This is a genomic window from Streptomyces bambusae (genome assembly GCF_020532645.1).
In the GTDB taxonomy this organism is placed as follows: domain Bacteria; phylum Actinomycetota; class Actinomycetes; order Streptomycetales; family Streptomycetaceae; genus Streptomyces; species Streptomyces bambusae.
The window spans coordinates 56530-106707 of sequence record NZ_JAJAUZ010000025.1; the positions used below are offsets into that span (position 1 = coordinate 56530).

The 50178-nt window shown below is 72.9% G+C and carries 50 protein-coding genes (1 of these 50 only partly in view); 36 read left to right on the forward strand and 14 right to left on the reverse strand.

What is annotated here, in order from left to right; genetic code table 11:
- The 19 genes from LG634_RS18955 to LG634_RS19045 all read left to right on the forward strand — a co-directional run.
- Positions 1-578: the 3' portion of an ABC transporter permease gene (locus LG634_RS18955; RefSeq protein WP_226735054.1), read on the forward strand. Its footprint begins 370 nt before the window's first position; only the last 578 of its 948 coding nucleotides appear in the window; its start codon lies beyond the left edge, outside the window; its stop codon occupies positions 576-578.
- Positions 579-589: 11 nt separating this feature from the next.
- Positions 590-1648, forward strand: a complete 1059-nt coding sequence (locus LG634_RS18960) for an ABC transporter ATP-binding protein (RefSeq protein WP_226735055.1) — start codon at positions 590-592, stop codon at positions 1646-1648.
- Complete coding sequence (locus LG634_RS18965) at positions 1641-2684, forward strand: ABC transporter ATP-binding protein (protein WP_226735056.1); 1044 nt, start codon at positions 1641-1643, stop codon at positions 2682-2684. Before LG634_RS18960 ends, LG634_RS18965 begins: the two co-directional genes overlap by 8 nt.
- Before the next feature lie 133 nt (positions 2685-2817).
- Positions 2818-3747, forward strand: a complete 930-nt coding sequence (locus LG634_RS18970; protein WP_226735057.1) for a GNAT family N-acetyltransferase — start codon at positions 2818-2820, stop codon at positions 3745-3747.
- A gap of 149 nt (positions 3748-3896) precedes the next feature.
- Complete coding sequence (locus tag LG634_RS18975; protein ID WP_226735058.1) at positions 3897-5522, forward strand: peptide ABC transporter substrate-binding protein; 1626 nt, start codon at positions 3897-3899, stop codon at positions 5520-5522.
- Positions 5523-5605: 83 nt separating this feature from the next.
- Complete coding sequence (locus LG634_RS18980) at positions 5606-6529, forward strand: ABC transporter permease (protein WP_226735059.1); 924 nt, start codon at positions 5606-5608, stop codon at positions 6527-6529.
- Entirely contained in the window at positions 6522-7511 is a 990-nt protein-coding gene (locus tag LG634_RS18985) for an ABC transporter permease (RefSeq protein WP_226735060.1), read from the forward strand. The genes LG634_RS18980 and LG634_RS18985 overlap by 8 nt, the downstream gene beginning before the upstream one ends.
- Positions 7512-7524: 13 nt before the next feature.
- Positions 7525-8508 carry an ABC transporter ATP-binding protein gene (locus LG634_RS18990; protein ID WP_226735061.1) on the forward strand — a complete coding sequence of 328 codons (984 nt, stop codon included), beginning with the start codon at positions 7525-7527 and terminating at the stop codon, positions 8506-8508.
- On the forward strand, positions 8501-9538 hold the full coding sequence (locus LG634_RS18995) for an ABC transporter ATP-binding protein (protein WP_226735062.1): 1038 nt from the start codon (positions 8501-8503) through the stop codon (positions 9536-9538). Before LG634_RS18990 ends, LG634_RS18995 begins: the two co-directional genes overlap by 8 nt.
- A gap of 257 nt (positions 9539-9795) precedes the next feature.
- Positions 9796-11400 (forward strand): benzoylformate decarboxylase, encoded by a 1605-nt coding sequence (gene mdlC / locus LG634_RS19000; protein WP_226735063.1) that lies wholly within the window; start codon positions 9796-9798, stop codon positions 11398-11400.
- Between the two features lie 51 nt (positions 11401-11451).
- The gene (locus LG634_RS19005; protein WP_226735064.1) at positions 11452-12906 is read left to right on the forward strand and encodes an FAD-binding oxidoreductase; all 1455 of its coding nucleotides are present in this window, start codon (positions 11452-11454) and stop codon (positions 12904-12906) included.
- Positions 12903-14231, forward strand: a complete 1329-nt coding sequence (locus LG634_RS37910) for a cytochrome P450 (protein ID WP_308072572.1) — start codon at positions 12903-12905, stop codon at positions 14229-14231. Before LG634_RS19005 ends, LG634_RS37910 begins: the two co-directional genes overlap by 4 nt.
- 883 nt (positions 14232-15114) lie before the next feature.
- The gene (locus LG634_RS19015; RefSeq protein ID WP_226735065.1) at positions 15115-16467 is read left to right on the forward strand and encodes a lipase family protein; all 1353 of its coding nucleotides are present in this window, start codon (positions 15115-15117) and stop codon (positions 16465-16467) included.
- Positions 16468-16479: 12 nt separating this feature from the next.
- Positions 16480-18369 (forward strand): peroxidase family protein, encoded by a 1890-nt coding sequence (locus LG634_RS19020; RefSeq protein WP_226735066.1) that lies wholly within the window; start codon positions 16480-16482, stop codon positions 18367-18369.
- Positions 18366-18677, forward strand: a complete 312-nt coding sequence (locus LG634_RS19025; protein ID WP_226735067.1) for a hypothetical protein — start codon at positions 18366-18368, stop codon at positions 18675-18677. Before LG634_RS19020 ends, LG634_RS19025 begins: the two co-directional genes overlap by 4 nt.
- Before the next feature lie 384 nt (positions 18678-19061).
- Entirely contained in the window at positions 19062-19256 is a 195-nt protein-coding gene (locus LG634_RS19030) for a hypothetical protein (RefSeq protein ID WP_226735068.1), read from the forward strand.
- A 73-nt stretch (positions 19257-19329) separates the two neighbouring features.
- On the forward strand, positions 19330-20235 hold the full coding sequence (mshB, locus tag LG634_RS19035; RefSeq protein WP_226735069.1) for an N-acetyl-1-D-myo-inositol-2-amino-2-deoxy-alpha-D-glucopyranoside deacetylase: 906 nt from the start codon (positions 19330-19332) through the stop codon (positions 20233-20235).
- Entirely contained in the window at positions 20232-20696 is a 465-nt protein-coding gene (locus LG634_RS19040; RefSeq protein WP_226735070.1) for a DUF6113 family protein, read from the forward strand. The genes mshB and LG634_RS19040 overlap by 4 nt, the downstream gene beginning before the upstream one ends.
- Positions 20697-20893: 197 nt before the next feature.
- A complete protein-coding gene (locus LG634_RS19045) occupies positions 20894-23056 on the forward strand; it encodes a peptidoglycan binding domain-containing protein (protein ID WP_443729017.1) in 2163 nt (720 codons plus the stop codon).
- Positions 23057-23128: 72 nt separating this feature from the next.
- On the opposite strand, the gene LG634_RS19050 is transcribed toward LG634_RS19045, so the two are convergent.
- Positions 23129-23944: a transglutaminase family protein gene (locus tag LG634_RS19050; RefSeq protein WP_226735072.1), complete on the reverse strand. Its 816-nt coding sequence runs from the start codon at positions 23942-23944 to the stop codon at positions 23129-23131.
- Positions 23941-24933 carry a GNAT family N-acetyltransferase gene (locus LG634_RS19055; protein WP_226735073.1) on the reverse strand — a complete coding sequence of 331 codons (993 nt, stop codon included), beginning with the start codon at positions 24931-24933 and terminating at the stop codon, positions 23941-23943. The genes LG634_RS19050 and LG634_RS19055 overlap by 4 nt, the downstream gene beginning before the upstream one ends.
- A 117-nt stretch (positions 24934-25050) precedes the next feature.
- Here LG634_RS19055 and fdxA point away from each other — a divergent pair, with 117 nt between their 5' ends.
- Positions 25051-25380, forward strand: a complete 330-nt coding sequence (gene fdxA / locus LG634_RS19060) for a ferredoxin (RefSeq protein WP_226735074.1) — start codon at positions 25051-25053, stop codon at positions 25378-25380.
- Positions 25381-25487: 107 nt separating this feature from the next.
- Positions 25488-26582 (forward strand): succinyldiaminopimelate transaminase, encoded by a 1095-nt coding sequence (dapC, locus tag LG634_RS19065; RefSeq protein ID WP_226735075.1) that lies wholly within the window; start codon positions 25488-25490, stop codon positions 26580-26582.
- Positions 26583-26671: 89 nt separating this feature from the next.
- Here dapC and LG634_RS19070 read toward each other — a convergent pair whose 3' ends face one another.
- Together LG634_RS19070 and LG634_RS19075 are read right to left on the reverse strand one after the other, a co-directional pair.
- Positions 26672-27052: an ATP-binding protein gene (locus tag LG634_RS19070; protein WP_226735076.1), complete on the reverse strand. Its 381-nt coding sequence runs from the start codon at positions 27050-27052 to the stop codon at positions 26672-26674.
- A gap of 293 nt (positions 27053-27345) precedes the next feature.
- On the reverse strand, positions 27346-28281 hold the full coding sequence (locus LG634_RS19075) for a hypothetical protein (RefSeq protein WP_308072575.1): 936 nt from the start codon (positions 28279-28281) through the stop codon (positions 27346-27348).
- Between the two features lie 78 nt (positions 28282-28359).
- Between LG634_RS19075 and dapE the strand changes: the two genes are divergently transcribed.
- Complete coding sequence (gene dapE / locus LG634_RS19080) at positions 28360-29439, forward strand: succinyl-diaminopimelate desuccinylase (RefSeq protein WP_226735077.1); 1080 nt, start codon at positions 28360-28362, stop codon at positions 29437-29439.
- A 65-nt stretch (positions 29440-29504) separates the two neighbouring features.
- Positions 29505-30260: an LOG family protein gene (locus LG634_RS19085; protein WP_226735078.1), complete on the forward strand. Its 756-nt coding sequence runs from the start codon at positions 29505-29507 to the stop codon at positions 30258-30260.
- A 104-nt stretch (positions 30261-30364) separates the two neighbouring features.
- On the opposite strand, the gene folP is transcribed toward LG634_RS19085, so the two are convergent.
- Positions 30365-31225 (reverse strand): dihydropteroate synthase, encoded by an 861-nt coding sequence (gene folP, locus LG634_RS19090; RefSeq protein WP_226735079.1) that lies wholly within the window; start codon positions 31223-31225, stop codon positions 30365-30367.
- 126 nt (positions 31226-31351) lie between these two features.
- Between folP and LG634_RS38475 the strand changes: the two genes are divergently transcribed.
- Both LG634_RS38475 and LG634_RS19100 read left to right on the forward strand, forming a co-directional pair.
- Entirely contained in the window at positions 31352-31894 is a 543-nt protein-coding gene (locus tag LG634_RS38475) for a DivIVA domain-containing protein (protein ID WP_372482455.1), read from the forward strand.
- The gene (locus tag LG634_RS19100) at positions 31891-32508 is read left to right on the forward strand and encodes a DNA-3-methyladenine glycosylase I (RefSeq protein ID WP_226735080.1); all 618 of its coding nucleotides are present in this window, start codon (positions 31891-31893) and stop codon (positions 32506-32508) included. The genes LG634_RS38475 and LG634_RS19100 overlap by 4 nt, the downstream gene beginning before the upstream one ends.
- Before the next feature lie 104 nt (positions 32509-32612).
- Here LG634_RS19100 and chcB read toward each other — a convergent pair whose 3' ends face one another.
- The gene (gene chcB / locus LG634_RS19105) at positions 32613-33413 is read right to left on the reverse strand and encodes a 2-cyclohexenylcarbonyl CoA isomerase (protein WP_226735081.1); all 801 of its coding nucleotides are present in this window, start codon (positions 33411-33413) and stop codon (positions 32613-32615) included.
- Positions 33414-33746: 333 nt separating this feature from the next.
- Here chcB and LG634_RS19110 point away from each other — a divergent pair, with 333 nt between their 5' ends.
- The gene (locus LG634_RS19110) at positions 33747-33914 is read left to right on the forward strand and encodes a DUF3117 domain-containing protein (protein ID WP_226735082.1); all 168 of its coding nucleotides are present in this window, start codon (positions 33747-33749) and stop codon (positions 33912-33914) included.
- Positions 33915-34005: 91 nt separating this feature from the next.
- Here LG634_RS19110 and LG634_RS19115 read toward each other — a convergent pair whose 3' ends face one another.
- Positions 34006-34668, reverse strand: coding sequence for an O-methyltransferase (locus LG634_RS19115; protein ID WP_226735083.1), 663 nt, complete (start codon positions 34666-34668; stop codon positions 34006-34008).
- A 156-nt stretch (positions 34669-34824) separates the two neighbouring features.
- Between LG634_RS19115 and sigE the strand changes: the two genes are divergently transcribed.
- From sigE to LG634_RS19140, 5 genes are all read left to right on the forward strand, one after another.
- Positions 34825-35589: an RNA polymerase sigma factor SigE gene (gene sigE / locus LG634_RS19120; RefSeq protein ID WP_226735084.1), complete on the forward strand. Its 765-nt coding sequence runs from the start codon at positions 34825-34827 to the stop codon at positions 35587-35589.
- Complete coding sequence (locus LG634_RS19125; RefSeq protein WP_226735085.1) at positions 35586-36191, forward strand: anti-sigma factor family protein; 606 nt, start codon at positions 35586-35588, stop codon at positions 36189-36191. Before sigE ends, LG634_RS19125 begins: the two co-directional genes overlap by 4 nt.
- A 354-nt stretch (positions 36192-36545) precedes the next feature.
- Entirely contained in the window at positions 36546-37916 is a 1371-nt protein-coding gene (locus LG634_RS19130) for a S1C family serine protease (RefSeq protein WP_226735102.1), read from the forward strand.
- 104 nt (positions 37917-38020) lie between these two features.
- The gene (locus tag LG634_RS19135) at positions 38021-38443 is read left to right on the forward strand and encodes a sec-independent translocase (protein ID WP_226735103.1); all 423 of its coding nucleotides are present in this window, start codon (positions 38021-38023) and stop codon (positions 38441-38443) included.
- Positions 38444-38650: 207 nt separating this feature from the next.
- Positions 38651-39400 carry a hypothetical protein gene (locus tag LG634_RS19140; RefSeq protein ID WP_372482456.1) on the forward strand — a complete coding sequence of 250 codons (750 nt, stop codon included), beginning with the start codon at positions 38651-38653 and terminating at the stop codon, positions 39398-39400.
- 55 nt (positions 39401-39455) lie between these two features.
- Here LG634_RS19140 and LG634_RS19145 read toward each other — a convergent pair whose 3' ends face one another.
- From LG634_RS19145 to LG634_RS19155, 3 genes are all read right to left on the reverse strand, one after another.
- Positions 39456-40616, reverse strand: coding sequence for an Mrp/NBP35 family ATP-binding protein (locus LG634_RS19145; RefSeq protein WP_264203307.1), 1161 nt, complete (start codon positions 40614-40616; stop codon positions 39456-39458).
- Positions 40617-40659: 43 nt separating this feature from the next.
- The gene (locus tag LG634_RS19150; protein WP_372482457.1) at positions 40660-41256 is read right to left on the reverse strand and encodes a DUF1003 domain-containing protein; all 597 of its coding nucleotides are present in this window, start codon (positions 41254-41256) and stop codon (positions 40660-40662) included.
- Positions 41257-41347: 91 nt separating this feature from the next.
- The gene (locus tag LG634_RS19155; protein ID WP_226735086.1) at positions 41348-42619 is read right to left on the reverse strand and encodes a magnesium transporter MgtE N-terminal domain-containing protein; all 1272 of its coding nucleotides are present in this window, start codon (positions 42617-42619) and stop codon (positions 41348-41350) included.
- Between the two features lie 203 nt (positions 42620-42822).
- Here LG634_RS19155 and LG634_RS19160 point away from each other — a divergent pair, with 203 nt between their 5' ends.
- A complete protein-coding gene (locus LG634_RS19160; RefSeq protein ID WP_226735087.1) occupies positions 42823-43611 on the forward strand; it encodes a hypothetical protein in 789 nt (262 codons plus the stop codon).
- Between the two features lie 22 nt (positions 43612-43633).
- Here the strand turns inward: LG634_RS19160 and LG634_RS19165 are convergent, their stop codons facing one another.
- A complete protein-coding gene (locus LG634_RS19165) occupies positions 43634-44149 on the reverse strand; it encodes a hypothetical protein (RefSeq protein WP_226735088.1) in 516 nt (171 codons plus the stop codon).
- A 57-nt stretch (positions 44150-44206) separates the two neighbouring features.
- A complete protein-coding gene (locus tag LG634_RS19170; RefSeq protein WP_226735089.1) occupies positions 44207-45319 on the reverse strand; it encodes a magnesium and cobalt transport protein CorA in 1113 nt (370 codons plus the stop codon).
- Between the two features lie 400 nt (positions 45320-45719).
- Between LG634_RS19170 and LG634_RS19175 the strand changes: the two genes are divergently transcribed.
- The 4 genes from LG634_RS19175 (at position 45720) to LG634_RS19190 (ending at position 48709) form a co-directional block, all read left to right on the forward strand.
- Positions 45720-46304, forward strand: a complete 585-nt coding sequence (locus tag LG634_RS19175; protein WP_226735090.1) for a suppressor of fused domain protein — start codon at positions 45720-45722, stop codon at positions 46302-46304.
- Between the two features lie 84 nt (positions 46305-46388).
- The gene (locus tag LG634_RS19180) at positions 46389-47033 is read left to right on the forward strand and encodes a DUF6758 family protein (protein WP_226735091.1); all 645 of its coding nucleotides are present in this window, start codon (positions 46389-46391) and stop codon (positions 47031-47033) included.
- A gap of 90 nt (positions 47034-47123) precedes the next feature.
- Positions 47124-47990, forward strand: a complete 867-nt coding sequence (locus tag LG634_RS19185; protein WP_226735092.1) for a PHP domain-containing protein — start codon at positions 47124-47126, stop codon at positions 47988-47990.
- Positions 47991-48103: 113 nt separating this feature from the next.
- The gene (locus LG634_RS19190) at positions 48104-48709 is read left to right on the forward strand and encodes a MarC family protein (RefSeq protein ID WP_226735093.1); all 606 of its coding nucleotides are present in this window, start codon (positions 48104-48106) and stop codon (positions 48707-48709) included.
- Between the two features lie 89 nt (positions 48710-48798).
- Here LG634_RS19190 and LG634_RS19195 read toward each other — a convergent pair whose 3' ends face one another.
- Positions 48799-48951, reverse strand: coding sequence for a DUF8834 family protein (locus LG634_RS19195; RefSeq protein WP_007266367.1), 153 nt, complete (start codon positions 48949-48951; stop codon positions 48799-48801).
- Positions 48952-49177: 226 nt separating this feature from the next.
- Positions 49178-50047 (reverse strand): alpha/beta fold hydrolase, encoded by an 870-nt coding sequence (locus tag LG634_RS19200; RefSeq protein WP_226735094.1) that lies wholly within the window; start codon positions 50045-50047, stop codon positions 49178-49180.
- Between the last annotated feature and the right edge of the window lie 131 nt (positions 50048-50178).

Genomic DNA, 50178 nt, shown 5'->3' on the forward strand with positions numbered 1-50178 from the left:
CCGCGATCGTCACGGTCGTCGGCGGCATCATGGGCATGATCGCCGGCTACTTCGGCGGCATCGTGGACGCGGTGCTCTCCCGGATCACCGACATCTTCTTCGGCATCCCCTTCCTGCTCGGCGCCATGGTCGTCCTGCAGGCCTTCACCGACCGCACGGTGTGGGTCGTCGTCGGCGCCCTCGCGTTCCTCGGCTGGACCCAGATCACCCGCGTCATGCGCGGTGCCGTGATCACGGTGAAGCAGGCCGACTACGTGCACGCCGCCCAGGCCCTGGGCGCGAGCACCGTCCGGATCCTGTTCCGGCACATCCTGCCGAACGCCCTGGCTCCCGTGATCGTCGTCGCGACGATCGCGCTCGGCGGTTACATCTCCGCCGAGGCCACCCTGTCGTACCTGGGTCTGGGCCTCGCGTCCCCGACCGTCTCGTGGGGTGTCGACATCTCGGCGGCCGCCGCGCAGATCCGCGTCGCCCCGCACATCCTGCTGTGGCCGTCGATCATGCTCAGCATCACCGTGCTGGCGTTCATCATGCTCGGCGAAGCAGTGCGCAACGCCCTCGACCCGAAGATGCGCTGAGGAGGGCGTACGTGACCACCATCGACAAGACCGCGACGGTCCCGGCCCCGCGTAACGGCGGCGACAACGAGGGTCCGCTCCTCGAAGTCCGCGACCTGCACGTGGAGTTCCACACCCGCGACGGCGTGGCCAAGGCCGTCAACGGCGTCAACTACAGCGTCTCGGCCGGCGAGACCCTCGCCGTCCTCGGCGAGTCCGGCTCCGGCAAGTCCGTGACCGCTCAGGCGATCATGGGCATTCTCGACATGCCCCCCGGCAAGATCCCGCAGGGCGAGATCTTCTTCCGCGGCCAGGACATGCTCAAGATGAGCAACGAGGAGCGCCGGAAGATCCGCGGCTCGAAGATCGCCATGATCTTCCAGGACGCGCTCTCCTCCCTGAACCCGGTGCTGACCGTCGGCTACCAGCTCGGCGAGATGTTCCGCGTGCACCAGGGGCTGTCCAAGAAGGAAGCCAAGCTCAAGTCCATCGAGCTGATGGACCGGGTGAAGATCCCCGCCGCCAAGGCGCGCGTGGACGACTACCCGCACCACTTCTCCGGTGGTATGCGCCAGCGCATCATGATCGCCATGGCGATGGCCCTGGAGCCGGACCTGATCATCGCCGACGAGCCCACCACGGCTCTCGACGTGACCGTCCAGGCCCAGGTCATGGACCTGCTCGCGGAGCTCCAGCGCGAGATGAACATGGGTCTGATCCTGATCACCCACGACCTCGGCGTCGTCGCCGACGTCGCGGACAAGATCGCCGTCATGTACGCGGGCCGGATCGTCGAGACCGCCCCGGTCCACGAGATCTACGCCCGTCCGGCGCACCCCTACACCAAGGGTCTGCTGGAGTCGATCCCGCGCCTGGACCAGAAGGGCCAGGAGCTCTTCGCGATCAAGGGCCTGCCGCCCAACCTGCTGCGCATGCCGTCGGGTTGCGCGTTCAACCCGCGCTGCACCGCCGCGCAGGACATCTGCAGCTCCGAGATCCCCGTGCTGCACTCGGTGACCGAGCAGGACGGCAGCGAGCTGCCGGGCCGCAAGAGCGCCTGCCACTTCTGGAAGGAGACGATCCATGGCTGACCTGAGCTCCAAGGGCGAGCCGATCCTCCAGGTGCGCAACCTGGTCAAGCACTTCCCGCTGACCCAGGGCATCCTGTTCAAGAAGCAGGTCGGTGCGGTCAAGGCCGTCGACGGGGTCTCCTTCGACCTCTACCAGGGCGAGACCCTGGGCATCGTCGGCGAGTCCGGCTGCGGCAAGTCCACCATCGCCAAGCTCCTCATGAACCTGGAGCGGGCGACCGCCGGCGAGGTCTTCTACAAGGGCCAGGACATCACCAAGCTGTCCGGCCGCGCCCTGAAGGCAGTCCGCCGCAACATCCAGATGGTGTTCCAGGACCCGTACACCTCGCTGAACCCCCGTATGACGGTGGGCGACATCATCGGCGAGACCTTCGAGATCCACCCCGAGGTGGCCCCGAAGGGCGACCGGCGCCGCAAGGTCCAGGAACTCCTGGACGTGGTGGGCCTGAACCCCGAGTACATCAACCGCTACCCGCACCAGTTCTCCGGCGGTCAGCGCCAGCGCATCGGCATCGCCCGCGGCCTCGCGCTGAACCCCGAGATCATCATCTGCGACGAGCCGGTCTCCGCCCTGGACGTGTCCGTCCAGGCGCAGGTCATCAACCTGATGGAGAAGCTGCAGGACGAGTTCAACCTCTCCTACATCTTCATCGCGCACGACCTGTCGATCGTCCGGCACATCTCGGACCGCGTGGGCGTCATGTACCTCGGCAAGATGGCCGAGATCGGAACCGACGCGGAGATCTACGAGCACCCGACGCACCCCTACACCCAGGCGCTGCTGTCGGCCGTCCCGGTCCCCGACCCGGAGGCTCGCGAGAACCGCGACCGGATCATCCTCACCGGTGACGTCCCGTCGCCGGCGAACCCGCCGTCCGGCTGCCGCTTCCGCACCCGCTGCTGGAAGGCCGAGGAGAAGTGCGCCACCGACGTGCCGCTCCTCGCCATCCCCGAGCGCTTCCAGGGCTCGGACTCGCCGGCCGCCCACGAGTCGGCCTGCCACTTCGCCGAGGAGCGGGCCGTCCTTCCGGCCTGATCCCCAGCGCGTACGCCTCCGGGGGCGTCCTGCCGCAGCCGCGGCGGGGCGCCCCCGTGGCGTTCCCGGGGCCCGGGCAGGCCCGCCCGAAAACCCTTTGCCCCGGCCCGGCACGGCGTACGAGGCTGGGGGGATGCTGACCGTACGGCCTGCCCGGGCAGGCGATGCGCCGGACATCTGCGCACTGATGAACGCCGTCGACCTCGTGGAGATCGGGCGGGCGGAGACCGAACTCGCCGAGGTCGAGGCTGATCTGCTGCATCCCGAGATGGACCTGGAGCGGGACTCCTGGCTGGCGTTCGAGGACGGCCGGCCGGTCGCGTACGCCTGCCTGTGGTGCGACGGCGATCCCGAGCGCATCGACACCGACCACTACGCGCTGCCCGGCCATCCGGAGGCGGCCGAGCGGCTGCTCGCACTCATGGAGGCCCGGGCGCTGGAACGGGCCCGGGAGGCCGGCGCCGTACGGGCCGTGGTGCACCTGAACCTCAACATCGCACCCACCACCGACCCCGCCGTGCTCACCCGGCGCGGCTGGGAGCGGGTGCGCCGCTACCACGTGATGACCCGCCCGGTCTCGGTGCAGGCCGACCCGCTGCCGGAGCCGCCCGCCGGCCTCACCCTGCGGGACTGCACCGACGAGGCGGACCGGCGGATCGCCCACGCCCTGCACATGGAGTCCTTCACCGAGCACTTCGACCACCAGCCGCGCACGTACGAGCAGTGGCTGGCCGACCTCGGCGCGACCCGCGAGGACATGGACTGGTCGCTGGTGTGGATCGCGAACGCGGCCGGTCAGGGTGACGTCGGCGTGTGCATCAGCAAGGACAACCGGGCCGCGATGGGCTGGGTCCGCAGCCTCGGCGTCCGCAAGGGCGCCCGCGGCCGGGGCGTCGCCGGCTTCCTGCTGCGGCACGCCTTCGCGGTGTACGCGGCCCGCGGGCGCGACACCCTGGGCCTCGGCGTGGACACCCGCAACGAGACCGGTGCCCTCCGGCTGTACGAGGCGCACGGCATGGGCCCGCACTACGCCGTGGACACCTGGGAGACCGTCCTGGACTGACGGCCTCCGGCCGGCGGTGCGGCAACCGGGTGACAGGCGGGCCCGAACGGGCCCGCCCGGCATGCGGGGGCTCACCGTTCGGGGTGACATTGGCTTCCTGAGTACGACCAGGCGGACAGGACGACCTGGGAGCCATGAGGAGGCACTCCATGCGCGGAGCCACGCACGCCAAGTGGGCCGCATGCGCGGTGGCCGTCGCCCTCGGAGCGACGGCCTGCGGCGGCGGAAGCGACGGCGGCGGAGGTGACGGCGCCGGCATCGTGAGCTCCTCCTGGGGAGACCCGCAGAACCCTCTGGAACCGGCGAACACCAACGAGGTGCAGGGCGGCAAGGTCCTCGACATGCTCTTCCGGGGCCTCAAACGCTACGACCCGGAGACCGGCGAGGCGGTGAACATGGTCGCCGAGTCGATCGAGAGCACCGACCAGCAGAACTTCACCGTGACCCTGAAGGACGGCTGGAAGTTCAGCAACGACGAACCGGTCACCGCGCAGTCCTTCGTGGACGCCTGGAACTACGCCGCGGACGTCCGCAGCAAGCAGAACAACTCCCCGTTCTTCAGCAACATCGTCGGCTACGAGGACGTCCACCCGGAGTCCGGCGACCCCAAGACGAAGACCATGAAGGGCCTGGTCGTCAAGGACGCCAAGACCTTCACCGTGGCCCTCACGGACAGGTTCTCCACCTGGCCCGACACCCTCGGCTACCAGGCCTTCTCCCCGCTCCCCAAGTCCTTCTTCACCGACCACGCGGGCTGGCTGGACAAGCCGGTCGGCAACGGCCCGTACACGGTGGACTCGTACACCAAGGGCAGCGGCATGAAGCTGCGCAAGTGGGACGGCTACACCGGCCCCGACAAGGCGCAGAACGGCGGCGTCGACCTCAAGGTCTACACCGACAACAACACCGCCTACACCGACCTGATCGCCGGCAACCTCGACCTGGTCGACGACGTCCCTGCCCAGCAGCTGAAGAACGTCAAGAACGACCTCGGCGACCGGTACATCAACCAGCCCGCCCTGATCATCCAGACCCTCACCTTCCCGCTGTACGACCCGGGATGGAGCAAGGCCGGGATGGAGAAGGTCCGCCAGGGCATCTCCCGCGCCATCAACCGCGAGGAGATCACCAAGCAGATCTTCCAGGACACCCGCACGCCCGCCAAGGACTGGACCTCCTCCGCCCTCGGCGAGAAGGGCGGCTTCAAGGACATGTGCGGCGACCTGTGCACGTACGACCCGGCCGCCGCGAAGAAGCTGATCGAGGACGGCGGCGGACTGCCCGGCGGCAAGGTCACCGTCACCTCGAACGTGGACACCGGCTCCCACCGGGTGTGGATGGACGCCGTCTGCAACAGCATCAACAACGCGCTGGGCCGCGGCCCGGTCTGCACCGTCAACCCGGTCGGCACCTTCGCGGACTACCGCAACCAGCAGAGCTCGTACAAGCTCACCGGCCCGTTCCGGTCCGGCTGGCAGGGCGACTACCCGCTGATCCAGAACTTCCTGCAACCGCTGTACTACACCGGCGCCTCCTCCAACTACGGGAAGTTCAGCAACAAGGACTTCGACAAGCTCGTCGACGAGGCCAACGCCGAGAGCGACACCGCCAAGGCCATCGCCAAGTTCCAGGACGCCGAGAAGATCCTGGCCCAGCAGATGCCGTCCATCCCGCTCTGGTACCAGAACGGCAGCGCCGGCTACTCCGAGCGCCTCTCCGACGTCAAGCTCAACCAGTTCAGCGTCCCCGTCTACGACCAGATCAAGGTCGGCTGACCCACACGCCACCAGACGTGGCCGCCCCGGCGCGCGGCATCCGCCGCCGGGGCCGCGGCCACCGAGACCCCGGAGGCGTCTAGATGGGACGCTACGTCATCCGCCGGCTGCTCCAGATGATCCCCGTGTTCATCGGCAGCACCTTCCTGATCTTCCTCATGGTGTACGCGCTGGGCGACCCGGTCGCGGCCCTCTTCGGCGACAAGGCCCCGGACCCGGCGACCGCCGCCCGCATCCGCAAGGACCTCTACCTCGACCAGCCCCTGTGGAAGCAGTACCTGCACTACATGGGCCAGATCTTCCAGGGCGACTTCGGCACCGCCTTCAACGGCCAGCCCGTCACCGAGCTGATGGCCTCCGCCTTCCCCGTCACCCTGCGGCTGACCATCGTCGCCATCCTCATCGAGATCGTCGTCGGCATCACCCTCGGCGTCGTCAGCGGCCTGCGCCGCGGCCAGCTCGTGGACACCAGCCTGCTGGTCCTGACCCTCGTGGTCATCTCGGTGCCGGTCTTCGTCACCGGGTACGTGCTCCAGTTCCTCCTCGGCGTGAAATGGGGCTGGGTGCGCCCCACCGTGTCCTCCGACGCCCCGTTCAACGAGCTGATCCTGCCGGGCGTCGTGCTCGCCCTGGTCTCCCTCGCCTACGTCACCCGGCTCAGCCGCACGTCGATCGCCGAGAACGTCAAGGCCGACTACGTCCGCACCGCCGTCGCCAAGGGCCTGCCGCGCCGCCGCGTCATCACCCGGCACCTGCTGCGCAACTCCCTCATCCCGGTGGTCACGTTCATCGGCACCGACATCGGCGCCCTGATGGGCGGCGCCATCATCACCGAGCGGATCTTCAACATCCACGGCGTCGGCTACCAGCTCTACCAGGGCATCCTGCGCAACAACGCCCCCACGGTGGTCGGCTTCGTGACCATCCTCGTGATCGTCTTCCTGCTGGCGAACCTGCTCGTCGACCTGCTCTACGCGGTCCTGGACCCGAGGATCCGTTATGCCTGAGCCGTACGACCCGCTCCAGCCCGGCGAGAAGGAAGTCATCGCCCCCACCGGACAGGGCGGGCCCATGGACCTCGCGCTCGAAGAGGCCCAGAGCCTGGAGAAGACCCTCGAACCGGCCGGCCCCGGCCCCCAGGAGAAGGCCCGCTCGCTGTGGTCCGACGCCTGGCACCAGCTGCGCCGCAACCCGGTCTTCGTCATCTCCCTGCTGCTGATCCTGTTCCTCGTCGTCATCTCGATCTGGCCGCAGCTCATCGCGAGCGGCGACCCGCTCCAGTGCGACCTGTCCAAGTCCCAGCAGGGCTCCGAGCCGGGCCACCCGTTCGGCTTCGACACCCAGGGCTGCGACGTGTACACCCGTACCGTCTACGGCGCCCAGGCCTCCATCACCGTCGGCATCTGCGCCACCGTCGGCGCGGCCCTGCTCGGCTCGCTGCTCGGCGGGCTGGCCGGGTTCTTCGGCGGCTGGTGGGACGCCGTGCTGTCCCGGGTCGCCGACATCTTCTTCGGCATCCCGGTGATCCTCGGCGGCCTGGTGCTCCTGTCCGTGGTCACCAGCACCACCGTCTGGCCCGTGGTCGGCTTCATCGTGCTGCTCGGCTGGCCGCAGATCGCCCGCATCGCCCGCGGCTCCGTCATCACCGCCAAGCAGAACGACTACGTGCAGGCCGCCCGCGCCCTCGGCGCCGGCAACGGCCGGATGCTGCTGCGGCACGTGGCGCCCAACGCGATCGCCCCCGTCATCGTCGTCGCGACGATCGCCCTGGGCACGTACATCTCGCTGGAGGCCACCCTGTCCTTCCTCGGCGTCGGCCTGCGGCCGCCCACGGTCTCCTGGGGCATCGACATCTCCAACGCGGCCTCCCAGATCCGCAACGCGCCGCACATGCTGCTGTGGCCGGCCGGCGCGCTGAGCATCACCGTGCTGGCGTTCATCATGCTCGGCGACGCGGTGCGCGACGCCCTCGACCCCAAGCTGCGCTGAGGAGGCGGCGGACATGCTGCTCGAAGTCCGCGACCTGCACGTCGAGTTCAAGACGCGCGACGGGGTCGCCAAGGCCGTCAACGGGGTCAACTACTCGGTGGACGCCGGCCAGACCCTGGCCGTCCTCGGCGAGTCAGGCTCCGGCAAGTCCGTCACCGCACAGGCCGTGATGGGCATCCTCGACATGCCGCCGGGCCGGATCGCCGGCGGCGAGATCCTCTTCAAGGGTGCCGACCTGCTGAAGATGAAGGAGGAGGAACGCCGGAAGATCCGCGGCGCCGACATGGCCATGATCTTCCAGGACGCGCTCAGCTCCCTGAACCCGGTGCTCAGCGTCGGCGCCCAGCTCGGCGAGATGTTCGAGGTGCACCGCGGGATGTCCCGCAAGGACGCCCGCGGCAAGGCCGTCGAACTGATGGACCGGGTGAAGATCCCCGCCGCGAAGGAGCGGGTGGGCGACTACCCGCACCAGTTCTCCGGCGGCATGCGCCAGCGCATCATGATCGCGATGGCGCTGGCCCTGGAACCCTCCCTGATCATCGCCGACGAACCCACCACCGCCCTCGACGTCACCGTCCAGGCCCAGGTCATGGACCTGCTCGCGGAACTCCAGCGCGAACTCAACATGGGCCTGATCCTGATCACCCACGACCTCGGCGTCGTCGCCGACGTCGCCGACAAGATCGCCGTCATGTACGCGGGCCGGATCGTCGAGGCGGCCCCGGTCCACGACATCTACCGGTCGCCCGCCCACCCCTACACCCGCGGCCTGCTCGACTCGATCCCGCGCCTGGACCAGAAGGGCCAGGAGCTGTACGCGATCAAGGGCCTGCCGCCCAACCTGCTCGCCATCCCGTCCGGCTGCGCCTTCAACCCGCGCTGCCCGATGGCCCGGGCGGTGTGCCGTACGGACGTCCCGCCCCTGTACGAGGTCACGGAGTCGCCGGCGCCGCGCACGAGCGCCTGCCACTTCTGGAAGGAGTGCCTGCATGCCTGAGGCGATTCTCGAAGTCCGCGACCTGGTCAAGCACTTCCCGCTGACCCAGGGCATCCTCTTCAAGAAGCAGATCGGCGCCGTCAAGGCCGTCGACGGCGTCTCCTTCGACCTCAAGGCCGGCGAAACCCTCGGCATCGTGGGGGAGTCCGGCTGCGGCAAGTCCACCGTCGCCAAGATGCTGGTCAACCTGGAACGGCCGACCTCCGGCGCCATCTCGTACAAGGGCGAGGACCTCACCAGGCTGTCCGGCCGCGCCCTGAAGGCCGTCCGCCGCAACATCCAGATGGTGTTCCAGGACCCGTACACCTCGCTCAACCCCCGCATGACGGTCGGCGACATCATCGGCGAGCCGTACGAGATCCACCCCGAGGTCGCACCCAAGGGCGACCGGCGGCGCAAGGTGCAGGACCTCCTCGACGTGGTCGGCCTCAACCCCGAGTACGTCAACCGCTACCCTCACCAGTTCTCCGGCGGCCAGCGCCAGCGCATCGGCATCGCCCGCGGCCTCGCCCTGCGGCCCGAGATCATCGTCGCCGACGAGCCGGTCTCCGCCCTCGACGTCTCCGTGCAGGCGCAGGTCGTCAACCTGCTGGAACGCCTCCAGGACGAGTTCAGCCTCTCCTACGTCTTCATCGCCCACGACCTGTCGATCGTCCGGCACATCTCCGACCGGGTCGCCGTCATGTACCTCGGCCGGATCGCCGAGACCGGCACCGACACCCAGATCTACGACCACCCCACCCACCCGTACACCCAGGCCCTGCTCTCCGCCGTCCCGGTCCCCGACCCCGGCGCCCGCGAGCGCCGCGAACGCATCATCCTCACCGGCGACGTCCCCTCCCCGGCCAACCCGCCCTCCGGCTGCACCTTCCGCACCCGCTGCTGGAAGGCGCAGCAGCACTGCACCGACGAAGTCCCCCTGCTGGCCGTCCCGGAGGCCTTCCGCGGCCAGACCGGCCCGGCCGCCCACCCCTCCGCCTGCCACTTCGCCGCCGAACGCCAGGTGGTGCCCCCGGCCGAGGAGTCCTGACGTGCCCGGGTGACACGGCCCCGGAAAGCCCCCGCCCGCACTCACCCGGTCGGGGGGTGTCCGGGGCGCCGGGTGGACGGAGCGTGACCGGGACCACGGCCCGCGCGCCCGGGGGATCCGCCGCCCGGCCGGGCCCCGCGGTCGCCCCGGACCGGCGCTTTAGCAGACCCGCTGTACACCGGCAGGCGTTTTGCCAAGATCCACAGAACGTGCACGATGTGTCACCGACAGTTGTCCCCAACTGCGCGGAGGGCATCATGCGCACGGTCCGAGAAGCCGTATTCGACGTACTGCGGGAACGCGGCATCACCACCGTCTTCGGAAACCCCGGCTCGACCGAGCTGCCGATGCTCAAGCAGTTCCCCGAGGACTTCCGCTATGTGCTCGGGCTCCAGGAGGCCGTGGTCGTCGGCATGGCCGACGGGTTCGCGCTAGCCTCCGGCAGTACCTCGCTCGTCAACCTGCACACCGGCCCCGGCACCGGCAACGCCATGGGCGCCATCCTCAATGCCCGCGCCAACCGCACCCCCATGGTCGTCACCGCCGGCCAGCAGGTGCGCGCCATGATGACCGCCGAGGCGCTGCTCACCAACCCGCAGGCCACCCTGCTCCCGCAGCCCGCCGTCAAATGGGCCTACGAACCGCCCCGCCCCGCCGACGTCGCGCCCGCCCTCGCCCGCGCCGTGCACACCGCCGAAACCCCCGCCCGCGGCCCGGTGTTCCTCTCCCTGCCCATGGACGACATGGACGCGCAGCTGACCGAGCCGGAGCAGCGGGCTGCCCGGGCCGCCGCCGCCCGCCGCATCACGCACGCCGCCGTGCCCGCCCCGCAGGCCGTCGCCGCCCTCGCCGACCGGATCGCGCACGCCCGCTCCGCCGCCCTCGTCGTCGGCGACGACGTCGACGACTCCGGCGCCTGGGACGCCGTCCTCGCCCTCGCCGAACGCGGCGGACTGCCCGTCTGGGCCGCGCCCGCCGCCGCCCGCGTCTCCTTCCCCCGCACCCACCCGCAGTTCCGCGGCGACCTGCCGCCCGCCATCGGCCCGCTCGGACACGCCCTCGCCGGACACGACCTGGTGATCGTCATCGGCGCCCAGGTCTTCCGCTACTACCCGTACGTCCCCGGCGAGGTGCTCCCCGACGGCGCCGGACTGGTCCTCCTCACCCGCGACGCCGAAGAGGCCGCCAAGGCGCCCGTCGGTGACGCCCTCGTCGCCGACCTCACCCTCACCGCCCGGGCCCTCGCCGACCGGCTGCCGGCCGGCGGCCCGCTCCGGCCCGCCCCGCGCGAACTGCGCTACGCCGAACCCGAAGGCGGCGTGCTCAGCCCCCTCGCCGCCCTCAAGGCCATCGCCACGGGCGCCCCCGAGGACACCCTGTGGGTCAACGAATCCCCCTCCAACATCCCGCAGTTCCACGAGGCCACCCGGATCTCCCGGCCCCGCTCGTACCTGTTCTCCGCCGGCGGCGGCCTGGGCTTCGGCGCCGCCGCGGCCGTCGGCGCCCAGCTCGCCGTGCCCGGCCGGCCCGTGGTCTGCGTCATCGGCGACGGCTCGATCCACTACGCGGTCCAGGCCCTGTGGACGGCCGCTCGCTACCGCGTGCCGGTCACCTTCGTCGTCCTCAGCAACGCCTCGTACGCCATCCTCCACTGGTTCGCCCAGGTCGAACGCGCCCAGGGCGCCCCCGGCCTCGACATCCCCGGCCTCGACATCGTCTCCGTCGCCCAGGGCTACGGCCTGTGCACCCACCAGGTCGCCGGCGCCGGCGAACTCACCAAGCTCGTAAGGGACTCCGCGCAGCAGCAGGACGGACCGGTGCTCATCGACGTACCGGTCACCACCGAGCTGCCCACCCTCTGACCCGCTGCCACCCCCGCTGAGCCCCCGCCCCTCCCGACACCGAAGGCCGGCATGTCCACCGACACCCCGCTCCTCGCCCGCCTGCGCGCCGCGCTCCCCGAGCCCGGCGCCCTGCTCACCGACCCCGGGCAGCTGACCGCCCACGCCCGCGACGCGGCCCCGTTCTCCGAACCCGGCGCCCCCGTCGCCGTCGCCCTGCCGCGCACCGCCGACCAGGTCGCCGCCGTCCTCGCCGCCACCCACGCGCTGCGGGTCCCCGTGGTACCGCAGGGCGCCCGCACCGGGCTCGCCGGCGCCGCCAACGCCGTCGACGGCTGCGTCGTCCTCAACACCACCCGCATGGACCGGATCCTCGGCATCGACCCCGCCAACCGGCTGGTGCGCTGCGAACCCGGCGTCACCACCAAGGCCCTCGCCGGCGCCGTCGCCGAACACGGCCTCTGCTACCCGCCCGACCCCGCGTCCTGGGAGCACTGCACCATCGGCGGCAACATCGCCACCGGCGCCGGCGGCATCTGCTGCGTCAAGTACGGAGTCACCGCCGACTACGTCCTCGGCCTCGATCTGGTCCTGCCCGACGGCCGCCGGCTGCGCACCGGCCGCGACACCGCCAAGGGCGTCGCCGGATACGACCTGACCCGGCTGATCGTCGGCTCCGAGGGCACCCTCGCCGTCGTCGTCGGCGCCACCCTCGCCCTGCGGCCCGCCCGGCCGCCGGCCCTCGCGCTGCTCGCCCAGTTCCCCGCCCTGACCGCAGCCGGCAACGCCGTCGCAGCGATCACCGCCGCCGGGCACCTGCCGTCCGCGCTGGAACTCCTCGACCGGGCCACCACCGACGCCGTCGTCGCCCACGGGGGCTCGCTGCTCAAGCCCGGCAGCGCCGCCACCCTCATCGTCGAGAGCGACGCCCCCGACCCGGCCGCCGCCGCCCGCGAACTCGCCGCGATCGGCCGGCTGTGCACCGGCGCCGGCGCCCTCGACATGGTCACCGCCACCACCACCGAAGAGTCCGCCCAGGTCATCGAGGCCCGCCGGCTCGTCACCCCGGCCCTGCGCGCCCTCGCCGCCACGCTGCCCGGCCGGCCGACCGCCTTCATCGAGGACGTCGCCGTACCGCGCTCCGAACTGGCCAAGTTCGTCGGCACCATCGAGGAGATCGCCGCCCGGCACCGGCTGCGGATCTTCACCCTGGGGCACGCCGGCGACGGCAACCTGCACCCCACCGTCGTCTTCGACGAGGCCGACCCCGACGAGTTCCGGCGCGCGCAGACCGCGTACGACGACATCATGGCGGCCGGCCTCGCCCTCGGCGGCACCAGCACCGGCGAACACGGCATCGGCACCCTCAAGCGGGACTGGCTGGCCCGTGAGCTCGACCCGGTCGCCCTGGAACTCCAGCGCGGTCTCAAACGGCTCTTCGACCCCGGCAACCTCCTCAACCCCGGCAAGGTCCTCGACCTCGCCGCGGCGCCCGCGCCCAGCGCCGCCGGGGCGGTGCGGCCGTGACCGAGCTGACCTCCCCGGCCCGTACGGCCTCCTTCGCCCGGCCCGCCCGGGCCGGCCGCGCCGAGACCGTCCGCTTCGCCCTCACCCACACCCTGCCCGCCTTCGCCCGCGGCATCGCCGCCCCCCGCCCGCGGCTGGCCGCCGCCTTCGGCGCGCTCGGCCAGTACGGCTGGTCCACGGCCACCCTGCGGTCCCTGCGCGCCCGGTACGGGGGCGCGCCCGTGCGGATCCGCGGGCTGTCCGGGGAACTGCTGGTGCTGCTCGACCCCGCGGACGTCGCCCGGTTCTTCGCCGAGCCCGTCGCCCACCTCGCCATGGACGCCGTGGACAAGGTGAGGATGCTGGAGGTCCTGGAACCCACCGGCGTGATCTGCTCGCACGGCGCGCTGCGCGAGGCCCGCCGCGAGGTCAACGACCACGCGCTGGCCGCCGACCGGCCGGTGCACCCGTCGTGCGCCGAGTTCCTCGCGGTCGTCGCCGAGGAGTGCGCCCCGCTCACCGCCTCCGACGTCCTGGAGTACGCCGCCCTGCGCCGGGCCCTGGAGCGGATCGGGCGCCGGATCGTCCTCGGCGACCGGGCCGCCCACGACGAGGAACTCCACCGCGGGCTGGTCCGGCTGCGCGAGGAGGCCAACTGGATGGGCATGCGCAAGAGCCGCAACCCGGCCAACGAGCGGCTGTACGCGCAGGTCGCCGCCCGGCTGGAGAAGTACGCGGCGGAGGCGCCGCCGCACACGCTGGTGGCGCGGGCGCTGTCCGTCCCCGCCGGGCCCGAGTTCCCCGAGCTCGACCCGGCCGGGCAGGCGCACCACTGGCTGCTCGCCGTCGACGCGGTGGCCCTGGTCGTCGCCCGGACCCTGCTGATGCTCGCCGTCCACCCGGCCGAGCAGGACGCGGCCCGCGGGGACGACACCCGGATGCGGGCCTGCCTGCAGGAGTCGCTGCGGCTCTGGCCGGTCGTCCCGGACCTGGTACGGGTCACCCGGGCCGAGACGGTGTGGCGCGGGGTCGCGTACCCGGCCGGCACGCACGTGCTGGTGCCGGTCGGCTTCCTCCAGCGGGATCCGCAGACCGTGCCGGCGGCGGAGCTGTTCGTGCCGGGGCGGTGGCTGGCGCGGGATGCGGACCGGGACACCCGGATGGCGCCCTTCGGCCACGGGGGTGGCCGCTGCCCCGGTGACCAGCTGGGCCTGCTCCTCGGCACCGCGGTCTGCCGCGAACTCCTCCGCGGCCGTCGCGTCTCGCCTCCCGCGGGGGCCCCGCATCCCTGCCGCCCCCTCCCCGGCGCCCTGCTCCCCACCCCCCTTCCCCTCTGCGCCCACTGACCCCTCCCCGTGCCCTCCCCACCGCTCCCGGTCCTGCTGCCCCACCGGGCGGGCCCAATCCAGCCCCTCCCGGGCCGGTTGCCCACCGGGCGGGGCAACTCCCCTGGGCTCGGGCCGACTGCCCACAGGGCGGTGCAACTCCCTCGGCCGGTTGTCCACGGGGCGGGCAACTCCCTCGGCCGGTTGTCCACGGGGCGGGCGAATCCCCCGGCCGGTTGCCCACCGGGCGGGGCAAGTCCCTCGGCCGGTTGTCCACCGGGCGGGGGGAAATCCAGCCCCTCCGGCGTTTGAGGAGCGGGGTCCGGGGCGGAGCCCCGAAACCAGCCCACCAGGGTCGGTTGCCCACCGGGCTGCGCAACCCCTCCGGCCGACTGCCCGCCGGGCGGGGGCACTTCCAGCCCCTCCGGCGTTTGAGGAGCGGGGTTCGGGGTGGAGCCCCAAGGCAACCCGGCCGGCGCCGGGCACCGGGCTCTGCCCGGACCTGCTCCTCAAGCGCCGGAGGGGCTGGGGGTGGCGGTGCCGGTTCCCGGGCTCTGCCCGGACCTGCTCCTCAAGCGCCGGAGGGGCTGGGGGTGGCGGTGCCGGTTCCCGGGCTCTGCCCGGACCCGCTCCTCAAGCGCCGGAGGGGCTGGGGGTGGCTGTGCCGGTTCCCGGGCTCTGCCCGGATCTGCTCCTCAAGCGCCGGAGGGGCTGGATTCGCCCCGCGGGGTGTCAAGTGCCGGAGGGGCTGGGTTCGCCCCGCGGGGTTTTGAACGGCGGGGGGATTTGCCCCGCAGGGGCTCAAGCGTCAGGGGGCTGGACTGCCCCGCAGGGGCCCACGCGCCGGAGGGGCCGGTCGCGGCAGGGCCGGGACAAGAACGATCGAGTCGTCACAGGAGGACGTATGACCGAAGAGGCAGTCGCACCGGCGGACACCGCCGAGCCGGACGTCACCGCACTGCACGCCCTGTGCCGAGAACTGGCCGAGGCCGCCGAGGCCGTCGAAGCAGCCGCCCGCCACGCCACCGCGCTGGCCACCCGCCGCCGCCTCCCGGCCCCCGCCCGCCGCAGCCTGCTCCGCGCCCTCACCGCCCGCACCGGCTTCGGCTGGGCCGCCCGCGGCCCCGGTCTGCCGGCCCGCACCGCCTGGCTCGCCGGCGTGCTCACCGGCCGCGAGAGCCTGGCCGTCAGCCTCGCCGTCACCGGCCTGAAGGCCCGGGTCCGCGCCGCCGCCGTCGCCCACCCCGAACTCCTCGCCGACCCCGGCACCGCCCGCCTGGTCACCGCCATCGAGGAGGACCGCCAGCGCGAGGCCGCCCGCGCCTTCCGCGCCATCCTCGGCAGCCAGGGCTCCGAACGCGCCTTCGCCCTCCTCGCCCCCTCCTTCGCCGACCTGATGGCCTGGAACGCGCTCACCGACGAGAACCCGTTCAACGACGCCGCCGGCTGGGAGATCGCCACCGGCCGCACCCTGACCACCGCCGAACCCCTCCTCGGCGTCAGCGCCCGTCTCTGGGCCCTCCTCGACCGCGGCCCCGGCCGCGCCGAGCCGGTCCCCTCCGACCCCGCCCTCCTCGCCCGCCTGGACCGCTCCGGCACCATCGCCGGCTACGTCCACAACATCGACGCCATCGGCACCTCCGGCCTGCTGCTGATCCAGCGGGTCGCCGGCCCCGACGGCACCACCCGGTACGTGGTCCAGCTCGCCGGCATGGCCGCCGGCGGCCTGCGCAACGAGACCCCGCAGGACCTCCTCGGCGCCATCCACGCCGTCGCCCGCCCGGCCACCCCGTACTCCCGGGCCGTCATCCAGGCCGTCCGCGAGGCCGTGCCCACCGGCGCCGAACTCGCTCTCGTCGGCCACAGCCTCGGCGGCATCACCGCCATGAACCTCGCCGCCGACCCCGACTTCTGCGCCCTCTACCGGATCGCCCGGGTCGTCGCCATCGGCTCGCCCGTCGACGGCAAACGGCCCGCCGACCCCGCCACCCGGGTCTGCTCCCTCGTCAACGAGCACGACGTGGTGCCCAGCCTGGAGGGCCGCTCGTCGGTCTCGCCGTACCCGCTGCCCGCCCAGTTCACCGAGTTCACCTGGACCGACGACACGCACGCCTTCCCGCTCTGCCACGCCGCCGAGCGGTACGCCCACAACCTCCGGCACGACGCCCCCGAAGCCCGCACCCACGTGGACGCGGAACTCGCCCCGTTCCGCGGCCGCGTCACCGCACACCGGTTCTTCCAGCTCCACGACCGCTAGGAACCCCACCCGATGACCGAAACCGCCGAAACCCCGGCCGACACCGCCGCCGCCATTCCGGCCCAGGCCGCCCACCGCACCCCCGCAGCACCCCCGTACGGCCCGCCCGGCCTGCTCGAACGGCTCGGCTCGGCCGCCTTCGCCCGCATCAACCGCAGCCGCGACTGGCACGAGCTGCCGGCCCCCGTCAGCCTGCTCAACCTCCGCGTGCTCCGCGACGACCTGCGCCGCAGCAACCTGTACGACACCGCCGGCGCGGGTGGCGAGCGGCCCCGCCGGGCCCCCGCCGAGCTGCTGCCGTACCGCTCCTACGACGGCTCAGGCTACGACCCGTACGACGAGGACATGGGCCGCGCCGGCACCCGGCTGGACCGCAACGCCCCGCTGCACCTCGCCTTCCCCGGCTCCGACGACGAGCTGATGACCCCGAGCCCCCGCGAGGTCAGCCGGCAGCTGCTGGCCCGCCGCTCCTTCGTGCCCGCGCCCACCCTCAACCTGCTGGCCGCCGCCTGGATCCAGTTCGAGAACCACGGCTGGGCCAACCACGGCGACAACGAGGAGGCCGAGCCGTTCACCGTCCCGCTCGCCCCCGACGACGACTGGGCCGAACACGGCGGCGGCTGCCCGATGCGGGTCAACCGCACCCGCCCCGACCGGACCGCACACACCGCCCAGGGCGTCCCGCCGACCTACGAGAACACCGTCACGCACTGGTGGGACGGCTCCCAGATCTACGGCTCCGACGAGGAGCGCTGCCGCTCCCTGCGCACCGGCGAGCACGGCAGGCTGACCGTCGTCGACGGCCGGCTGCCCGCCGACCCGCGGCCCGGCCGGGAGTGCCTCGACCACACCGGCATGAACAGCGACTACTGGGCCGGGCTCTCCCTGCTCCACACCCTGTTCGCCAAGGAGCACAACGCCGTCTGCGACCACCTCCGCTCGCACTACCCCACCTGGGACGACGAGCGGCTGTTCCACACCGCCCGGCTGGTCAACACCGCCCTCATGGCGAAGATCCACACCGTGGAGTGGACCCCGGGCGTCCTCGACACCCCCGTCCTCCACAAGGCGATGCACACCAACTGGTACGGCATGCTGCCCCGCTGGGTGTCGAAGAAGTACGGCCGGTTCGGCTCCGGCGAGATGCTCAGCGGGATCCTCGGCTCGCCGACCGAGCACCACGCGGCGCCGTTCTCCATGACCGAGGAGTTCGTCTCCGCCTACCGCCTCCACCCGCTGATCCCCGACGAGCTCACCGTTCGCGATCACAAGGCCGGCGGCCTGCGCGACACGGTCGGCTTCACGGACCTCCAGGGCGCCGCGACCCGCACGAGCGTCGACACGTACGGCACCGCGGACCTCCTGTACTCCTTCGGTACCGCACACCCCGGCGCGCTGGTCCTGCACAACCACCCCGACGCCCTGCGCAACCTGGCCCGGCTCACCGGCGAGCACGTCGACCTCGGCACCGTCGACATCCTTCGCGACCGGGAACGAGGCATCCCCCGGTACAACTCCTACCGCCGGATGCTCCGCAAGCGCCCGGTCGCCTCCTTCGAGGAGCTGACCGGCGGCCACCCCGCCGACACCCCGCTCCTGGAGGAGCTGTACGAGGGCCGGCTGGACCGGGTCGACACCCTCGTCGGGAACCTCGCCGAGCCCCGCCCGGCCGGTTTCGGCTTCAGCGACTCGCTGTTCCGCATCTTCATCCTGATGGCCAGCCGGCGGCTCAAGAGCGACCGGTTCTTCACCACCGACTACCGGCCGGAGATCTACACCGCGGAGGGGCTGCGCTGGGTGGACCGCAACTCGATGGTCTCCGTCCTGCTGCGCCACCACCCCGAGCTGGCACCCGCCCTCGACGGCGTCACCAACGCGTTCGCCCCCTGGCGGTCGCTGTGACGGCCGCCGGGGCCGTCCCCGGGCCGCGGACGGCCGCGCAGGCGGGCGACACGCCCGGGCCCGGGCGTGTCGCCCCTGCTGCCGGACTCGGACCCGAGGAGGGTCTGCACGCGCACGCGGCCGCCCTCCACGAGCGGGCCCGGAGGCTGCGCGAGAGCGCCGCCGCCCTCGGCTGGCGCGGGCCGGAGGCCGACGCCTTCCGGGAGCGGGTGGAACGGCTCGCGGACCGGTGCGCGGCGGCGGCCCGCGACCTGACCCGGTCCGCCGCCCTGCTGCGGACCGGCCCGGCCGCCGACAAGAGGGCCTAAACCACCGTCAAACGCGTTAACACAGAGGCAACTTGGCCGACCCGGTCCCGATATCTGGACACGCCAGGCTGACATGCGTACGGCCGTGCGGGTGCCGTTGGCCGGCCGGGCGGGAGCGACCCCGCCCGGCCGGCCGCTCGTCGTGCCCGGTCAAGGCCGTTCCGGAGCGGGTCCGCGGCGGGGGGTCCGGACCCGGGGGGCTCGGGCCCAACGCCCGTGCGCCCTGCGGCAGATGAGCCGTGCGCCCCCCTGGTGCACCAGTGCGACTCGAGTTTGCGTCGGCACGGATAGTTATGATCCGTAGCGCACGGCGCATGTGGGTATGACTGCGCCACGTGCACAGAACGCCGTCCGGGCTACGAACAGATGTGGAGGTGAACCGCCGTGGCACTCTCGATTTCGGCGGTGGTGCTGCTGGGGGTCATCGTCTTCCTGCTGGTCAAGAAATCAGGACTGAAGCCGGGACACGCCGTGGTCTGCGTCCTGCTGGGCTTCTACCTGTCCAGCTCCACCATGGCCCCGACCATGCGCGAGCTGACCACGAACGTCGCGAACATGATCGGCGGGCTGAAGCTGTAGGGCCGCCTGCCGGATCAGGCCGGACCGCGGCGGGAGGCCCGGTGCCGCGGGGGAGTCCTCGTAGGCTGTGCCCATGAACGGTCTTCCCGCCCGCCGTCTGCTCCTGGTGCACGCGCACCCGGACGACGAGTCCATCAACAACGGCGTCACCATGGCCAAGTACGCGGCCGAGGGCGCCCACGTCGCGCTGGTCACCTGCACGCTGGGCGAGGAGGGCGAGGTCATCCCGCCCGCGCTCGCCCATCTGGCGGCCGACCGCGAGGACTCCCTGGGCGGCCACCGGATCGGCGAGCTCGACGCGGCCATGGCCGAACTGGGCGTCGCCGACCACGGCTTCCTCGGCGGCCCCGGCCGGTTCCGGGACTCCGGGATGATGGGCGCCCCGCAGAACAAGCGCCCCGGCTCCTTCTGGGAGGCCGACCTGGACGAGGCCGCCGCCCTCCTGGTCGGGGTGGTCCGCCGGGTCCGCCCGCAGGTCCTGGTCACCTACGACCCCGACGGCGGCTACGGGCACCCCGACCACATCAAGGCGCACCGCGTCGCGATGCGGGCCGCCGAACTGGCCGCGGAGCCCGCGTACCGCCGGGACCTCGGCGAGCCGCACGCCATCGACAAGATCTACTGGAACCGGGTGCCCCGCTCGGTGGCCGAGGAGGGCTTCGCCCGGCTCCGCGCCACCGCCCCGGACGTGCCGTTCCCGGGGATCGCCGAGGTGGACGACGTCCCCGGCGTGGTGCCCGACGGGCAGATCACGGCCGAGATCGGCGGCGGCCCGGACGCGGCCCGGTACGAGGCGGCCAAGGCGGCCGCGATGCGGGCGCACGCCACCCAGATCGCCGTGGCCGGCCCCTTCTTCGCCCTCTCCAACGACCTCGGGCAGCCGCTGTTCACCCGCGAGTACTACGAGCTGGCCGCCGGCCGCTCCGGCGCCCCGGCCGGAACCCGCGAGCAGGACCTCTTCGCCGGGACCGGCGCATGAGCGGCGCACCGGAGAAGCAGCCCGCGCGGGCGCGCACGGCGGCGTCCGCGGCCCCGGCCACGCCCGGCCCCGGCGGCCTGCTGACCGCCCGGCTCACCCCGGGTCGGATCGGCCTCTTCGTCCTCCTCGCGGTCGTCGGCGCGGCCACCGGCATCGCCGGCGGGCTGGTCGTGGCGCTGTGGCCGCCCGCCGGCCTGCTGCTCGCGCTGCTCGCCACCCTCGGGCTCTTCGTCGGGAGCCGGCTCCTGATGCACGGGCCGATCGGGGTCGGCGCGGCCGCCCTGGGCTGGCTCGGCGTGCTCGTGGTGTTCGTCTCACCGCGACCCGAAGGCGACAACCTCTACGCCCCGGCAACAGGTACGTATGTGTACATGCTGGGCGGAATCGTTGCCGCTGTGATCTGTGCCACCCTTCAGGGGTCGACCGGAGGGCCGTATTCCGCCTACCGTTCCGGCCGGTGACGTTCCGTTCCGGCCGATGGCGGGTCCCCGGCGGGGGGTTGTGAACCGGCCGCGCGCCGCGTTCACCGGGTGTCCACAGGAACCCCGCTTCCCCCGGCGGTCAGTTGCCCCCTGGCGGCGGCCAGTATGGTGGACGGCGCCGCCGAGCTGCCCGCGCACGGTATGACGGGCGGCGGAGCCAACCGGGAGAACCTGCCTTGAGTCGTGAAACTGACAGTTCGTCCTCCGGGCCCCAGGGGCGCGGTGGAGCCGCCTACCCCTCGGGTACGCCGTACGGATCCCGCCAGTACCCGTCGACGGACACGGCGGCGGACGCTCCGGAGGAGCACGCCATGACGAAGACTTCACCGTCCTCCCCGGAAGCGGACGAGCCCAAGACGGAGACCACGCTGACGACGCGCATCCGGATCAACATTCCGGGTTCGCGTCCGATCCCGCCGGTCGTCGTCCGCAAGCCGGTGCCCGGGGGCGACGACACGGAACCGGACGGCGCGGCGCAGGCGTCGAAGCCCGCGGAGCCGTCCGCGGCTCCCGCGCCGGCCGACGGGCCGAAAGCGGACCAGCAGAGCAACTGGTTCGCTCCGCGCAAGGGGGCGGCCCTGCCCGCAACCACTGCCCGCCCCGCCCTCGGGCCGGGCGACGGCAGTGCTGCCGCAGGCGGCCCCGCCAGCAGTGGGGGGACTGACATGAACAACGGATCCGGGCCGCACGGCGGCCCCGGACAGGGCCAGCGGCCCGCCGCGGCCCTGCCGCCGCGCGCCGGCCTGCCCACCCGCCCGGTGGGCGCGGGCGCGCCGCCCGGTCGCGGGGGCTTCGGTGCGGGCGCCGCCGCGACCGGCGGCGCCGGCCAGGGCGCACCCATGGGCGCGCCGATGAGCGGGGCGCCCGGCCGTCCCGGCGCCCCGATGGGTGCTCCGATGGGCGGTGCTCCGATGGGCGGCGGCGCTCCGATGGGCGGTGCCCCGATGGGCGGCGGACCCGCCGCACGCAACGCCGCCGGGTACGGACCCGGCGGCGGCCAGCCCCGCCCCGCCCCGCAGCCGCAGCCCGGCTACGGCCAGGGCCCGCAGGGCGGTTACGCCGGACCGCCGGCGCCCGGTGCGCCCGCGCAGGGCGGCATGCCGTACGCACCCGAGCGGCAGGGCGGACCGGCCGGCCCGACCACCGGCCCGGCGCTCGGCACCATGCCGGTGGCGGCCCCGCCCCGGCACGACGACGACACCACCGCGCTGCGCCAGTGGCCCGGCCCCGAGATGGCCCCGGAGGCCCCGGCCGCTCGCGGCATGCAGGCCCCGCCGCCGCAGGCCCAGGCCTTCCCCGGCGGACCGGCCGGCCCCATGGCCCCGATGCCGATGCCCGGCGAGGAGCAGGTCGCGCCGCCGCAGCGCCCCGCGCCCGAGCCCAAGAAGGGCGGCGTGCGCAAGCGCTCCAAGCTGCTGCTCGTGTGCACCGGCGCGGCCGCGCTGCTCGGCGTCGCCTACGGCGCCGGCCTGCTGCTGAACCACTCCGACGTGCCCAAGGGCACCACCGTCCTCGGCGTGGACATCGGCGGCACCCGCGACGAGGCGCTGAGCACCCTCGACCGGGCGTTCGGCCAGCGGGCCACCGATCCGCTGCAGCTGAGCGTCGACGGCAAGCAGGTCGAGCTCAAGCCGGAGAAGGCCGGACTGCGCCTGGACACCCAGGCCACCGTCCGGGGTGCCGCCACCAGCGACTACAACCCGGTCTCGGTCATCGGCTCGCTGTTCGGCGACGCGCGGACGGCCGAGGCGCAGATCCCCGTCGACGAGGAGAAGCTGCGGGCCGCCCTGCAGACGCTCGCCGGCAGTGCGGGCAGCGTGGTCGAGGGCACGATCAAGTTCGAGCCGAACAAGGTCACCGCGGTGCCGGGCAAGGCCGGCAAGGGCCTCGACGTCGAGCGGGCCGTGGACGCGGTCAAGCAGGCGTACCGGCAGCAGATCGAGACCGGTTCCGCGAAGGTCGTCGAACTCCCGGTCACCACCCGCGAGCCGGTCATCGACCAGGCGGAGCTGGACCGGGCGATGGAGGAGTTCGCCAAGCCGGCGATGTCCGCGAACGTGAAGATCGTGGCGGGCGGGAAGTCCATCCCGTTCGGTCCCGGCCGGTCCCTGCCGAAGATCCTCGGCATGAAGGCCGTCGACGGCAAGCTGGTCGAGACGTACGACCTCGAAGCGATCAAGGAGCTGTACGGGGACACGTTCGCGGGTGTCCTGATCACCCGCGGCACCGGGGAGAAGACCCCGGTCACCCCCCAGGACGTCGCCGGTGTCCTCGGCAAGGCCCTCCGCGGCAAGACGGAAGCGGAGCGGGTCGGCACGATCGAGACCAACGTCGGCTGACCGACGCCTCACACCCTGGCGGGGCGCGTTCCGGCCCCGCCAGGGTGTGCCTCCCGGTCTTCGGGGCCGGGGTCAGTTCAGCATGGCCCGGGCGGCGGCGGCCTCGTGGCGGATGCCGGCCGCTGCCGGAGGATCGATGGCGGCCATGACCTCCGCGTAGGAGTCCATCTCGGCCGCCCCCCGGAGGAAGTCCCCCCGCTGCACCAGCACCCGCGCCCGCTCGTACCGCAGCCGCGCAGGATGCGAGGGAATCAGCAGCGCCAGCTCCAGGGACCACAGGTGCACCGCGGACTGCTCCGGCCGCGCGGCCGCCCACGCCCGGATGTTGTTCAGGATCCGGTGCACGATCTCCAGCGGCCGCGCCGGCTCCAGCAGGCCCGGATCCAGCGGCGAACCCGTCGCGCTCACGACCATCAGTTCCGCATCCGTTCCGCTCAGCGGCCGGCCACCCGCGAACGGATCCGCCAGCACCCGCTCCGCCGGATCCCCGAACCCGACCACGAAATGCCCCGGCAGCGCCACCCCGTACACCGGCGCCCCGGCCCGCCGCGCCACCTCGATCCACACCACCGACAGCAGGATCGGCAGCCCGCGCCGCCGCCGCAGCACCTCGTGCAGCAGCGACGACTCCAGCCGCTCGTACTCCGCCGGCACACCGTGGAACCCGCACCGCTCACCCAGCAGCTGTGCCACCGCCGAGGCCCACTCGGTCCCCGACCGCAGCCCGTACGGCAGCATCCCCGCCAGCCGGTCCAGCTCTGTCTCCGCCTCGTCCACGGCCCGTTCGTCGAGTTCCGGATCCGCTTCCGCCGCCAGCAGCAGGCACAGCAGCGCCAGGTCCGGGCGCTCCGCCCGGGCCTCCTCCGCGAACCGTTCCCGGAAGCTCACGACGCCCGGAAGTGGTGGTACGTGTGGTGCGTGGCGAAGCCCAGCCCGTCGTACAGGCCGCGCGCCCCCGCATTGTCCGTCTCGACCTGCAGCCAGGCCGCCGACGCCCCCTCCGCCAGCGCCTGCCGGGCCAGCGCCGCCATCACCGCCGTCGCCAGACCCTGCCGCCGGAACTCCGGCGCCACCTCGACGGCCGCGAACCCGGCCCACCGGCCGTCCACCACCAGCCGCCCGATCGCCGCCGTCGCCCCCGCCTCCTCGACGCGCGCGAACCACACCGACGGGCCCGCCGACAGCACCTGCGCCACCTCGGGCCGCGGGACGCCGGTCCGCTGGTAGCGGTCCAGCCAGGCCGCGTCGCACGTCCGGGAGAGTCCGACCCGCGAGACGTCCGCGGCGACGTCGCCGATCGGGGCCAGCGCCGCGATCCGCACCTCGGCCGACACCTCGCGCGCCCAGCCGCGCGCCTCCAGCTCCGCGCACAGCAGCTCCTGCGCGCCCTCGGCCCCGGTCCCGGCCTGCACATACGCCGGAAGGTTGTGTTCCGCGTACCAGGCCGTCACTCGCGCGAGTGCTTCGTCGAGCGGCACCCCCGGGTCGCCCAGCGCCAGCGCCGAGTTGGCGCGCCGGGTGAAGCCGCCGGACGCACGCAGCGTCCAGTCGCCCAGCGGCTCGCTCTCCACCGGCACCCAGGCCCGCGCGGCGATCCGCGTGAGCTCCGCGAACCCGGCCGCGGGACCCCGCCGCCGGGCCGGCGCGGCGGGCACGACCTTGCCCGCGACCAGCGAGGATTCCGGGATGCGGACGGATTCCCCGTCCTTCCGTGTGATCAGCAGCACACCCTGGTCCCAGGATGTGAGAACGCCGACCGTGTCAGTGAACGCGCTCGACCGGTCCTCGACCGGGCTGACACGTCGTACAGAGACACGTTTTCCCACGTCATCCCGGGTGATACGGACTTCCAGACGGCCACCGGCGGTGATTTCCACGGCTCTCTACGCCCCTCCTGTTCGGATCGTGCCCGGGAACGGAGATACTAGGTGCGGGCATCGACGACGCCGCGCTCCCGCGCGATATGGAAAGCCCTACCGAGGAGGAACGAGAGCGTGACCTACGTCATCGCGCAGCCTTGTGTCGACGTCAAGGACAAGGCGTGCATCGAGGAGTGCCCCGTCGACTGTATCTACGAGGGCCAGCGGTCCTTGTACATCCACCCGGACGAGTGCGTCGACTGCGGCGCCTGTGAGCCGGTCTGCCCGGTCGAGGCGATCTTCTACGAGGACGACACTCCGGAGGAGTGGAAGGACTACTACAAGGCGAACGTCGAGTTCTTCGACGAGCTCGGCTCGCCCGGTGGTGCCTCCAAGCTCGGTCTCATCGAGCGCGACCACCCCTTCATCGCGGCGCTCCCGGCGGACATCAACCCGGAGCACTGAGTTTCTGCGCCCCGGCCCGGGACGGCTCCAAGCCGTGCCGGGCCGAGGCGTTTCCCCACCCGCCCGCACCCACCGCGAGCGCGCACGAGAACAGGGAGCACCACACCGTGGCCGCAGTATCGTCCCGTCTTCCCGTCTTCCCCTGGGACAAGCTGGAGCCCTACAAGGCGACCGCCGCAGCCCACCCGGACGGCCTCGTGGACCTCTCCGTCGGCACCCCGGTGGACCCGGTGCCCGGCCTGGTCCAGGAGGCGCTGACCGGCGCCGCCGACTCCCCGGGCTACCCGACCGTGTGGGGCACCCCGGTGCTGCGCGACGCGATCGCCGGCTGGGCCGCCCGCCGCCTCGGCGCGGTGTCCGTCCGCCACGAGAACGTGCTGCCGGTCGTCGGCTCCAAGGAGCTCGTCGCCTGGCTGCCCACCCAGCTGGGCCTGGGCCCCGGCGACAAGGTCGCCTACCCGCGGCTCGCCTACCCGACGTACGAGGTCGGCGCCCGGCTGTGCGGCGCCGAGCCGGTGGTCTACGACGACCCGACCGAGCTCGACCCGGCCGGAATCCGGCTGCTGTGGCTGAACTCGCCGTCCAACCCGACCGGCCGGGTCCTGCCCAAGGAGGACCTGGTCCGCATCGTGGCCTGGGCGCGGGAGCACGGCATCCTCGTCTTCAGCGACGAGTGCTACCTGGAGCTCGGCTGGGAGGCCGACCCGGTCTCCGTCCTCCACCCCGACGTGTGCGGCGGCTCGTACGAGGGCCTGGTCGCGGTGTACTCGCTGTCCAAGCGGTCCAACCTGGCCGGCTACCGCGCCGCGTTCGTGCTCGGCGACTCCGACGTCCTCGGCGAGCTGCTCCGGATCCGCAAGCACGGCGGCATGATGACGCCCGCCCCGGTGCAGGCCGCCACCGCCGTCGCGCTCGGCGACGACGCGCACGTGGACGAGCAGCGGGCCCGGTACGCGGCCCGCCGCACCGCGCTGCGCACCGCGCTGGAGGCGCACGGATTCCGCATCGAGCACAGCGAGGCCAGCCTGTACCTGTGGGCCACCCGCGACGAGCCCTGCTGGGACACCGTGGCGTACCTCGCCGGGCTCGGCATCCTGGTGGCCCCCGGCGACTTCTACGGCGAGGCCGGCGCCCGCTTCGTCCGGGTGGCGTTCACCGCCACCGACGAGCGCATCGAGGCCGCCGTCAAGCGCCTCGGCTGACCGCGGCCGTCCTGCCACCGGGACGAGAACGTGCACGTGGGGCCCGGGAGTTCGCCTCCCGGGCCCCACGGCGTTCACGTCCCGGCGGGTCAGCCCAGCGGGGTCTTCAGCGGCAGCTGCCCGGTGGGCAGCTCGGCCGGCAGGGTGGACGCGACGAGCAGAGTGTCCGCAACGGGCAGGGTGTCTGCCGCCGGCAGGGTCTTGGCCACCTCGCCGCCGGCCAGGCCGGCCGGCAGCTCCTTGGCCACGGCGCCGCCGCCCATGGCGCCGGTGGTGCTGGTCGTCTGCCGGGCAGCGCCGTCGACCGCCTGGCCGAGGCTCGCCGTGTCCAGGGCGGTGACGGAGTCCAGCTGCGGAACGGGCGCGAGGTCCGCCGCGCTCGCCGAACCGGCCGCACCGACCACGGGCGCTGCCCCGGCTGCGAGCAGCAGCGCGGTGCGGGCGATCCGGCGGGTCAGGGGGAGGGACATGGTGCTCCTAAGCGTCGGGTACACCTGCGGGACGGACCGTCCGGCAGGCTGCGTACGCCATGACAACCGCCCGCGGGGCCGGAGAGGTTGCGGCACCCGAACGTAAAGACTCGGCAACGCATCGCATTATCGGTTTCGCCGACCAGCCCATCAGATGCGCAGCAGAACCGTGCCGAACAGGCCTTTCACCGCCTCGCGGACCGCCGGCCCCCGCAGCACCCGCACCACCGCCCCGGGTGACCGGCCGCACAGCCGTCCGACCCCGCCCGGGAGTTCCGTACGCGCCGTCCGGTTCAGCGCCTTTCGGCCACCGTCACCGACACCCGGTCGCGGTCCGCCGTGCTCGCGCGCCAGCGGCCGCCGTGCTGCCCCGCGCGCCACGTCTTCCCGTCGTACGCGACCTCGGCTATGTCCAGCCGGGCCGCGTTCGCCACCGCCCAGTGCGCCCGCTCCCAGCCCCGCTTCAGGTCCGGCACCGGGACCGCCAGCTCGCGGTCCGCCACCTGAGGACCGGCGGCACCCGCCGACCCGGTCCGGCCCGCCGTGCGCCCGCCCGCCCCGAACGCCCGCACCAGCTCCTTCCTCACCCGCGCCGCGTCCCCCGCCTCCTGCGGGACCGGACCCGCGCACGACAGCGCCGCCGGGGTCCGCCCGGTGAGCGCCGCCGACAGCAGCGCCGCGTCCGGCTCGTGCTTCGCGTACGCCTGCGGGAAACCGCTCAGCTGCACCTTCTGCGCCGCCACCGTCAGCGGCAGCCGCGCGTACCCGCGGACCTCGGCCAGCCGGTCGTAGAAGATCCCCGCCGAGTACACCGGGTCCCGGATCTGTGCCGGAGTGCCCCAGCCCTGCGAGGGCCGCTGCTGGAACAGGCCCAGCGAGTCCCGGTCGCCGTGGTCGAGGTTGCGCAGCCCCGACTCCTGCATCGCCGTCGCCAGCGCGATCGTCACGGCCCGCTCCGGCATGCCCTTCGCCGCGCCGACCGCCGCGATCGTCGCCGCGTGCCCCGCCTGCTCCGGGGACATCTCGTACTCGGAGCCCTCGCCGCTGCCGCCGCCGTCCGCCCGCACCGTGCAGTGCGGTGCACCGGAGCCGCCGGTCGAGTCGTACTGCACGGCGAAGTAGCCGGCCAGGGCGGCCAGCACGGTGCACGCTCCGAGGATCCGGAGGCGGCGACCACTGCGGCGGCGGGCGCCGGATGCAGGATGGCTGGGATCGGACACGCCGCCCACCGTACTTGAGCCACCCGACACGTCCACCGGGCGGACGCCCGCGGCTTCGCGACGGTCCGGCGCGTTAGGGTCGTGGCCATGTCCGAATCAGCGCTAGACCTCAGCCTGGACGCCGCGGCGCTGACCGCCCGGCTCGTCGACATCCCGTCCGAGAGCGGCGACGAGAAGGTGATCGCCGACGCCGTGGAGCAGGCGCTCCGCGCCCTCCCGCACCTCACGGTCGACCGCCGGGGCAACAACATCGTGGCCCGCACCGACCTCGGCCGCGCCGAGCGCGTGATCCTCGCCGGCCACCTCGACACCGTCCCGATCGCGGACAACGTGCCCTCCCGGCTCGACGAGGACGGCATGCTCTGGGGCTGCGGCACCACCGACATGAAGTCGGGAGTGGCACTCCAGCTGCGCATCGCGGCCACCGTCACCGCACCCAACCGCGACCTCACCTTCGTCTTCTACGACCAGGAGGAGGTGGCCGCCCACCTCAACGGCCTCGGCCACCTCGCCGACGCCCACCCCGAGTGGCTGGCCGGCGACTTCGCCGTGCTGCTGGAGCCCTCCAACGCCCAGGTCGAGGGCGGCTGCCAGGGCACCCTGCGGGTGCTGCTGAAGACCACCGGCGAGCGCGCCCACTCCGCCCGCAGCTGGATGGGCGCCAACGCGATCCACGCCGCCGGCCCGATCCTGGCCCGGCTCGCCGCCTACGAGCCGCGCATGCCGGTCATCGACGGCCTGGAGTACCACGAGGGCCTGAACGCCGTCCGCATCGAGGGCGGCGTCGCCAACAACGTCATCCCCGACGAGTGCACGGTGACGGTCAACTACCGCTACGCACCCGACCGCACGGAGGCGGAGGCGCTCGCCCACGTCGAGGAGGTGTTCGCGGACTGCGGCGTAGTCGAGTTCGTCGTCGACGACCTCTCCGGCGGCGCGCTGCCCGGCCTGTCGCACCCGGCCGCCCAGGCGTTCATGGAGGCCGTCGGCGGCCGCGCCATGCCGAAGTTCGGCTGGACGGACGTCTCCCGGTTCAGCGGGCTCGGCGTACCGGCGGTCAACTACGGCCCCGGCGACGCGCTGCTCGCCCACAAGCGCGACGAACGCGTGGACACCCGCGCGATCCTGCACTGCGAAGAACGACTCCGCGCCTGGCTGACCTCCTGAATTACCCTCCTTGTCACCCTTGTGTGCCTACCCTGATCCGAACGATCAGCAGGAGGGAGCACATCATGGGCAACTCCGAGAGCGTGCGGCGCAGGCCCGAGGAACAGCAGCTCGGGCCGGTGCTGCGCAGGCGGGGCCAGGTCCAGGCGGGCAGCACGACCGACCAGCGGCTGCTGGACTCGGCGGGTCCCTCCGAGTGGGTGCACACCGATCCCTGGCGGGTGCTGCGCATCCAGTCGGAGTTCATCGAGGGCTTCGGCACCCTGGCCGAGCTGCCGCCCGCCATCAGCGTGTTCGGCTCCGCGCGCACCCCGGCGGGCACGCCGGAGTACGAGGCGGGCGTCCGGATCGGCGGCGCGCTCGTCGAGGCGGGCTTCGCGGTGATCACCGGCGGCGGCCCGGGCGCCATGGAGGCGGCGAACAAGGGGGCCCGCGAGGCCGAGGGCATCTCGGTGGGCCTCGGCATCGAGCTGCCCTTCGAGCAGGGACTCAACCAGCACGTCGATCTCGGGCTGAACTTCCGGTACTTCTTCGTCCGCAAGACGATGTTCGTGAAGTACAGCCAGGGCTTCGTGGTGCTGCCGGGCGGCCTCGGCACGCTGGACGAGCTGTTCGAGGCGCTCACCCTGGTGCAGACCCAGAAGATCACCCGCTTCCCGATCGTGCTCTTCGGCACGGAGTACTGGAGCGGACTGGTCGACTGGCTGCGCAACACCGTGGTCGCCCAGGGCAAGGCCTCGGAGCGCGACCTGTACCTCTTCCACGTCACGGACGACGTGGACGAGGCCATCGCGCTGGTCACCAAGGAGACCGGCCAGTAGGGGCCCGGCGGGCGCCCGTACGGCCTCGTGGAGGCCGGCCGGACGCCCGCTGCCCGTACGGGCGGGCAGGGGGGGCCGCGTACGCGTCCGGGCGGCCCCTCCGCTCAGGCCAGGCCGCGGCGGGCGACGGCCGGCGGCCGGTGCCCGCGGATCGACGCGACCATGTCGAGGATCTGCCGGGTTTCGGCCACCTCGTGCACCCGGTACACCTGCGCGCCCAGCCAGGCGGACACCGCCGTGGTGGCCAGCGTGCCGAGCAGCCGCTCCTTGACCGGCTTGTCGAGGGTTTCGCCGACGAAGTCCTTGTTGGACAGCGACACGAGCACCGGCCAGCCGGTGTCCGCCATCTCGTCGAGCCGGCGGGTGGCCTCCAGCGAATGCCGGGTGTTCTTCCCGAAGTCGTGACCCGGATCGATCATGATCGCGTCCCGCCGCACGCCCAGTCCGGCGGCCCGCTCGGCCAGCCCCACCGTGACCCGCAGGATGTCCGCCATCACGTCGTCGTACTCGGTGCGGTGCGGCCGGGTACGCGGCTCCACCCCGCCCGCGTGCGTGCACACCAGCCCCGCGCCGTACCGGGCGGCGACCTCCGCGAGCTTCGGGTCCACTCCGCCCCACGCGTCGTTCAGCAGGTCGGCGCCCGCCTCGCAGACCGCCTCGCCCACCTCGTGCCGCCAGGTGTCCACGCTGATCACCACGTCCGGGTGGCGGCGCCGCACCTCGGCGACGAAGCCGACCGTACGACGGGCCTCCTCGACCGCGTCGACCTCCTCGCCCGGCCCCGCCTTGACCCCGCCGATGTCGATGATCGCGGCGCCCTCGGCCACCGCCTGCTCGACCCGGTCCAGGGCGGGCTCGTCGCGGAAGGTCGCGCCCTGGTCGTAGAAGGAGTCCGGGGTCCGGTTCACGATCGCCATGATCACCGGCTCGTGGGGCCCGAACTCACGCCTGCCCAGCCGCAGCATCCCCTGTTTCCTCCTCTGATCGTCCGTGAGCGACCTTAACGGGCCGCCTCTGGGGTCGGCGCCGCCGCGGCCGCATGGCACGATCGTGCCGGACAGTCGTCGCGGGCCCACGGGAGTTGGTTGATCGTGTTCTGGTTCTTGCTGATCGCGCTGGTCGTGGTGGTCGCCGCGGTCACGCTCGCGGTGGTGAGCGGCGGTGAGGAAGCCGTACTCCCGGACGCCGAGCCCGAGCAGCCAGCCGACGCCCTGCCCGCACACCGCCCGGTCAACCGGGCCGACCTGGAGTCCCTGCGGCTCCCGGTCGCCGTCCGCGGCTACCGCATGGCCGAGGTCGACGAGGTCCTGGCCCGCCTGGGCGCGGAACTGGCCGAACGCGACGCCCGCATCGACGCCCTGACCACGGGCGGCCCCGGCCTCCGCAAAACCCCGGCCCCCCAGGACCGGCCCCCCGCTCACCCACACGGCGGTCACCTGCCCGGCGGACACCCGTTCAGCCGCCCCGACACCCCGTACGCACCCCCGCAGGACACCCGCCCCGACGACAACCCGTACCGGGACCGCACGGGCGAGCAGCCGTACGACGAGAACCCGTACCGGGACCGCACGGGCGAGCAGCCGTACGATGAGAACCCGTACCGGGACCGCACGGGCGAGGAGCCGGGCCGATGAGCGGCGGTGCGCCGGTCGCCGGGCCGGACGGGCTGCTGCGCTGCCCGTGGGCGCTGGCCACCGAGGACTACGTCGCCTACCACGACGGCGAATGGGGCCGCCCGGTCCACGGCGACGACGCGCTGTACGAGCGGCTCTGCCTGGAGGCCTTCCAGTCAGGCCTGTCCTGGCTGACGATCCTGCGCCGCCGCGAGGGCTTCCGCACCGCCTTCGCCGGCTTCGAGATCGCCGCGGTCGCCGAGTTCGGCCCGTCCGACACCGAACGCCTCCTCGCGGACCCCGGCATCATCCGCAACCGCCTCAAGATCGAGGCCACCCTCGCGAACGCCCGCGAGCTGGCCACCTGGGCACCCGGCGACCTGGACACCCTGATCTGGTCCCACGCCCCGGAGCCCGGCCCCGCCCCGAGGACCATCGCGGACGTCCCCGCCATCACCCCGGAATCCACCGCCCTCTCCAAGGCCCTGAAGAAGTCCGGCATCCGCTTCGTCGGCCCCACCACGGCCTACGCCCTGATGCAGGCCTGCGGCCTGGTCGACGACCACCTGTCGAAGTGCACGTCCCGCGGAGCCGGCTCCGACCCCGCCCCGCACTCCAGCCCCGCCGGCGTTTGAGGCGCGGGGTCCGGGGCGGAGCCCCGGGAAGCGGAGAAGGGGCGGGTGGGGGAACAGCCCCGCAGGGCACCCCCACCCGCTCCCGCCCACCCGTACGAGCGGACTCACCGCCCCAGATACTTCGGCTTCTCCTTCGCCAGGAACGCCGCCACCGCAATCCCGTGGTCCTCGGACGCCCCGGCCACCGTCTGCTGCTCGTCCTCCTTCTCCAGCGCCTCGGACAGGGACGACCCCGCCCCGAACGCCATGGAGGCCTTCAGCGCCGCGTACGCAACCGTCGGGCCCTCCGCAAAACGCCGCGCCACGGCCGCCGCCTCGTCGGCCAGCGCCTCGGCCGCCACCACCCGGTTCACGATCCCCAGCTCCAGCGCCTCCTGCGCCGACACCGACCGCGGGAAGAACAGCAGGTCCGCCGCCCGGCTCTGCCCGATCAGCCGCGGCAGCGTCCACGACACCCCGGAGTCGGCGGTCAGCGCCACCCCGGCGAAGGACGTGTTGAAGGAGGCGGTGTCCGCCACCACCCGGTAGTCCGCGGCGAGCGCGAACCCGAAGCCCGCACCGGCCGCGACCCCGTTCACCCCCGCCACCACCGGCTTCGGCATCTCGGTGATCGCCCGCACGATCGGGTTGTAGTGCTCGCTCACCGTGCTCAGCGCGTTCCCGGAACCGGACTCCCGCGCCGCGGCCAGCGCCCCGATGTGCTCCTTGAGGTCCTGGCCCACGCAGAACGCCCGCCCGGTCGCCGTGAGCAGCACCGCGCGCACCGCGTCGTCGCCGCCGGCCTCCCGGAGGGCGTCCCGGAGCGCGGCCTTCGCGTCGTTGTTGAGCGCGTTCATCGCGTCGGGACGGTTGAGCGTGATGGTGGCGAGCCCGTCGGTCACTTCGTAGAGCACGGTGTCGGCCATGGCAGGTGGTGTCCCCTCCGTCGCGGACCCGGCCAGCGATCGGTACTGGCCGGTACAGGGTCAGCATGGCGGACGGCGGGGGGCCCGGACATGTGACATGCGTCAAAGAATCCGTACGCCGAGCCGCGGGTGTGGCGGCGAAGTATCGCAGGCGGATCCCCGAAATGAGTGGTTTTGACTGAGCGCGTTGCGCAAGCGTTCCCGGCCGATGTTGGTCATCGGGTCCTGACATGCGGGATAATGGCCTGGAAGCAATGTGTTCGATGCCGGGTTCCAGGCGCCTGAATGGGGCCGTCGGCTGACGATGAGCTGGTTTCAGGAAGGGGAACGAGCATGGCGGCCATGAAGCCGCGGACGGGCGACGGCCCGCTCGAGGTCACCAAGGAGGGGCGGGGCATCGTCATGCGCGTACCGCTCGAAGGCGGCGGTCGGCTCGTAGTCGAACTGACCCCGGACGAGGCCGGTGCCCTCGCCGACGCACTCAAGAACGTCGTCGGCTGACGCACCACCCTGCACAAGGATTTCCGCGATGCCCCGACCCGCCAGGGTCGGGGCATCGCTGCGTTCGGAAGCCCGTACGTACGGACAGGTCCTAGCGCCGCACCGCGCACAGCAGCCCGTCGCCCACCGGCAGCAGGGCCGCCTGCAGTGCCGGGCTCTCCCGGACGGCGCGCAGCAGCTCCCGGACCCGCAGGACCTCCACCGGCTGGGCGGCGGAGTCGACGGTCCGGCCGTCCGCGAAGACGCCCTCGAAGCACACCAGGCCCCCGGGCCGCAGCAGGCGCAACGATTCAGCGAGGTAGTCGAGGGACTCGGTCGGGTCGCCGTCGCAGAACACGAGGTCGTACCCGCCGTCCGCGAGCCGCGGCAGGACGTCCAGGGCGCGGCCGGGGATGAAGCGGGCCCGGTTCCCGGCGAAGCCGGCGGCCCGGAAGGCCTGGCGGGCGAAGGCCTGCCGGTCGGGCTCGGGGTCGACGGTGGTGAGCACCCCGTCCGGGCGCATCCCGTGCAGCAGGTGGATGCCGGAGACGCCGGTGCCGGTGCCGATCTCGGCGACCGCCTTCGCGTCGGCGGTGGCGGCGAGCAGGCGCAGCGCGGCGCCGGTGCCGGGGGACACCGGGCGCAGGCCCGTTTCCCTCGCCCGGTCGCGGGCCCACCGCAGAGCGTCGTCCTCGGCGACAAACGCGTCGGCGAACGCCCAGCTCGTCTGCCGGTTGCCGGTAATGACCCTCTCCTGTCCCCATAGTTGGCGCAACGGTGACTGTATCCGCTGGGCGCGGGAACCCGCAGATGGGACCGGGCGTTGAAGAGGACAAGAGGGGCCGATAGGGATCACCGGACTCGGAGGACCGCCCTCTTTATGCAAAGTTAACGCAAAGAAGCTTATCCAGAGCTGACGGACGGGGTGGCTATGGTAGGGGCTCCACTGGACACCACCAGAGCCGATAGGGGAGGTGCGGCTGCGCCTGTGGATCGTGGGGGCGTGATCAGACGCCTCTTCAGGTCGGCGGGTGAGCCGAAATCCGTGACTGACACTGCTGACCGTTTCCACACCACCGCCACCGCAACCACCGCGACCTTTGCCGCAGATGCGGGCACGCAGGCGTGGACCCCTCCCTCATGGGAGGACATCGTCAGCACGCACAGTGCGCGGGTCTACCGTCTCGCCTATCGCCTCACGGGCAACCAGCACGACGCCGAGGACCTCACGCAGGAGGTCTTCGTCCGCGTCTTCCGCTCGCTGTCCACCTACACCCCGGGCACGTTCGAGGGCTGGCTGCACCGGATCACCACGAACCTGTTCCTCGACATGGTCCGCCGCAAGCAGCGGATCCGCTTCGACGCGCTTGCCGAGGACGCGGCCGAGCGGCTGCCGAGCCGGGAGCCGTCGCCCCAGCAGGTGCTGCACGACACGCACTTCGACGCGGACGTGCAGCAGGCGCTGGACACCCTGGCGCCGGAGTTCCGGGCCGCGGTCGTGCTCTGCGACATCGAAGGCCTGTCGTACGAGGAGATCGCCGCGACCCTCGGCGTGAAGCTGGGGACCGTGCGCAGCCGTATCCACCGAGGCCGTTCCCACCTGCGCAAGGCGCTCAAGCACCGGTCTCCCCAGGCCCGGGCCGAGCAGCGGGCGCTGGCGGGGGTGGCCGTGGGAGGAGAGGGCGGACGCGAGTGAGCGGAGTCAGTCCGTCACCGGCGGAGCAGCACCTGGGGGACCGGCTTGCCGCGCTGGTGGACGGCGAGCTGGGCCATGACGCGCGCGAGCGGGTGCTCGCGCATCTGGCGACGTGTGCGCGGTGCAAGGCGGAGGCCGATGCGCAGCGGCAGCTGAAGAGCATGTTCGTGCAGTCGGCTCAGCCGGCGCCGTCCGAGGGGCTGCTCGCGCGGCTCCAGGGGCTGCCGGGCGGGGATCCCTTCTCCGTGCCGGAGTATCTGCCGGCGGAGGGGTTCCGGATACACGAGGTGGCGCGGCCGGCTGCGCGGGGGCGGCGGTTCGCCTTCGCCGCTGCCGGGGCCGTGTCCCTTGCCGCTATCGCGCTGGGTGGGGCGCTGCCGTTGGATTCGGCGATCGATCCCAATGCGCGGGGGGAGGGCGGGGCTTCCGTCACCCCCGCGACCCGGTCCGGTACGGGTGCCGGGTCCGGTGTCCTCTCGGTCACCGAGGCGGGCTTCCGCACCGTTCCCCTCCCGTCGGCCGTCACCCTCGCCGGCATCGCGGTAACCCACACCCCGGCCCCCAGCGGCCTCCCCCCGGTGAAAACCCCCACCACCCGCTGATCGCCGGACGGGCGGATGCCGCCTCTTGCGGGGTCGGCCACGCGGAGCGGGGTCCCCTTTGCAGGGGCTCCGCCCCCACACCCCCGGTCCTCAATCGCCGGACGGGCTCGATTGGCCCCCAGGCCCGGACCTTGCCTGCAGGCTGGATGCTCCGCGGCAACTTCCGGCCTCGCCGCCGCCCTCGGCCCGGCGGAGCTGGAATCGGCCCGGCCTCGGCCGGCCCCGGTCCGGCTCAAGCAGCGGCGGGCGGCGGAAGCCGGTGAGGTGGTGGGCTGACTTTCTGGCGGGCGGCCTGGTTGAATCGGCTGCCGGAGTGCCCGGCAGGGCACGGAGCAGGAGTGGCGGGGAGTGGAGATGAACGACGGCCGGCCGAGGGAATCGGCGGACGGAGCGGCCGGTCCCACCTGGTGGAGCCGCCCCACCACCCCGGACCCGGCCCCCACCGCCCCCGCGGAACGGCCCCCCGCCGGCCCGACCTGGTGGAGCCGCCCCGCCGAACAGGCCGCCGTCCCGGCGACACCCGCACCCCCCGCCCCCGCCCCCCGCCACGACCCCTGGGCCGCCCCCCTCCAGCTCGCCGACCCCCCGCGCAAGCGGCGCCGCAACCCGGCCCTTCTCACCACCGCCGTCCTGCTCGCGCTCGTCGCCGGCGCGGTCGGCGGCGGCATCGGGGTGTACGTCGAGCAGACCGGCACCACCACCCTCGAACTCGACAGCTCCGACGAGGCGGGGGAGCGCGCACCCCGCAACGGGGTGGCGGCGATCGCCGCCCGAGCCCTGCCCGGCGTGGTCACCCTGCACGTACAGGGCGGCGGCGGCACCGGCACCGGCACCGGCTTCGTGCTCGACGGCAAGGGCCACATCCTCACCAACAACCACGTCGTGGACAGCGCGGTGAAGGCCGGCCGCATAACGGTCTCCTTCAGCGGCGGCGAGACCGCGAGCGCCCGCATCGTCGGCCGCGACGCCGGCTACGACCTGGCAGTCGTCAAGGTCGAGGGCGTCCGCGGCCTGCGCCCCCTGCCGCTCGGCAACTCCGACGCCGTGCACGTCGGCGACCCGGTCGTCGCCATCGGCGCCCCCTTCGAGCTGTCGAACACCGTCACCGCCGGCATCATCAGCGCCAAGGAACGCCCCATCACCGCCGGCGGCAAGGCCGAGGACGGCAGCGACATCAGCTACGTCGACGCCCTCCAGACCGACGCCCCCATCAACCCCGGCAACTCCGGCGGCCCGCTCCTCGACTCCCACGGCCGCGTCATCGGCATCAACAGCGCCATCCGCTCCGCCGACGACGGCTCGGGCGACGGGGACGACGACGAGGGCGACGGCGGCCGCCAGGCCGGCAGCATCGGCCTCGGCTTCGCCATCCCGATCAACCAGGGCCGCCGGGTCGCCCAGGAGCTCATCGACAAGGGCAAGGCCACCCACCCCGTCATCGGCGTCACTCTCGACATGGACTACAACGGCGACGGCGCCCGCGTCGGCACCGAGGAGAGCTCGGACGGCAAGCCGCCCGTCACCCCCGGCGGCCCCGCCGCCAAGGCGGGCATCCGCCCCGGGGACGTCATCACCAAGGTCGACGGCACCCGGGTGCACGCCCCCGAGGAACTCATCATCAAGATCCGCGCCCAGCGCCCCGGCGACCCGCTCACCCTGACGGTCGTCCGCGGCGGCCGGGAGCGGACCGTGAAGCTGGTCCTCGGCTCGGCCAACGGATCATGACGGGCGGGTGAATCCCGTCATCGGGCGCCCGGGAGGTACCGAGGGGTCACGGGCGCCGGGTACCGTTGACCGGGCTTGCAATGACGGAACCGAGGAGCGGCCAGGTGTTCAACGACATAGGCGGACTGGAGCTGCTGACGCTCGTCGTCCTCGCCGTGCTCATCTTCGGCCCGGACAAGCTCCCCAAGGTGGTCCAGGACGTCTCCCGCTTCATCCGCAAGATCCGGGAGTTCTCGGACAGCGCCAAGCACGACATCCGCTCCGAACTCGGCCCGGACTTCAAGGACTTCGAGTTCGAGGACCTGAACCCGAAGACCTTCCTCCGCAAGCAGCTCACCGATAACGACGACCTGCGCGAGATCCGCAGCAGCCTCGACCTCCGCAAGGAGATGAACGAGGTCGCGGACGCGGTCAACGGCACCGAGCCCGAGCCCGGCCCGCAGTCCGCGGCCGCCCCCGACCTGCTGAAGAAGGCCGCTCCGCCGGCCGCCGCCGAGCGCACCCGCTTCGACATCGACGCCACCTGATTTCGCCACCTTCCGGGCATGCCGGGGTGAGATGGCTATCCTCCATCTGTCCGGATCCAGGACGCCCGAGGGGGGCGGGCCACTCCGGACCCCATGGAACGAGAGGCGGCCGGACTGATGGAGACGACGAGCCGGGTAGGCGTACAGCAGGGACTGCAGCCGGTCATCGCACCGGACGCGCCGGCCGGGACGCCCGTACAGGCACCGGTGCACACGCCCGCGCAGGCACCCGACGGGGCCCCGCCGCAGGACGCGGCCGCGCCGGCCCCCGCATCCCCACCCGGGCATCCCGGGCCCGAAGAGGAACCTGCGCAGCCGGGACCGGAGGCCGGCGCGGACGCCGCGCCGGCCGTCCCGGCGGCCCGCCGCACCGCTGACGGCTACCTGCGGGCCGGCTTCCCCTGGTACGGCCTCGACGAGGCCTTCACGGGCCCCCGCTGGCTGATGCAGGTCGGCACCGCGGCCGACGGCACCGTCGAGCACGGCTCGGTGGGCCACGGCGACGAGCCGACCGTACGCAGCGAGGCGACCGGCGCCGCCGAACGCGAGCGGTTCGCCGTCGTCATCACCGTGGCGAGCAACCCGAACCGGCGCAGCGGCGACGGGACCGGGGTGCTGGAGGCCACGTCGGTGTCGTCCGCCGCCTGGCTGGCCGGATCGGGGCTGCTGGGCTTCACCTGGCCCGGGCAGATGGACCACAGCCTGCGGAGCAGCTGGCTGGACCAGCAGACGGAAACCGCCTGGGAACTGGCCGACGACCTCGACGGGCCGGACTGGTCCTCGCTGTCGCTGCCGGTGGACGGGGTGCCGACGCCGTTCCACTACCGCGAGTCCGAGTTCGGCTGGGTGCTGGCCGGCTCGACGTCATCGGGCGTGCACCTGGGGGCGTACGGGCGGGGCATGAGCGCGTACGGGCTGGCCTTCAGCGAGGTGAAGGACGTCGCGGCGTACGAGTAGCCGCGGCCGGCCGGACGACGGACGGGGTGCCGCTCGGCGGCACCCCGTCCGTTTTTCAGAACTTGTTGCGCGGCGTGATGCCCAGGGAGAGGCCCGAGAGGCCGCGCTGGCGGCCGCCGAGCTTGCCGGCGATCGCGCGCAGGGCCGAGCCGGCGGGGGAGTCCGGGTCCGCGAGGACGACCGGCTCGCCGTTGTCCCCGCCCTCGCGCAGCCGCACGTCGATCGGGATCTGGCCGAGCACCGGCACGGTGGCACCGGTGGTCTTCGTCAGGCCGTCCGCGACCAGCTGACCGCCGCCGGTGCCGAACACGTCGACCATCTCGTCGCAGTGCGGGCAGGGCAGCCCGGACATGTTCTCGACCACGCCGACGATCTTCTGGTGGGTCTGCACCGCGATCGAACCGGCCCGCTCGGCGACCTCGGCCGCCGCCTGCTGCGGGGTGGTCACCACGAGGATCTCGGCGTTCGGCACCAGCTGCGCCACCGAGATCGCGATGTCACCGGTGCCCGGCGGCAGGTCCAGCAGCAGTACGTCCAGGTCGCCCCAGAACACGTCCGCCAGGAACTGCTGGAGTGCCCGGTGCAGCATCGGGCCGCGCCACACCACCGGCGCGTTGCCCGGGGTGAACATGCCGATGGAGATCACCTTCACGCCGTTCGCGGACGGCGGCATGATCATGTTCTCGACCTGGGTGGGCTTGCCGTCCACACCCAGCATCCGCGGCACGCTGTGGCCGTAGATGTCCGCGTCCACGACGCCGACCTTCAGCCCGTCCGCGGCCATCGCCGCGGCCAGGTTCACCGTCACCGACGACTTGCCGACGCCGCCCTTGCCGGACGCCACCGCGTACACCCGGGTCAGCGACCCCGGCTTCGCGAACGGCACCTCGCGCTCGGCCGTGCCGCCGCGCAGCGACGTCGCGAGCTCCTTGCGCTGCTCGTCGCTCATCACGTCCAGGGTCACCTCGACGGAGGTGACGCCGGCGACCTTCAGGGCCGCCTCGCGGACGTTCTTCGTGATGGTCTCGCGCATCGGGCAGCCCGACACCGTGAGGTAGACCGTGACGGCGACCGCGCCGCCCTCGCCGATCTCGACCGATTTGACCATGCCGAGCTCGGTGATCGGCCGGTTGATCTCGGGGTCGTTGACCGTTGCCAGCGCGTCCAGGATCGCGTCCTGATCGGGCACGGCGGCAGAGGGTGTGTCGGTAGCCATGTCCCCGATGGTACGGCCCGGTAGCACGCGCCGGGAAAGCCCGTCAGCGGTCGCCTTCGTCACTCTCGTGCGGGAACAGCCGCCGCTCGTCCATCTCCTTGATCAGGTCCTGGAACTCCGAGCGGATCCAGTCCCGCGTCGCCACCTCGCCCAGGCCCATCCGCAGCGCCGCGATCTCCCGCGTCAGGTACTCGGTGTCCGCGATGGACCGCTCGTTCTGCTTGCGGTCCTGCTCCAGGTTGACCCGGTCCCGGTCGTCCTGCCGGTTCTGCGCGAGCAGGATCAGCGGGGCCGCGTACGAGGCCTGCAGCGACAGCGCCAGGGTCAGGAAGATGAACGGGTACTCGTCGAACCGCAGCGCCGACGGCGCGAAGATGTTCCACAGCACCCACACGATGATGACCAGCGTCATCCAGACGATGAACCGGCCCGTGCCCAGGAACCGCGCGATCCGCTCCGACGTCCGCCCGAACGCCTCCGGGTCGTACTCGGGCAGCAGCTTCTGCCGCGGCGCCTTCGGCAGGTCCAGCCGCACCCGCGACCGCGACAGCGCGCTCGACCCGGTCGACCCCGCCTTCGCCCGCTCCGCGCGTTCCGACCGCTCGGACCGGTCGGCCCGCTCCCGGGCCCGCTCGGCCAGCTCCTCCAGCCGGTCCGCCAGCCCGTGCTCGCGCGCCTTCTCACGTGCCTTCTCGCGGGACCTCTCCCGCCCCGGCTCGCGCCGGCTGCGCTCAGTGCCCACCGACGCCCTCCTCGGCGTGGAAGCCCGTCTCCCGCCAGTCCTCCGGCAGCAGGTGGTCGAGTACGTCGTCCACGGTCACCGCGCCCAGCAGCGAACCGCTCTCGTCGACGACCGGCACCGCCACCATGTTGTACGCGGCGAGATAGCTGGTCACCGAGGCCAGCGAGGCCTCCGGCCGCAGCGGCCGCAGGTCCGTGTCCACGATCGAGCTGACCAGCGTGAACGGAGGATCGCGCAGCAGCCGCTGGAAGTGCACCGTGCCCAGGTACTTGCCGGTCGGCGTCTCGTCCGGCGGCCGGCACACGTACACCTGCGCCGCCAGAGCCGGCGACAGGTCCGACTGCCGGACCCGGGCCAGCGCGTCCGCGACCGTCGCGTCCGGGCGCAGCACGATCGGCTCGGTCGTCATCAGACCGCCCGCGGTGCGCTCCTCGTACGACAGCAGCCGCCGCACGTCGGCCGCGTCGTCCGGCTGCATCAGCGTCAGCAGCCGTTCCTGGTCGTCCTCGGGCAGCTCGGAGAGCAGGTCGGCCGCGTCGTCCGGGTCCATCGCCTCCAGGACGTCGGCCGCGCGCTCCTCCTTCAGCTTGCCGATGATCTCGATCTGGTCGTCCTCGGGCAGCTCCTCCAGGACGTCCGCGAGCCGGTCGTCGTCGAGGGCGTTGGCCACCTCGGCGCGCCGCTTGGGCGTCAGGTGGTGCAGCACGTTCGCCAGGTCGGCGGCCCGCAGCTGCTCGAAGGTCGCCACCAGGTTCTCGGCGCCCTGCCCGTGCTCCTCCAGCGAGAAGCCGGTCACCGCCGACCACTCGACGGTCAGGGTCTCGCCGCGGCGGCGCAGCGCCCCGCCCTTGCCCTTGCGCACGAAGATCCGGTCGATCTCCCAGTCGCGGCGGGCCGGCAGCTGCTGGATGGCCACGTCCAGGACGGTGACCTCCTCGCCGCCGTCGACCAGGTGCACCCGTCGGTCCAGCAGCTCCCCGAGCACCAGCCGCTCGGTCGGGCGCTGCTCGAAGCGGCGCATGTTGACGACACCGGTGGTGATGACCTGCCCCGACTCGACGCCCGTCACCCGGGTCATCGGCACGAAGATCCGGCGCCGGCTGACCACCTCGACGACCAGGCCCAGCAGCCGCGGCGGCCGCCCGCCCACCCGCAGCATCGCGACCAGGTCCCGGACCCGGCCGACCTGGTCCCCGGCGGGGTCGAAGACGGGCACTCCGGCCAGGTGCGAGACGAAGATCCGGGGGGCGCCTCCTGCCATCCGTGCGCCTCCTCGTGAACCGTTTCGCCTGGTACGGCTCTCAGGCTAGCCCGTGCCCCGGCGCTCCGCGCTGGTGGGGCAGCCGCCCGGGGCACCCGGCGCCCCGGCCCGGCGCGGCGTGCGGCGCACCTGGGTCCCGGACGCGGGGCTACGCCCGGGTACGCTGCCTGCTGCACCGAGCCCAGACGAGAGGCGGCCCGCCCGTGATCGTGTTCCCCCCGGCCGTCCGGCTCCGCCGGGCCGCCGTCGTCGGCGCGCTGTGCGCCGGCCTGGCCGTGGCGGCCACCGGCTGCGGGGAGGACCCCGACAAGGGCACCAACGGGGTGGGCAAGCTGGCCGCAGACGCCATCGAAGCGAAGGCCCGCTCGGCGGCCACCGAAGCGGACGCGGTACGGCTGTCCGGCACGGTCGTCAGCGGCGGGAAGTCCTTCACCCTCGACATGCGGCTCAAGGCGGACGGCGGCGCGGGCCGCGTGAAGGCCAGCGGGAGCACCTTCGAGCTGCTCCGGGTCGGCGAGGAGTTGTACCTGAAGGCCGACGCCGAGTTCTGGGGCCGCAAGCCGGCCGACGCCACCGGCTCGCCCGCCCCGACGCCCTCCGGCACGGCGGACGGCGCGGACGGCGAGGCCGCCGCCGACAAGCTCGGCGACAAGTACGTCAAGGTCCCGGCCGGTGACCCCTCCTACAAGCAGCTGCGCGGCTTCACAGAGATGGACGTCCTGCTCGACGGACTGCTCGGGCTGAACGGCAAGCTGGAGAAGGGCGCGTACCGGAAGGTCGGCAGCGTTCGGACCATCGAGATCACCGCCGACAAGGGCGCCGGCGGCCGCCTCGACGTCTCCCTGATCGGCACGCCGTTCCCGCTGCGCCTGGAGCGGGCCGGCGGCGCCGGGATCATGGAGCTGGCCGACTGGGACAAGCCGTTCACGCTGACCGCCCCGCCGAAGGACGAGACCCTCGACTACGGCTCCCAGCTCCCGTCCCGGGGCTGAGCCGGCGGGGGAGCGGGCGGAGTCAGCCCTTCTTCGCCCGCTTGCGCTTGAGGAGGAGCTTCGGGAGGGCCGCCGGGACCGGCCGCCGGGTGACGGCGGGCGACGGCAGCGGGGCCGCGGCCAGCGAGCCCTCCGGCAGGGCGGCCGCCACGGCCACCGGCTCCAGGCGCAGCAGCCGGCACTCGCGGGCCCAGCGCGCGGTCATCTCCTCCGAGTCGGGCGCGTTCAGCCGCTTGCCCTTCAGCTCGGCGGCCGCCGTCTCCCAGGCCTCCGACGCCGGGGCCAGCTCCGTCACCGACGCCGTCCAGGCGACCAGCCGGCCGCCCTTGTCCTTGCTGCGGACCGTCACCTCAGCGGTGCCGCCGTCCGAGAGCCCCGGGAACGGCTGCTCGCCCGGCCCGTCGCCCAGCACGTGCACCGCCCCGTCCACCCAGGCGTGCCACAGTGCCCGGTCGGGTCCGCTGCCGCGGACCCAGACGAGACCGGACTTCTTCGCGGCCTCCTCGACGAGGGCCAGTTCGAGCGTGCTGAGTGTCATGCGCACAGACTAGACGGGGCGCGGGTCCCGTCCGGGCGGGGGAGCGGACGGATCCCGCTACAGCCAGCCGTTGCGGCGCAGGGCGCGGTGGATGGTGAAGCAGATGCCGACGATGGCGCCCATCACCATGGGGTAGCCGTACTTCCAGTGGAGCTCCGGCATGTGGTCGAAGTTCATCCCGTACACGCCGCAGATCATGGTGGGGACGGCGATGATGCCGGCCCAGGAGGTGATCTTGCGCATGTCCTCGTTCTGCGCGACGGTCGCCTGCGCCAGGTTCGCCTGGAGGATCGAGTTCAGCAGCTCGTCGAAGCCGACGACCTGCTCGTGCACCCGTGCCAGGTGGTCGGCGACGTCGCGGAAGTACTTCTGGATGGCCGGGTCGACCAGTCGCATCGGCCGCTCGCTGAGCAGCTCCAGAGGCCGCTGGAGCGGGGCCACCGCCCGCTTGAACTCCAGCACCTCGCGCTTGAGCTGGTAGATGCGGCCCGCGTCCACCCCGCGCGGGCTGCCCTTGGCGGGGGCGGCGAACACCGCGCTCTCCACCTCGTCGATGTCGTCCTGCACGGCCGCGGCGACCGCGATGTACCCGTCGACGACGTGGTCGGCGAGCGAGTGCAGCACCGCCGAGGGGCCCTTCGCGAGCAGTTCGGGGTCGTCCTGCAGCCGGTGGCGCAGTGCGCGCAGCGAGCCCTGGCCGCCGTGCCGGACCGTGATGACGAAGTCCCGGCCGGTGAAGCACATCACCTCGCCGGTCTCCACGACCTCGCTGGTGGCGGTCAGTTCGGCGTGCTCGACGTAGTGGATCGTCTTGAACACCGTGAACAGGGTGTCGTCGTAGCGCTCCAGCTTCGGCCGCTGGTGGGCGTGCACCGCGTCCTCGACGGCCAGCGGGTGGAGGCCGAACTCCTTCGCGATGCCGGCGAATTCGGCCTCGGTGGGCTCGTGCAGGCCGATCCACACGAACCCGCCGTCCTCGCGGACCCGGCGCATCGACTCGCGCGGGGACAGGCACTCCCCGGGCAGCCGGCGGCCGCCGCGGTACACGGCGCAGTCCACGACGGCACTGCTCGCCGAGGGGTCGCGGGTCGGGTCGTACAGGCTGTGCGCCGGGCTGGGCTTGCGCAGGGACGGGCGTACGGCTGCGCGCAGGTCACGGATCATCGACATGGCAGGCTCCTTCGTGCGGCCGCGACCGCACGGACGGGAGACCTCCGGCCCGCTGCGGGCAGGCGGAAGGCACAGGACGGGAGGAAAAGTGCTGCCGTCGCTCTTCACCGAAGCGGGATGCCGTCACGGGAGACGGAACCGGACGACCGTGGTCACGGCCGGGCGGAAGGGGTCAGACCGGAAGGCAGGACCCCGCCGAAGAGCGGTTGGTACTGCACGATCGACTTCGGTCCATCGCAGACCCCACCTCCTCCGGCCGGTCCCCCGTAGGGGATGTCCTTGGGTCGGGGCGCGGAACTGGCTCTTCTGCACGCTGCCCTGACCGGCGGTCAACACTATCAGCCGACAGATGGTCAAGACGGGCCCTTTACCCGGCGGATAGCAGTTCTATGCTCACCGCATGGCAGAAGTTCTCGCTCTGGTAGAAGCCCGGCTGCGCACCGCGCTCGGCGAACCCGATGCACGCGCGGCGGTCACCTTCCTCGGCACCGACCGCATCGAGGTGCTCCGCTTCACCGAGGGGGAGGTGGTGCGGTACGCCACCCTCGGCATGTCCGGGCAGCCGATGGCGGACCCGACGGCCATGGTGGCCGACCCGCTGCGCGGCCCGCGGGCCGAACTCGTGCTGTCGGTCCGGGCGGGCGCCGCCGACACCGACAAGGTGCTCCGGGCACTGGCGGTGCTCGCCGCCTCGCCGCAGGTCGAGGGCCTGGTGGTGGCCCCGGGCGCCTCGCTGGACGTCGGGGAACCGCTGTGGCCGGGCGCGCCGTTCACGTCCGTGCTGGTCGCCGAGCCGGGCGGGCTGGTCGAGGACCTGGAGCTGGACGAGCCGCTGGAGCCGGTGCGGTTCCTGCCGCTGCTGCCGATGACGCCGAACGAGGCGGCCTGGAAGCGGGTGCACGGCGCGGCGGCGCTCCAGGAGCGGTGGCTGGCCCGCGGCACGGACCTCCGCGACCCCCTGCGGGCGTCGGTCGCGCTGGACTGACCGCGGCCACGGCGGGTACGCATGGCATCCGGACGGGTGATCGTGTCTTGACGGGGCGGCGGCTGGGGAGGAGCGTGGGCAGTTATGAGGGGTGAACCGACTTGCCCTAAGTGCGGTGGCCGGGTCAGGGCGCCCGGTCTTTTCGCCGATACCTGGCAGTGCGCCGTCCACGGCGCCGTGCAACCGCTGCAACCGGTCATCCCGCCGAGTGTCGAAGGCCTCGGGGTGGTCGTGAACCGGGCGCAGGTGCCGGTGTGGATGCCGTGGCCGCTGCCGGTCGGGTGGCTGTTCACCGGGGTGGCGTGCGCGGGAGACGACCGCAGCGGCGGGCGGGCCACGGCCGTCGCCTGCTCCGGGCCGGGGCCGCTCGGCGGCATGGGCGAGCTGGTGCTGGTGGCGGAGGAGCTGGGGGTGGGGCTGGGGGCGCGGTACGCCGGTATCGACGGGCCGGATCCCGGGCCGCGGATCAACGTGTCCGCGCCGCCGCACGCGAAGGTCGTGGCGGCCGGGCGTCCCACTCCGCTGTGGCACGTCACGGGGACGCCCGAGGACCGGGCGGTCTTCGTCGGCGAGGCGCGGGGCCTGTGGCTGTGGGCCGTCGTCTGGCCGGAGCAGTCCGGCCTCCTCATGTACGACGAGCTCGTCCTCACCGACCTCCGCGACGCCGGCGCCGAACTCGACCTCGTCCCCTGCGGCGCCCTCACCCCCCGCATCCTCTCCTCGGACTGACCCCGCGGGGCGCGGGCCGGGCCCCGGGAGGGGCGGGCGCGCGGGGTATCATGGGGCGTCCCCTTTCCGTCCGTAGTCACATGGAGCGCCGTGCGTATCGATCTGCACGCCCACTCCACCGCCTCGGACGGTACGGACAGCCCCGCCGAGCTGGTCAGGAACGCGGCTGCCGCGGGACTGGACGTCGTCGCGATCACCGATCACGACACGGTCCGGGGCCACGCGGAGGCGGTCGCCGCACTGCCCGCCGGTCTCACCCTGGTCACCGGCGCCGAGCTGTCCTGCCGCCTCGACGGCGTCGGGCTGCACATGCTCGCGTACCTCTTCGACCCCGAGGAGCCCGCGTTCGCGCGCGAGCGGGAGCTGGTCCGCGACGACCGCGTCCCCCGGGCCCGCGCCATGGTCGGCAAGCTCCAGGCCCTCGGCGTGCCGGTCACCTGGGAGCAGGTGGCCCGCATCGCGGGCGACGGCTCCGTCGGCCGCCCGCACATCGCCACCGCCCTCGTCGAGCTCGGCGTCGTGAAGACCGTCTCCGACGCCTTCACCACCGAGTGGCTCGCCGACGGCGGCCGCGCCTACGCGGAGAAGCACGAGCTCGACCCGTTCGAGGCGATCCGCCTGGTCAAGGCGGCCGGCGGAGTCGCGGTCTTCGCGCACCCCGGCGCCGCCAAGCGCGGGCAGACCGTCCCGGAGAGCGCGATAGCCGAGCTGGCGGCGGCCGGACTCGACGGCATCGAGGTGGACCACATGGACCACGACGACGCCACCCGCGCCCGCCTGCACGCCCTCGCCGCCGAACTCGGACTGCTGACCACCGGCTCCAGCGACTACCACGGCAGCCGCAAGACCTGCCGGCTCGGCGAGTTCACCACCGACCCCGAGATCTACGGCGAGATCACCCGCCGTGCCTTCGGGGCGTTCCCGGTGCCGGGCGCCGGCGGACTCCACAGCGCCTGACGGGCCCCCTCCACACCCCACCGGCCGGCCGCACGACGCCGCCCGGTCCCCGCAGGTGCTTCCGCGCGCCCTTTCCGCGTACTTCGTACACCTCTTCCTGCAAGGCCATCACTGTGTTCGACTTTGCCGTTTTCGGATCCCTCTTTCTCACGCTTTTTGTGATTATGGACCCCCCGGGGATCACCCCGATCTTCCTCGCGCTCACCTCGGGCCGCCCCGTCAAGGTGCAGCGCCGGATGGCCTGGCAGGCCGTCTGCGTGGCCTTCGGCGTGATCGCCGTGTTCGGTCTCTGCGGTCAGCAGATCCTGGACTACCTGCACGTGTCGGTGCCGGCGCTGATGATCGCGGGCGGTCTGCTGCTCCTGCTGATCGCGCTCGACCTGCTCACCGGCAAGACGGACGAGCCCAAGCAGACCAAGGACGTCAACGTCGCCCTCGTCCCGCTGGGCATGCCCCTGCTGGCCGGTCCGGGTGCGATCGTCTCGGTGATCCTCGCCGTCCAGAAGGCCGACGGGTTCGGCGGCCAGCTGTCGGTGTGGACGGCGATCGCCGCCATGCACGTGGTGCTGTGGCTCGTGATGCGCTACTCGCTGGTGATCATCCGGGTCATCAAGGACGGCGGCGTGGTCCTCGTGACCCGGCTCGCCGGCATGATGCTGTCCGCGATCGCGGTCCAGCAGATCATCAACGGTGTGCTCCAGGTGGTCCGCGGCGCCTGACCCCGCGCCCGCCGGCCCCCGCGCACGCGAACGCCCCCGCACCGGAAGGTGCGGGGGCGTTGCACGTGTGGGTGTGTCGGTCCCGCCGGTCAGGAGGACGCGGACTCGGCCGGTCGGATGAGGATGCGCTGGCCGATCGCGGCGGCCTGCTGCACGATCCGGTTGACGGAGGCGGCGTCCACGACGGTGCTGTCCACGGCGGTCCCGTCGACGTCGTCCAGGCGCAGAATCTCGAAGCGCACGGCTTCTCCCTTCGTCTGTGTACTCCTTGCACACGGTCCAACGAGGTGTAGGGGACAAACATTCCCTACGCTAAGGAAATTTTTTCACTGGCTAAATATTAGCCGGTCTCGCGGACCTTATGCGTGACGTCCGTCACATTCGCCCATCCTAGGGAACCGTCGCCACATCCGCCCCTCGACCGGAGCAACGCCGGACGGGGGCGCGGGGCGCCCGGGGGAGGTGCCGTCAGCCGCCCGAAACGGCCGACCAGAAGGCGTGCAGGGCCGCAGCAGTGGCCTCCGGGGCCTCTGCGTTGGGGGAGTGCTCGGCGCCCGGGACGACCGTACGGGCCGCCGACAGGCGCGCCGCCATGTCATCCATTCGAGTGACCGGCCAGGCGTAGTCCACCTCGCCGGACAGCACGTGGACGGGGAGCCGCGGAGCGGCGGCGAGCAGCGCGTCGATCCGGTCCGGCTCGGATACCAGCGCCCGGCCGGTCGCGATCAGCTGCTCGGGCACGGTGGCCAGCCAGCGGTCCCGCAGGAAGGCGGCGAGCGCCGGCGCGTCGGGGACCGCGTCCTCCGGATCCATGGCCCGTATCGCCTGCCAGATGCCCGGCATGTCGCCGCCGGTCGACTCCAGCGCCGCGACCAGCAGCTTCGTACGGGGCTGCTGGTCCTCGGCGATGGCGCCGGGGCCGCTGCTCATCAGGGTCAGGCTGGCGAACGCGCCGGGCTCGCGGACCACCGCGGCCCGGGCCACCAGTCCGCCGAAGGAGTGCCCGACCAGGTGCACCGGCCCGCCGTCGGCCACCGCCGCCGCCTGCGCCAGCACGTCCCGGGCCAGCTCGTCGAGGGCGTACGCGGACTCGTCGCGCGGGCCCTCGCTCTCGTGCTGCCCGCGGCCGTCGACGGCCACCACCCGCCGGCCCGCGGCGGCCAGCGGCTCCAGGAGGCCGATGAAGTCCTCCTTGCTGCCCGTGAACCCCGGCACGAGCAGCACGGTGCCAGGCAGCACGGCCGGCCCGGCCTCGTGGACGGCGAACTCCCCGCGCGCGGTGCGCAGACGGTACGCACGGGCGCACGGAGGCAGGGTCAGACGCGGCGGCTTGCTCATACCGCACAACCTACCGGCCCGTAACACGCCGCAGGCCCGGCCCCCCGACGAGCGGGGAACCGGGCCTGCGGGCCGTGCTGTGCCTACGCCTCCGGGGCCTCGGCGGCCTTGCGGGTGCGCGTGCGGCGGCG

Excerpts from the sequence above, each read along its gene's own strand:
- LG634_RS19085 (WP_226735078.1), top strand. The coding sequence starts at position 29,505 with ATGGGCAACTCCGAGAGCGTGCGGCGCAGGCCCGAGGAACAGCAGCTC.
- LG634_RS19155 (WP_226735086.1), bottom strand. The coding sequence starts at position 42,619 with ATGGCAGGAGGCGCCCCCCGGATCTTCGTCTCGCACCTGGCCGGAGTG.
- LG634_RS19175 (WP_226735090.1), top strand. The coding sequence starts at position 45,720 with ATGGCAGAAGTTCTCGCTCTGGTAGAAGCCCGGCTGCGCACCGCGCTC.
- LG634_RS19110 (WP_226735082.1), top strand. The coding sequence starts at position 33,747 with ATGGCGGCCATGAAGCCGCGGACGGGCGACGGCCCGCTCGAGGTCACC.
- LG634_RS19130 (WP_226735102.1), top strand. The coding sequence starts at position 36,546 with ATGAACGACGGCCGGCCGAGGGAATCGGCGGACGGAGCGGCCGGTCCC.
- mshB (WP_226735069.1), top strand. The coding sequence starts at position 19,330 with ATGAACGGTCTTCCCGCCCGCCGTCTGCTCCTGGTGCACGCGCACCCG.
- LG634_RS19165 (WP_226735088.1), bottom strand. The coding sequence starts at position 44,149 with ATGACACTCAGCACGCTCGAACTGGCCCTCGTCGAGGAGGCCGCGAAG.
- LG634_RS19015 (WP_226735065.1), top strand. The coding sequence starts at position 15,115 with ATGACCGAAGAGGCAGTCGCACCGGCGGACACCGCCGAGCCGGACGTC.
- LG634_RS19100 (WP_226735080.1), top strand. The coding sequence starts at position 31,891 with ATGAGCGGCGGTGCGCCGGTCGCCGGGCCGGACGGGCTGCTGCGCTGC.
- chcB (WP_226735081.1), bottom strand. The coding sequence starts at position 33,413 with ATGGCCGACACCGTGCTCTACGAAGTGACCGACGGGCTCGCCACCATC.
- LG634_RS18990 (WP_226735061.1), top strand. The coding sequence starts at position 7,525 with ATGCTGCTCGAAGTCCGCGACCTGCACGTCGAGTTCAAGACGCGCGAC.
- LG634_RS19070 (WP_226735076.1), bottom strand. The coding sequence starts at position 27,052 with ATGTCCCTCCCCCTGACCCGCCGGATCGCCCGCACCGCGCTGCTGCTC.
- LG634_RS18975 (WP_226735058.1), top strand. The coding sequence starts at position 3,897 with ATGCGCGGAGCCACGCACGCCAAGTGGGCCGCATGCGCGGTGGCCGTC.
- LG634_RS18985 (WP_226735060.1), top strand. The coding sequence starts at position 6,522 with ATGCCTGAGCCGTACGACCCGCTCCAGCCCGGCGAGAAGGAAGTCATC.
- LG634_RS19145 (WP_264203307.1), bottom strand. The coding sequence starts at position 40,616 with ATGGCTACCGACACACCCTCTGCCGCCGTGCCCGATCAGGACGCGATC.
- LG634_RS19005 (WP_226735064.1), top strand. The coding sequence starts at position 11,452 with ATGTCCACCGACACCCCGCTCCTCGCCCGCCTGCGCGCCGCGCTCCCC.
- LG634_RS18980 (WP_226735059.1), top strand. The coding sequence starts at position 5,606 with ATGGGACGCTACGTCATCCGCCGGCTGCTCCAGATGATCCCCGTGTTC.
- folP (WP_226735079.1), bottom strand. The coding sequence starts at position 31,225 with ATGCTGCGGCTGGGCAGGCGTGAGTTCGGGCCCCACGAGCCGGTGATC.
- LG634_RS19020 (WP_226735066.1), top strand. The coding sequence starts at position 16,480 with ATGACCGAAACCGCCGAAACCCCGGCCGACACCGCCGCCGCCATTCCG.
- LG634_RS19200 (WP_226735094.1), bottom strand. The coding sequence starts at position 50,047 with ATGAGCAAGCCGCCGCGTCTGACCCTGCCTCCGTGCGCCCGTGCGTAC.
- LG634_RS19180 (WP_226735091.1), top strand. The coding sequence starts at position 46,389 with ATGAGGGGTGAACCGACTTGCCCTAAGTGCGGTGGCCGGGTCAGGGCG.
- LG634_RS19170 (WP_226735089.1), bottom strand. The coding sequence starts at position 45,319 with ATGTCGATGATCCGTGACCTGCGCGCAGCCGTACGCCCGTCCCTGCGC.
- dapE (WP_226735077.1), top strand. The coding sequence starts at position 28,360 with ATGTCCGAATCAGCGCTAGACCTCAGCCTGGACGCCGCGGCGCTGACC.
- LG634_RS18965 (WP_226735056.1), top strand. The coding sequence starts at position 1,641 with ATGGCTGACCTGAGCTCCAAGGGCGAGCCGATCCTCCAGGTGCGCAAC.
- LG634_RS19040 (WP_226735070.1), top strand. The coding sequence starts at position 20,232 with ATGAGCGGCGCACCGGAGAAGCAGCCCGCGCGGGCGCGCACGGCGGCG.
- sigE (WP_226735084.1), top strand. The coding sequence starts at position 34,825 with ATGGTAGGGGCTCCACTGGACACCACCAGAGCCGATAGGGGAGGTGCG.
- LG634_RS18995 (WP_226735062.1), top strand. The coding sequence starts at position 8,501 with ATGCCTGAGGCGATTCTCGAAGTCCGCGACCTGGTCAAGCACTTCCCG.
- LG634_RS18970 (WP_226735057.1), top strand. The coding sequence starts at position 2,818 with ATGCTGACCGTACGGCCTGCCCGGGCAGGCGATGCGCCGGACATCTGC.
- mdlC (WP_226735063.1), top strand. The coding sequence starts at position 9,796 with ATGCGCACGGTCCGAGAAGCCGTATTCGACGTACTGCGGGAACGCGGC.